The 44944-nt window shown below is 44.0% G+C and carries 35 protein-coding genes, 5 tRNA genes and 1 pseudogene; 26 read left to right on the forward strand and 15 right to left on the reverse strand.

The window, feature by feature from the left end:
• Positions 1–223: 223 nt before the first annotated feature.
• The 4 genes from AACW06_RS13830 to hemN all read left to right on the forward strand — a co-directional run bounded on the left by AACW06_RS13830 (position 224) and on the right by hemN (position 3438).
• Positions 224–862 (forward strand): class I SAM-dependent methyltransferase, encoded by a 639-nt coding sequence (locus tag AACW06_RS13830; protein WP_192075510.1) that lies wholly within the window; start codon positions 224–226, stop codon positions 860–862.
• On the forward strand, positions 862–1413 hold the full coding sequence (gene yihI, locus AACW06_RS13835) for a Der GTPase-activating protein YihI (RefSeq protein WP_192075511.1): 552 nt from the start codon (positions 862–864) through the stop codon (positions 1411–1413). The genes AACW06_RS13830 and yihI overlap by 1 nt, the downstream gene beginning before the upstream one ends.
• Positions 1414–1421: 8 nt before the next feature.
• On the forward strand, positions 1422–1910 hold the full coding sequence (locus tag AACW06_RS13840; protein ID WP_192075512.1) for a DUF2489 domain-containing protein: 489 nt from the start codon (positions 1422–1424) through the stop codon (positions 1908–1910).
• Between the two features lie 139 nt (positions 1911–2049).
• Complete coding sequence (gene hemN, locus AACW06_RS13845; RefSeq protein WP_192075513.1) at positions 2050–3438, forward strand: oxygen-independent coproporphyrinogen III oxidase; 1389 nt, start codon at positions 2050–2052, stop codon at positions 3436–3438.
• 34 nt (positions 3439–3472) lie between these two features.
• Here the strand turns inward: hemN and ilvY are convergent, their stop codons facing one another.
• Positions 3473–4363: an HTH-type transcriptional activator IlvY gene (ilvY, locus tag AACW06_RS13850; RefSeq protein ID WP_192075514.1), complete on the reverse strand. Its 891-nt coding sequence runs from the start codon at positions 4361–4363 to the stop codon at positions 3473–3475.
• A gap of 144 nt (positions 4364–4507) precedes the next feature.
• Between ilvY and ilvC the strand changes: the two genes are divergently transcribed.
• Positions 4508–5992, forward strand: a complete 1485-nt coding sequence (gene ilvC, locus AACW06_RS13855) for a ketol-acid reductoisomerase (protein ID WP_192075515.1) — start codon at positions 4508–4510, stop codon at positions 5990–5992.
• Between the two features lie 344 nt (positions 5993–6336).
• Here ilvC and ubiK read toward each other — a convergent pair whose 3' ends face one another.
• From ubiK to AACW06_RS13875, 4 genes are all read right to left on the reverse strand, one after another.
• Complete coding sequence (gene ubiK / locus AACW06_RS13860) at positions 6337–6588, reverse strand: ubiquinone biosynthesis accessory factor UbiK (protein WP_192075516.1); 252 nt, start codon at positions 6586–6588, stop codon at positions 6337–6339.
• Between the two features lie 121 nt (positions 6589–6709).
• On the reverse strand, positions 6710–9832 hold the full coding sequence (locus AACW06_RS13865; protein ID WP_192075517.1) for a multidrug efflux RND transporter permease subunit: 3123 nt from the start codon (positions 9830–9832) through the stop codon (positions 6710–6712).
• 11 nt (positions 9833–9843) lie between these two features.
• Positions 9844–10950 carry an efflux RND transporter periplasmic adaptor subunit gene (locus AACW06_RS13870; RefSeq protein ID WP_192075518.1) on the reverse strand — a complete coding sequence of 369 codons (1107 nt, stop codon included), beginning with the start codon at positions 10948–10950 and terminating at the stop codon, positions 9844–9846.
• Between the two features lie 18 nt (positions 10951–10968).
• Positions 10969–11550, reverse strand: coding sequence for a TetR/AcrR family transcriptional regulator (locus AACW06_RS13875; RefSeq protein ID WP_192075519.1), 582 nt, complete (start codon positions 11548–11550; stop codon positions 10969–10971).
• Between the two features lie 169 nt (positions 11551–11719).
• Here AACW06_RS13875 and rep point away from each other — a divergent pair, with 169 nt between their 5' ends.
• Complete coding sequence (gene rep, locus AACW06_RS13880) at positions 11720–13735, forward strand: DNA helicase Rep (protein ID WP_192075520.1); 2016 nt, start codon at positions 11720–11722, stop codon at positions 13733–13735.
• Between the two features lie 75 nt (positions 13736–13810).
• Here the strand turns inward: rep and AACW06_RS13885 are convergent, their stop codons facing one another.
• Positions 13811–14218: a c-type cytochrome gene (locus tag AACW06_RS13885; RefSeq protein ID WP_192075540.1), complete on the reverse strand. Its 408-nt coding sequence runs from the start codon at positions 14216–14218 to the stop codon at positions 13811–13813.
• A gap of 295 nt (positions 14219–14513) precedes the next feature.
• Here AACW06_RS13885 and AACW06_RS13890 point away from each other — a divergent pair.
• The 10 genes from AACW06_RS13890 (at position 14514) to AACW06_RS13935 (ending at position 22461) form a co-directional block, all read left to right on the forward strand.
• Positions 14514–14590, forward strand: a tRNA-Arg gene (locus AACW06_RS13890).
• Positions 14591–14633: 43 nt separating this feature from the next.
• Positions 14634–14709 (forward strand) — tRNA-His (locus AACW06_RS13895).
• 85 nt (positions 14710–14794) lie between these two features.
• A tRNA-Pro gene (locus AACW06_RS13900) sits at positions 14795–14871 on the forward strand.
• 42 nt (positions 14872–14913) lie between these two features.
• Positions 14914–14989: transfer RNA gene (locus tag AACW06_RS13905), tRNA-His, on the forward strand.
• Between the two features lie 8 nt (positions 14990–14997).
• A tRNA-Pro gene (locus AACW06_RS13910) sits at positions 14998–15074 on the forward strand.
• A 759-nt stretch (positions 15075–15833) separates the two neighbouring features.
• A complete protein-coding gene (locus tag AACW06_RS13915) occupies positions 15834–17549 on the forward strand; it encodes a dipeptide ABC transporter ATP-binding protein (protein WP_192075521.1) in 1716 nt (571 codons plus the stop codon).
• Between the two features lie 108 nt (positions 17550–17657).
• Positions 17658–19214 (forward strand): ABC transporter substrate-binding protein, encoded by a 1557-nt coding sequence (locus AACW06_RS13920; protein ID WP_192075522.1) that lies wholly within the window; start codon positions 17658–17660, stop codon positions 19212–19214.
• Between the two features lie 197 nt (positions 19215–19411).
• Positions 19412–20389, forward strand: coding sequence for an ABC transporter permease (locus AACW06_RS13925; protein WP_192075523.1), 978 nt, complete (start codon positions 19412–19414; stop codon positions 20387–20389).
• 2 nt (positions 20390–20391) lie between these two features.
• Positions 20392–21330 (forward strand): ABC transporter permease, encoded by a 939-nt coding sequence (locus AACW06_RS13930; protein ID WP_192075524.1) that lies wholly within the window; start codon positions 20392–20394, stop codon positions 21328–21330.
• Between the two features lie 237 nt (positions 21331–21567).
• On the forward strand, positions 21568–22461 hold the full coding sequence (locus AACW06_RS13935; RefSeq protein ID WP_238336715.1) for an SPOR domain-containing protein: 894 nt from the start codon (positions 21568–21570) through the stop codon (positions 22459–22461).
• Positions 22462–22513: 52 nt separating this feature from the next.
• On the opposite strand, the gene gorA is transcribed toward AACW06_RS13935, so the two are convergent.
• Together gorA and AACW06_RS13945 are read right to left on the reverse strand one after the other, a co-directional pair.
• Positions 22514–23869, reverse strand: a complete 1356-nt coding sequence (gene gorA, locus AACW06_RS13940; RefSeq protein ID WP_192075526.1) for a glutathione-disulfide reductase — start codon at positions 23867–23869, stop codon at positions 22514–22516.
• 50 nt (positions 23870–23919) lie between these two features.
• Entirely contained in the window at positions 23920–24759 is an 840-nt protein-coding gene (locus AACW06_RS13945; RefSeq protein ID WP_192075527.1) for a 23S rRNA (adenine(2030)-N(6))-methyltransferase RlmJ, read from the reverse strand.
• Positions 24760–24941: 182 nt separating this feature from the next.
• Here AACW06_RS13945 and prlC point away from each other — a divergent pair, with 182 nt between their 5' ends.
• Complete coding sequence (gene prlC / locus AACW06_RS13950) at positions 24942–26984, forward strand: oligopeptidase A (protein WP_192075528.1); 2043 nt, start codon at positions 24942–24944, stop codon at positions 26982–26984.
• A 64-nt stretch (positions 26985–27048) separates the two neighbouring features.
• Here prlC and AACW06_RS13955 read toward each other — a convergent pair whose 3' ends face one another.
• From AACW06_RS13955 to AACW06_RS13970, 4 genes are all read right to left on the reverse strand, one after another.
• The gene (locus tag AACW06_RS13955; RefSeq protein WP_420911160.1) at positions 27049–27498 is read right to left on the reverse strand and encodes a DoxX family protein; all 450 of its coding nucleotides are present in this window, start codon (positions 27496–27498) and stop codon (positions 27049–27051) included.
• Positions 27499–27500: 2 nt separating this feature from the next.
• A complete protein-coding gene (locus AACW06_RS13960; RefSeq protein ID WP_192075530.1) occupies positions 27501–28274 on the reverse strand; it encodes an HvfC/BufC N-terminal domain-containing protein in 774 nt (257 codons plus the stop codon).
• Complete coding sequence (gene bufB / locus AACW06_RS13965; RefSeq protein WP_192075531.1) at positions 28271–29173, reverse strand: MNIO family bufferin maturase; 903 nt, start codon at positions 29171–29173, stop codon at positions 28271–28273. Before bufB ends, AACW06_RS13960 begins: the two co-directional genes overlap by 4 nt.
• 103 nt (positions 29174–29276) lie before the next feature.
• The gene (locus AACW06_RS13970; protein WP_192075532.1) at positions 29277–29534 is read right to left on the reverse strand and encodes a BufA1 family periplasmic bufferin-type metallophore; all 258 of its coding nucleotides are present in this window, start codon (positions 29532–29534) and stop codon (positions 29277–29279) included.
• Between the two features lie 311 nt (positions 29535–29845).
• Between AACW06_RS13970 and uvrD the strand changes: the two genes are divergently transcribed.
• Positions 29846–32020, forward strand: coding sequence for a DNA helicase II (gene uvrD / locus AACW06_RS13975; protein WP_192075533.1), 2175 nt, complete (start codon positions 29846–29848; stop codon positions 32018–32020).
• A gap of 773 nt (positions 32021–32793) precedes the next feature.
• Here the strand turns inward: uvrD and AACW06_RS13980 are convergent.
• Positions 32794–33453, reverse strand: a complete 660-nt coding sequence (locus AACW06_RS13980) for a LysE family translocator (RefSeq protein WP_053309735.1) — start codon at positions 33451–33453, stop codon at positions 32794–32796.
• A 21-nt stretch (positions 33454–33474) separates the two neighbouring features.
• Complete coding sequence (rarD, locus tag AACW06_RS13985) at positions 33475–34395, reverse strand: EamA family transporter RarD (RefSeq protein ID WP_192075534.1); 921 nt, start codon at positions 34393–34395, stop codon at positions 33475–33477.
• A 268-nt stretch (positions 34396–34663) separates the two neighbouring features.
• Here rarD and recQ point away from each other — a divergent pair, with 268 nt between their 5' ends.
• Both recQ and AACW06_RS13995 read left to right on the forward strand, forming a co-directional pair.
• Complete coding sequence (gene recQ, locus AACW06_RS13990; protein WP_192075535.1) at positions 34664–36502, forward strand: ATP-dependent DNA helicase RecQ; 1839 nt, start codon at positions 34664–34666, stop codon at positions 36500–36502.
• Positions 36495–36797: a DUF3630 family protein gene (locus tag AACW06_RS13995; protein ID WP_053309732.1), complete on the forward strand. Its 303-nt coding sequence runs from the start codon at positions 36495–36497 to the stop codon at positions 36795–36797. The genes recQ and AACW06_RS13995 overlap by 8 nt, the downstream gene beginning before the upstream one ends.
• Positions 36798–36873: 76 nt before the next feature.
• Here AACW06_RS13995 and AACW06_RS14000 read toward each other — a convergent pair whose 3' ends face one another.
• Positions 36874–37722, reverse strand: a complete 849-nt coding sequence (locus tag AACW06_RS14000) for an SIS domain-containing protein (protein ID WP_192075541.1) — start codon at positions 37720–37722, stop codon at positions 36874–36876.
• 229 nt (positions 37723–37951) lie between these two features.
• On the opposite strand from AACW06_RS14000, the gene murQ reads away from it, so the two are divergent.
• The 6 genes and pseudogenes from murQ (at position 37952) to istB (ending at position 44726) form a co-directional block, all read left to right on the forward strand.
• On the forward strand, positions 37952–38854 hold the full coding sequence (gene murQ, locus AACW06_RS14005; RefSeq protein WP_192075536.1) for an N-acetylmuramic acid 6-phosphate etherase: 903 nt from the start codon (positions 37952–37954) through the stop codon (positions 38852–38854).
• Between the two features lie 34 nt (positions 38855–38888).
• Positions 38889–40340: a PTS N-acetylmuramic acid transporter subunit IIBC gene (gene murP / locus AACW06_RS14010; protein WP_192075537.1), complete on the forward strand. Its 1452-nt coding sequence runs from the start codon at positions 38889–38891 to the stop codon at positions 40338–40340.
• A 314-nt stretch (positions 40341–40654) separates the two neighbouring features.
• Positions 40655–40946: pseudogene (locus AACW06_RS14015) on the forward strand (IS1 family transposase); the annotation flags it as partial.
• 134 nt (positions 40947–41080) lie between these two features.
• Positions 41081–42085 carry an SEC-C metal-binding domain-containing protein gene (locus AACW06_RS14020; protein WP_192075542.1) on the forward strand — a complete coding sequence of 335 codons (1005 nt, stop codon included), beginning with the start codon at positions 41081–41083 and terminating at the stop codon, positions 42083–42085.
• Between the two features lie 381 nt (positions 42086–42466).
• Positions 42467–43981 carry an IS21 family transposase gene (istA, locus tag AACW06_RS14025; protein WP_337923474.1) on the forward strand — a complete coding sequence of 505 codons (1515 nt, stop codon included), beginning with the start codon at positions 42467–42469 and terminating at the stop codon, positions 43979–43981.
• Positions 43971–44726 (forward strand): IS21-like element helper ATPase IstB, encoded by a 756-nt coding sequence (istB, locus tag AACW06_RS14030; RefSeq protein WP_192075539.1) that lies wholly within the window; start codon positions 43971–43973, stop codon positions 44724–44726. Before istA ends, istB begins: the two co-directional genes overlap by 11 nt.
• Positions 44727–44944: the final 218 nt, after the last annotated feature.

Below are 44944 nucleotides of genomic sequence, written 5' to 3' on the forward strand. Positions count from 1 at the left end.
TTACGGGCCGCAGGAAATAGTCATATGCAAATGTCAGATCACTACGCGCCTGCTAGGGCGCTGCCAGTAGGAAAGCCTTATAGGCGCATATGAAAAACCACCGGCTATGCCGGTGGATACTTTTTTTATCTTTTTTCACTTAGCTGATGAAAAAATGCTCGGTGACTCTCCACTCTAATGCCAGTTTCTGGTATGTTGCGCATCCCTGTTTGAGGATGTCAGTATGCACACTTGCCCATTATGTTTTAGTGAACAAATTGTTACATACTTTGAAGATAAGGCTCGCGCTTATCTCCAGTGCCAACAATGTGCGCTAGTGTTCGTCAATCCTGATCATCGCCTTGACGCGAAAGCTGAAAAAGCATTTTATGATCTGCATAACAATAACCCACAAGATATGGGTTACCGCCGCTTTTTATCACGCGTGTGTGAACCAATGTTAGAAAGGATTAAACCTGCATCAAATGGGTTAGATTTTGGTTGTGGTCCCGGTCCAACATTATCGATTATGTTGCAAGAAGCGGGGCACAATATGGCGTTATACGATATCTTCTTTCATCCAGATGAAAAGGTATTGCAAACGACCTATGATTTTATGACTGCCACTGAAGTGATCGAGCATTTACATGAGCCGCACCAAGTTTGGCAGCAATGGTTAAATTTAGTTAAGCCGGGTGGCTGGATTGGGTTAATGACCAAGCTAGTCAAAGACGTAGACGCGTTTGCTGGATGGCACTACAAAAATGATCTCACACATGTGATATTTTTTAGCCGTGAAACCTTCCAGTACTTGGCCAAGCGGGATGAGCTTGAACTTGAATTTATTGGTAATGATGTAATTTTACTGAGGAAACCCCAGTAATGAGCCGTAATAAGAAATCCAGAAAGCCTGGTTCAGCCATTGATGCTGACGTGATTGTAACGCGTAACCGCAGTGAAGCTGATGTTGAAGGACGCCTACGTAAAAGACTGAAAAAAAAGAAAGGTCTTAAAGCGGGCAGCCGACATTCAGATGGTTCTGAACAGAAACAGCGCGCAGCAGCGCAAGCACGCGACCCTCGTTTAGGTAGCAAAAAGAAAGTCCCGCTGATTGTTGAGCCAGTTAAAAAGCAGACCAAACAAGAGCGTCGATTGTCAGCGACACAAGAGCTGGAAATGCTAGAAAACGATGCGCAGTTGAATATCTTGCTTGATCGTATCGATAGTGGTGAGAATCTAGGCGCTGGTCTACAAAAATACGTAGACGAGAAGCTTGATCGCATTGAAGCGTTAATGAAGCAGCTTGGCATTTACGAAGAAGAGCAAGAAGAAGACGAAGCATTAGAGCCTGTTACAAAGGCAAAAGCTTCACGCTCTGATGATGACCTATTGTCAGATTTTGAAGACTTCGATCTCAACGACTTGAAAGGATAAAGATTGCGATGAATGTAACCTTGTTAGCCATTGCTGGTGGAATCATTATTCTCAGCTTAGCGTCTTACGCTGGTTACCTTCTGCTGCAATTGAAAAAGCAAAAGGATTTGCAGCTTCAACACCAAACATTGGCCATTGAAAAACGTAATGCGAATATTTTTGATAGCGTCAATACGCTATGCATGGCGGGTATTCAAGGCCAATGCGATCTCTCTGAGATCAGCATTCGCGTATACTGCATCATGGATTATGTCCAAGGTGAGCCACGCATCGATTTTGATAGCGTGTATCCTGCTATTTCAGAGCTTTACCATATCGTAAAAGATATGCAGCGTGGGGAAGAGCGCCAGCAGCTTCCTAAACAAGAGCGGATGAGGCAGAATTTGGCTCGCCAGAAAGCAGAAGGCCGCTTAACCGATGCGATTGTTGAAGAACTGAAAGCGTTGCAAATGCGTATTGCACCTCTGAATAATCAAATCACTATTCAAATGGTGTAAGTTTGGCTCTACCTTTTTGGGGTGAGTGATCACGCTAGCAGTTTCGAACATTTCTACACAAATTTCGTTTTGCTACCCGACGTACATCATGGTCGTGTGGCAAAATAACCAGTCAAAGTTTCAAACGGAAAGCAAAAGCATGTCTTCGCAAGTCGTACCCAGTCAGCAGATCGTATGGGATCAAGCTGTTTTAGATAAGTACAACTACTCAGGTCCTCGCTATACCTCATACCCAACGGCGCTTGAATTCCATGAGGCGTTCACGGTCGCAGATTATGATATGGCGTGTACTCAGTATCCTGATCGGTCGCTTTCGCTTTATGTTCATATCCCGTTTTGTCATAAGCTTTGTTACTACTGTGGATGTAACAAGGTTATCACTCGTCATTCACACAAAGCCGATGAATATTTAGATGTTCTCGAACATGAAATTCGTCAGCGAGCGTCACTGTTACAGTCGCGACGAGTGACTCAACTGCATTTTGGCGGCGGTACACCAACGTTCCTAACCGAGCTGCAAATTAGCCGACTGATGGCTATTTTGCACGGTGAATTTCGGTTTGAAAATGATGCCGAAATCAGTATCGAAGTTGACCCGCGTGAAATTGAACTGAGCATGCTTGATCACCTGCGTAGTGAAGGCTTTAATCGTCTGAGTATCGGGGTTCAGGATTTCAATAAAGAAGTTCAGAAACTGGTTAACCGCGAGCAAGATGAAGAGTTCATTATTGCTATGGTTGGACGTGCTAAACAACTGGGTTTTCGTTCAACCAACCTTGATTTGATTTACGGTTTACCAAAACAGACCAAAGAAACCTTTTCTCAGACCCTTGCTCAAATACTTGAGATGAAACCGGGTCGATTGTCGGTCTTTAATTATGCGCATATGCCACAACTGTTTGCAGCGCAGCGAAAAATCAAAGATGAAGATTTGCCTGCGTCACAAGAGAAATTGGCGATTTTACAAGATACTATTGCGACTCTGACTGGGGCTGGTTACCAATTTATTGGTATGGATCACTTTGCTCTGCCAGATGACGAATTGGCAATGGCGCAACGCAACGGTATTTTACATCGTAATTTCCAAGGTTATACCACCCAAGGTGACTGTGACTTAGTTGGTTTTGGTGTTTCGGCAATTTCGATGATTGGTGACGCGTACGCACAGAACCAAAAAGAACTGAAGAAATACTATGCGCAAGTGAATGAACTGCGTCACGCATTGTGGAAAGGGGTTACGCTTGATAGTGATGACTTACTGCGTCGTGAAGTTATTAAGCAGCTAATCTGTAATTTCAAGCTGGATAAAACAGCAATCGAAGCGCAATTTCACATCTCGTTTGATCGCTACTTCAAGCAAGATCTCGAATTACTGCAAACCTTCGTTGATGATCAGTTAGTTGAGGTCGATGAGAGCCAAATTTGTGTTACTTTGCGTGGTCGACTGCTGATCCGTAATATCTGTATGTGTTTTGACAAATACCTACGAAACCGAGCACGTCAGCAGCAATTCTCTCGCGTTATTTAGCCAACAATATAGCCATTGAGAAATCAGTGGCTTTTTATGGGGCGATGTACTTGTTGGCTGCGACATCCCACAGAGCTTTGACCAATGGGTTCTCTAATTGAGAGCGTTTACAACAAACGCCCAGCTGAAAAGGTTTTATTGGTGCTAATTTGAGGCGTTGAATCTTATCCCGCACAGGGCTGTTGTTGATCACCACATCTGGTGCAATACCCACACCACATCCTAATGCCACCATACTGACAATAGCCTCATGCCCAGAGATTTGCGCATAAATATTAGGTTTTATTTTCATCTTCTTAAACCACGTATTGGCTCGGTCTCTTGCTGTTCCTGCTTCTGGAACAATGAAAGGGATTAGCGACCAATCGGGCTTGTCACTTTGCAGTTGTTCGATAAAACTGCTAATGCCAACCGGAGCGATGACTGATAAAGGAATCTCACTGATGGTTTCAAACTCGATGCGAGCTGGCAATTGATTGGGGAGTGCAGAAATGGCGATATCGGCTTCATTATTCAAAATTTTATCAATCGCTTGAGCTGGGTCACCAGTCGAGAGCTTAAATTCAATATATGGATGACGGACCCGAAAATCAGACAGCAATTCGGGTAAGTGGCTATAGCTTGCGGTTACCGAGCAAAATAGGCGAATTTCACCTTGCAATTCATGGTCTTGATTCTTGATTTTTGCGTTGTATTGCTGCCACTCAGCAATAATTTTTAGCGCAACCGGGGCCAGCTTATTACCCGCAGGTGTCAGCTCAACACTGCGATTGTCACGCACAAACAGTATTTGTCCAGTTTCGTCTTCCAATTTTTGGATCTGACGACTAAGCGCTGATGGGCTCATGTGCATCGCTGCCGCAGTCTTGCTGAAATTTTTACTATCACGCAGATGAATAAACATCTGTAGGTTTTTAATGTTCATAAATAGGCCACATGATGTTGCATTAATTGCAATAACTAATTGTGAATATATCACTTTAAGCAACTTAATGTCTGCTTTAGTATGGGGTTATTCGGCTCACAGAGGCCGACCTGATGGAACCAATTCTTTAAAGGAGAGCCCAGTATGGCTAACTATTTCAATACCTTAAACCTACGCCAACAACTAGACCAACTTGGTCGCTGCCGTTTTATGGATCGCTCTGAGTTTGAAAGTGAAGCCGATTACCTGAAAGGCAAGAAAGTCGTTATTGTTGGCTGTGGTGCGCAAGGCCTTAACCAAGGTTTGAACATGCGTGATTCTGGTTTGGATGTGGCGTACGCCCTTCGTCAAGCGGCGATCGATGAACAGCGTCAATCTTACAAGAATGCAAAAGAAAATGGTTTTGAAGTAGGTAGCTACGAAACGCTTATCCCTCAAGCTGATCTCGTTATTAACCTAACGCCAGACAAGCAACACAGCAATGTGGTTGAAACAGTGATGCCGTTGATGAAAAAAGGCGCGGCACTTGGTTACTCTCACGGTTTTAACGTCGTTGAAGAAGGCATGCAGATCCGCCAAGACATCACGGTGGTAATGGTTGCCCCTAAATGTCCAGGTACTGAAGTTCGTGAAGAATATAAGCGTGGTTTTGGTGTACCAACATTGATTGCCGTTCACCCAGAAAACGACCCTCAAGGTGAGGGTTGGGATATCGCGAAAGCATGGGCAGCAGGTACTGGTGGCCATCGCGCTGGCTGTCTAGAGTCTTCTTTCGTTGCGGAAGTTAAATCAGACCTAATGGGTGAGCAAACAATTCTATGTGGCATGCTTCAAGCGGGTTCAATCGTATGTTACGAAAAGATGGTTGCCGAAGGTATTGACCCAGGTTATGCCGGTAAATTGCTACAATTTGGTTGGGAAACCATTACTGAAGCGCTTAAGTTTGGTGGCATCACTCACATGATGGATCGCCTTTCAAACCCTGCGAAAGTTAAAGCGTTTGAATTGTCTGAAGAGCTAAAAGAATTAATGCGCCCACTGTACAACAAACACATGGATGACATTATCTCTGGCCACTTCTCAAGCACAATGATGGCTGACTGGGCGAATGACGATGCAAACCTACTAGGTTGGCGTGCAGAAACAGGCGAAACCGCTTTTGAAAACTACCCAGATTCAGACGTTCAAATCTCTGAGCAGGAATATTTCGACAACGGTATCCTAATGGTTGCTATGGTTCGCGCTGGTGTTGAGCTTGCATTTGAAGCAATGACAGCATCAGGTATTGTTGATGAGTCAGCGTACTATGAATCACTACATGAACTACCATTGATTGCTAACACAGTTGCACGTAAGCGCCTATACGAAATGAACGTGGTTATCTCGGATACTGCAGAGTACGGCAACTACCTATTTGCGAATGTAGCAACGCCGCTTCTACGTGAGAAGTTCATGCCTAAAGTAGGCACGGATGTGATTGGTAAAGGCCTAAGTGAAACTTCTAACCAAGTTGACAACGCAACTTTAATTGAAGTGAATGACGTTATTCGTAACCACCCTGTAGAGTACATTGGTGAAGAGCTACGTGGATACATGACTGATATGCAGCGTATCGCGGTTGGCGGTTAATTGCTAAGTTTGTAGCTTAATAATCTACAGCTGACAGAACCCCATACAGATAGGGGTCGATAAATACAAAAGCAAATACAACACAAACAAAAGGCTTGGTCGCTGTTGACCAAGCCTTTTTTTATCTCTGCGATGTGTAATACCAATCGTAGTAAATAACTGTTCATCCTAGCTGGTTAAAATGCTCGATAACTGCGTTAGAATTTTTGATTGTAGAATAACTACTTATCGAAAAATTCTGCCTTGTTCTCAAGCCTTTTCCCTGCGCTATTTTTGATCACTTATTTACTGTGATTGGTATAAAGCGTGTTGACCTTTTGCTGCCGGACACGCTCAAAACGGTATTATTTAGCCGTCAGTTTCGCTTCAAGTTCAGTGAGCTTTTGTTCCATTTCAGTCAGCTTCTGACGAGTACGCATCAGTACTTGAGTCTGTACATCGAACTCTTCACGGCTAACCACATCTAGCTTATTTAGCTGACCTTGGATAACTTGGCGAACTTTTTGATCAACGTCTGCGCCGAGGTCTTTGACTGGCTGAGGCATTGAATCGTGAATTTGTTTGGCAATTTGCTCTAGTTTTTTTGGATCAAACATCGTGGCTTACACTCCTGTCAATTTGTACTCATTCTAAGCAATTGTGTTAAGAATGTCGTTATTTGCAATAAGAAAAAGGCCACCGAAGTGACCTTTTTAATGTGATTATAACGTTATCGTGTTACTTATTTTCAGCCAGTTGACGGTGTGCAGCTTTCGCCTCATCAACTCTTGCTAGCTTTTCGAGGTCTTTATCCTCAACAAACACTGGTAATGGTTTGTGTTTTTCTGCTAAATAGCTGTAAATAACAGGTAATACGAACAGGGTAAAGATCGTACCAATTGCAAGACCTGCCACGATAACGATACCGATACTAAAGCGCTGAGCTGCACCTGCACCAGTTGCGTACATCAATGGGACTAGACCCGCAATCATTGCAGCGGTTGTCATAAGAATTGGACGAAGACGAACTTTCGCCGCTTCCGTTACCGCTTCCATACGAGACTTTTTGTGATGTAACTGCTCTTCCTTCGCTACTTCACAAATCAGAATACCGTGCTTGGTAATCAGACCCACTAGCGTGATCAAGCCGACCTGAGAATAGATGTTCATCGTCGCAGCTCCCCATGCTAGAGCAATCAATGCCCCACAAATAGCAAGCGGTACTGATACCATGATCACCAATGGGTCTTTGAGTGATTCAAACTGAATCGCCAATACCAAGAAGATGATCGCCAGTGCCAAACCAAAGGTGGCATACAGTGCACTTCCTTCCGTCACAAATTGACGAGCTTCACCCATATAGTCATGGTTGTAGCCTGAAGGCAGTTTGGTTTGTGCTGTGTTTTCAAACCAATTAATTGCATCGCCCATAGCAGTACCTGGTGATGGTACTGCACCCACGGTTGCTGAGTTCAACTGGTTGAAGTGAGGCAGTGATAAAGGCTCTGCTACTACATCAATTGAGATTAAACTGCCCAATGGCACTGCTTCGCCGTTTGCTGAACGAACATAGTAGTTGTTCATTGACTCTGGGTTCAGACGCCATTTACGTTCAACCTGAGGGATTACCTCATAAGAACGACCGTTTAAGTCGATACGGTTAACGTAGCCATCAGACATCATGGTACTTAAAGTAATACCGATATCTTGCATCGTTACGCCATAAGCTCCCGCTTTATCTTTATCGATATTAATCTTCATCGTTGCCGAATCGTAGTTTAAATCGAGGTTTGAATAAACGAAGAGCGGGCTTGCTGTTGTTTCTGCAAGTACATCAGAGGCAACAGTAAATAAGCTTTCAAACGCATTTGGTGTGGTAATAACAAACTGAATCGGTAATCCAGAACCTGCACCTGGTAATTCTGGCATTTGGAAGGTAGTTACCGCCATACCTGGGATGTTAGTCACTAACCTGCCAATGCGATTGGTCACTTCTGCCTGGCTTGCTTCACGCTCACTCCATGGAACCATCGAAGCGATACCAAACGCTTGGTTGGAATTAGGAACACCAGTAAATACCTGCGCAAATGCCACTTCCGGTTGTTCTGTCAGAATCTTGTTGACGTCATTCATGGTGTTTTGCATGTAATCAAGGTTCGAGTTTGAAGAACCCGTACCGATCATCATCACCACGCCTTTATCTTCTGAAGGTGCCAGTTCGCTTGGAATGAATTTGAACAATAAAGGCAAACTCATAAACACGATAACAGCAAACGCTAAGACAACCGGTCTGTGAGCAAGAACCGCACGCAACATTTTCTCGTAGCGATTGGTCATGCGTTCCAATGCAGCATGAACGGTGCTTTCAAACTTGCTTGGCTTTTCGTTTGCCTTAAGCATTTTTGAACACATCATTGGTGATAATGTTAATGCAATAATGCCTGATACAAATACCGAACCTGCAAGGGTTAAGGCAAATTCTTTAAACAGTGAACCAGTAATACCACCCATTAATGCAATCGGTGCATATACCGCACCTAGGGTTAGTGTCATAGCAATAACAGGAACCGCAATTTCGCGTGTACCGATGATGGCAGCACGAAACGGTGATTCACCTTCTTTAATGTGTCGATCGACGTTCTCAAGAACAACGATGGCATCATCAACAACCAAGCCGATAGCCAGAACCATGGCAAGCAGAGTCATCAGGTTCCACGAAAATCCCATTGTTTGCATAACCATCGCTACACCAATAAGTGATAGTGGGATAGTAACAATAGGGATGATAACGGCACGAAGTGACCCTAAGAACAGTGTGATCACCACCAAAACGATCAAAGCGGCTTCCGCAATCGTCTTAATAACTTCATTGATAGACTCATTAATTGCAATGGTTGAGTCATACATGATGTTCATGGTGATGTTGCTAGGAAGGTTGCGTTGTAGGTGCGGTAGCATATCCCGCACGCTGGCGGCGATATTAATTGGGTTGGCGCTAGGTGCCGCATTAATCGCTGCTACTACTGCTTCATTACCATTTGCTGTTGCGCGATAAACATCGTGACTTTTTTCCAATGTGACTTTGGCAATATCACCTAAACGTGTGATTTGGCCATCATTGGATTTAACCACTAGGTTTTCAAGCTCAGTTACATTGGATACTTGAGTATTGGCGCTACCATTGTAGAGAACGAATTCTCCGGTTGCTTGCCCCGTTGCGGATTGATAGTTGTTGGCATTGAGTACACTCATTACATCTGTTGCAGTGAGTTTCAATGCGCCCATTTTTTCCGGATCAAGCCATACACGTAACGCATATTTCAGACCGCCATAAAGGTCGATGCTGGCAATACCATTTACCGCATATAGTTGAGGGTTAACAACGCGTTCTAAGTAGTCCGTAATTTGGCTCGATTTTAAATCATCACTGGTAAAGCCGATGTACATTACGGCAGTTGTTGAGCCGGTCGACATGGTTACCGTTGGGTCTTCAGCTTCTTTTGGTAACTGAGAACGAACCGAGTTCGATTTGGCTAATACGTCAGACAAGGCCGCATTTGGGTCAGTATTGAGCTTCATGTTGACCGTAATGGTTGATTTACCTAACACGGAAGATGAAGTCATATAGTCAATATTATCGGCTTGTGCGACAGCTTGTTCCAATGGCTGAGTAATAAAGCCTTGAACCAAGTCAGCACTTGCGCCGTAGTAACTGGTGGTGACCGTTACTACCGTATTCGTCATTTCAGGGTATTCACTGACCTGCATTTTGAACATTGCTTGCAAACCGAGCAAGGCAATCAAAAAGCTGATAGATACCGCCAAAACTGGACGTTTTATAAAAACATCAGTAAAGCGCATGATTCCTCCGGTTAAAGCATTGGTGTTTCAGCTGGTGGAGTGGTTGCGTCACTTTCTACGACGCGTACTTTAACTCCATTACTTAAACGAACTTGACCTGATGTGACAACTTTATCACCCGCTTTTACACCTTCGAGAATGTGCGCGATGTCTGCTGTCCGTTCACCAACTTTCACAATGCTTTGCTTAACGCGTGTTTCACCATTTTCTTCGCCTAGAATATAAACGTTGTCACCGTATAGCGTGAAGGTGATAGCAGTTTGTGGCAGTGTTATTTGGTTCTCCAATTTAGGCAAAATAATGTTCGCACGGGCAAACATGCCACTGCGAAGCTTGCCATCACTATTTGGAATATCAGCTTGAACCTGAATTAAACCACTTTGCACACTGACAGCTGGTTCGATAGCGGTGATTGAGCCTTTAAATGGTGAGTCTGGGTAAGAATCAACAAAGATATCCACTTCTTGATCCATCGAAATGCGAGAAATATCGGTTTGTGGAACCGTAAAACGTAGGCGCATTACGCTGGTGTCTTCAAGACGAACAATGTCAGTACCAGGTTGTAAATATTGACCTAAATACACATTACGGATACCAACCACACCAGCAAATGGCGCTTTGATTTCGCGGCGGTCAATAGAAGCTTTTAGGCTTTCAATATCAGCAGATAAAGAGAAGTAATTCGCTTCAGCTTCATCGTACGCTTCTTTTGAAATAGAGCCCTTGGTGTATAGACCTTTATAACGTTTGTATTTTGCTTCTGCTGCTGGAAGACGAGCTTGCGAACTTTTTAGGTTAGCTTTCTCAACGGCGGAATCTAAAAGTACGAGAGGTTGGTCTTCTTTTACTTGTGTACCTGACTCAAATAAAATTTTATCGATCACGCCGCTTGTTTCGGTAGTGAGTGTCACGCCTTGATTTGGTTCAATAAAACCAATGGCTGCAATGACCGGGATCCAATCAACTGATTCCACTTCCGTTATGGTAACTGGAAATTCAGGTTCAGGACGATTAGCCATGTATTCGGCAATTTTTTGTTGTTTAAATAAATTGAAACCTATCACGCTACCAAATAGTAGGATGGCGATAAGTAACATAAAGAATGTCCACTTTTTCATTCTAATCAGAACTCCAAGTTAGTGTTGAGTAATTGCATCCCAACTGGCGTCTATCACGGCATGCAGTGATTGCTCATCCAGTTGATAACATTCCATTGCTTGTTTACGGGCAAGGGCTACCGTTGTTTCAAAACTTAAAGCAGATAAAACCTGGTTATCCAACGGTTTGAATAACCCTTGCTCTTTGCCTTGATCGAATAACAAGTCAAATTGGGCAAACATTTTCCGCTCAAGTTCCCTAATATTACAACTAGTTGTTATTGGTAATGATTCATATTGAACTCGATTACTGAGTATTGCACGTCTTGATTGTGCTAATTCCCAAATGTTTAACCACATTGCAGTAAAGCGTTCTTTCAAAGGCATTTCATCATCGACATTGGCTTGTACTGCGTCTGCGATTTGTTGGCAAACATGAAGACGAACCGCGATGAGAAGATGATCTTTATCGTCGAAATAACGATAGATGGTTCCTGCCGCAACACCTGCTTTTTTGGCTAATTTGTGCATCGATAAACCCTGAAATCCGGATTCTGCGATTAGTGCTTCTGCCGCAGTTAAGATTTGTTGGTATTTATCGATGTGAATACAATTAGACATGCTGATATTTCACGGTGAATGAACGTTTGTTCATTATAGACCAAACTACAACCCATTATGCAATACACTAGTGCAGTAAAAAGAAAAAAATCTTATCCTTGATGACGTAGTAATCCAAAAGACACGGCATTATCATAGGCAGCCAAATTAAAAGTGATATGAGTACCGAATGAAGCTCAACCCAAGACAAGACGAAGCTGTTAAATACGTATCTGGGCCATGCTTAGTATTGGCGGGGGCTGGTTCAGGTAAAACTCGTGTAATTACCAATAAAATTGCCTATTTGGTGCAACAATGTGGCTATAAAGCGCGCAATATCGCTGCGGTGACCTTCACCAATAAAGCCGCACGAGAAATGAAAGAACGTGTCGGTCAGACTCTCGGTAAATCTGAATCTAAAGGCCTAATGGTGTCAACATTCCATACATTAGGTCTCAACATCATTCGTCGTGAATATAAGTTCTTGGGGCTAAAAGCGGGGTTCTCACTGTTTGATGACCAAGATCAGCTCGCTTTGTTGAAAGAATTGACCGAGAAGCAGTTAGACGGCGATAAAGACCTACTTCGACAATTACTTAGTACTATCTCGAATTGGAAAAATGACATGTTCACTCCAGAGCAAGCTAAAGGCTTCGCTCAAGGAGAGCAGCAACAGCTTTTTGCCCACTGTTTCGAGCTCTATCAAAAACAGATGCGAGCCTATAACGCATTGGATTTTGATGACTTGATTTTGATGCCAGTTGTACTGCTGCAAAACAATGCAGAGGTCCGTCAACGTTGGCAAAATAAACTTCGTTACCTATTGGTTGATGAATATCAAGATACCAATACCAGCCAATATGAAATGGTTAAATTGTTAGTCGGAGAGCCTGGTCGTCTTACGGTGGTAGGGGATGATGATCAATCGATCTATTCATGGCGTGGAGCTAAGCCCCAAAATTTGGTGTTGCTCGGACAGGATTACCCTAATCTCAAACTGATTAAGTTAGAGCAAAATTATCGATCAACCTGCCGCATATTAAAGGCGGCCAATATATTGATTGCGAATAATCCGCACGTTTATGAGAAAACACTTTTCTCTGAAATTCCCGAAGGTGAAAAGCTCAAAGTTCTGATAGCGAAAAATGAAGAGCATGAAGCTGAACGAATTACTGGGGAACTGATTGCCCATAAATTCCTTAACCGTACTGAATATCGTGACTACGCGGTTTTGTATCGTGGCAATCATCAATCTCGTTTGATTGAAAAGTATCTGATGCAAAACCGAGTACCTTATAAATTATCCGGTGGAACCTCTTTTTTCGCGAGAGCCGAAATTAAAGATATCATGGCGTATTTACGAGTGCTCGTTAACCCCGATGATGACAACGCCTTTTTGCGAATTGTGAATACGCCGAAGCGAGAAATTGGTCCGGTTACGTTAGAAAAACTGGGTAGTTATGCAAATATGCGTGGCAAAAGCTTATATGAAGCCAGTTTCGAGATTGGGTTAGAGCATCATCTTTCTGGTCGAGGCTTAGAAAACTTACGCCGCTTTACGCAATGGGTCGTGACTATTTCAGACCAAGCTGAGCGTGGTAATACTGTCGAAGCGGTGCGCTCATTAGTACGTGACATCCATTATGAAGATTGGCTATACGAAACTTCTTCTAGCCCCAAAGCGGCAGAGATGCGCATGAAAAATGTTTCTGACCTTTACTCTTGGATTGTGGCTGATCTAGAAGGTGATAATTATGATCAGCAAGAAAAGTCACTAAAAGAGGTGGTTCAGCGTCTAACGTTGAGAGATATGATGGAACGTAGCGAAGGGGAAGATGATAGTGATGCGGTGCAGTTGATGACTTTGCACGCTTCCAAAGGGCTCGAATTTCCTTATGTTTATTTAATGGGAACGGAGGAAGGCATACTGCCTCACCAAACTAGTATTGATGAGGATAACGTCGAAGAAGAGCGACGATTAATGTATGTCGGCATCACGCGTGCGCAGAAAGAGTTAACTTTTACTATGTGTAAAGAGCGCCGCCAATACGGTGAGTTGATTAAGCCAACACAGAGTCGTTTTTTAGATGAATTGCCGTTCGATGATGTTGAATGGGAACAATCTAAAAAACCGGTTAGCCAAGAAGAGCGAATGGCTAAAGGACAAAGTCATATAGCTAACTTACGGGCGATGTTTAAGAAGTAGCTCGATACAGATTATACGATACAAATAAAGAAGGCTTGGTCAGATACCAAGCCTTCTTTATCTAAAGATAATACACTACAAGTCTTTTATCATGTGCTCGATGGCTGCGACGATCTCATCATCAGAACAATCCATACAGGTTCCTTTCGCTGGCATGGCATTAAAACCGTTGATTGCGTGGTTTTTCAGAACGTCCATACCTTGAGCGATACGAGGGGCCCATTCATCGGCATTACCAGCTTTTGGTGCGCCAGTAACACCAGAAGCGTGGCAAGCAATACAAAAAGTGCCGTAAACTTTTGCACCATCGCGAGGGCCAGTTGGCTCTTCAACGATAGGGTCACTGCCAGCTAGATAGACATCACCTACAGGTTTAATGCGTTCAGCAATAGCATCGTAGTCAGCTTGGCTTGTTGCCATCGTGGTCGTAGAAAAAGTTAAAGCAGCGAACAAAACGCTTATGATTCGTCGAGACATATCCATTAAACTCACTTTACATTCCAGAGGTAAATTCACGTTTACCTGTTTTTATACTTAGAGTGTGGTTGATTTAAAAAGTGATAAAACCTGTTAAATCAATGTAAATATTGAGTGATTATATCCTGAGAAGTTGTTGCAATAAACAACAAGTTGCGATCTTCAAGGGGTGAGTCACATCTGTAATGTACAGATAATGGTTATTATCTGCTGAAAAAGCAGCCAAACGATAAAAAAAGTTGAAAAAATACTAGACGCCCCAGTGTGAACTACGTATTATTCCACTCCGCCGATAGGGCATGCGCCCGTAGCTCAGCTGGATAGAGCGTTGGCCTCCGGAGCCAAAGGTCGAAGGTTCGAATCCTTTCGGGCGCGCCATCCGGACGCTTACTAAGTAAGTGGCAAATTGGTAAAAATAGTGGTGGCTATAGCTCAGTTGGTAGAGCCCTGGATTGTGATTCCGGTGGTCGCGAGTTCGAATCTCGTTAGCCACCCCATTATTTAGGTAACTCCATTTACTTAGTGAATGAAAGTTTCCAGTTTTGATTCAAGCAACATCCCAAGAATCGAAATAAAATTCGTCGGTGAATAGCGCAGCTTGGTAGCGCATCTGGTTTGGGACCAGAGGGTCGGGGGTTCGAATCCCTCTTCACCGACCATTATTTCAATAATCGCAATAGCGGTTATATAAAAAATTAGTGGTGGCTATAGCTCAGTTGGTAGAGCCCTGGATTGTGATTCCGGTGGTCGCGAGTTCGAATCTCGTTAGCCACCCCATTGATTTTCGGTGAATAGCGCAGCTTGGTAGCGCATCTGGTTTGGGACCAGAGGGTCGGGGGTTCGAATCCCTCTTCACCGACCACTATAAGAAGCCTCAGTCGAAAGACTGGGGCTTTTTTACATCTATGCCTTTTGCATCAGTGTATTGTATTAGTAACGATAGAATGGGGTCGGGGGTTCGCCTGATGTTCCAGATCTGGCTCTTCATCGACCACTATAAAGAAGCCTCAGTCGAAAGACTGGGGCTTTTTTACATCTATGCTTTTTGCATCTGTGTTTGATTTCTCACCTCAATTTTAACTTACTAATACCACTATTGATTTCTTACTCATTATGGCAGTGGATTATTATTTTCTTATCCATAAATCTCAAATTTTAACTTAGACTAATCAACTACAATTTATGCTGTATGGTGGTTTTTAGTTTGGCATTCGGTTTGAAAATCTAGTTTTTGTTTCTGTTATGTTGCGTTTTTTGCCGTAAAATAGTTTGAGTTTTTATTCTGGTGTTTTTTTTAGAATATATCGATGGTGGGCAATTTTGTAGCGATTAAGGCTATATTTAAAGGTGATTAATGACGTGCCAGAACATTGGTAAGACCAATGCTTCATGCATATTTCATGCATAAAAATACGATTTTACTGCTTTGTTTTCAGGTGATATCGATTTTTTATCCTATAGATGTTGCTTTTCTGTGAAATGTTTGCCAAATTGGTTAGCTTATAAATTACCAGAATATTGTACTGGTAGGAATGGATTCAATTTGACTGACTTTGAACCTAGTTCGATTGGAGTTAGTTACAGACAGGGCAGAATATTGCCAAAGCCGTAGAGGTCTGGGATGTCACTTTTAGAAGTTAAAAACCTGCGTATAGAATACCCGTCACGTCATGGTGTGCATGCTGCAGTAAAATCACTGTCGTTCAATATTGAACGAGGTGAAATTGTTGGTGTGGTCGGTGAATCTGGCGCTGGGAAATCAACCGTAGGTAACGCGGTTATCGATTTATTGAGCCCTCCTGGCCTGATCGCCAGTGGTGAGGTATTCCTCGATGGCGAAAAAATATCGGGCTTATCTCCTGAGCAGATGCGCAGTGTACGCGGTTCTAAAATCGGTTTCATCTTCCAAGATCCGATGACATCATTAAACCCTCTTTTCACAGTTGAACACCAACTCACTGAAACGATTCACGCTAACATGAAGGTTAGCGAAGAGGATGCTTACCAACGAGCGCTTTCATTAATGAATCAGGTTGGTATTCCTCAACCTGAAAACCGTTTGAAGCAGTATCCGCACCAATTTTCTGGTGGTATGCGTCAGCGTGTGGTTATTGCTATTGCGCTTGCTGGCGAACCTGATCTCATCATTGCCGATGAGCCAACCACAGCGCTGGATGTTTCGATTCAAGACCAAATTCTAAGCCTGATCCGCGATCTTTGCATAAAGAATAACGTGGGTTGTATGTTGGTTACCCACGACATGGGCGTTGTGTCTAATGTTACAGACCGAGTTGCGGTAATGTATCGTGGTGACTTAGTTGAATTTGGCCCAACCGCTAAAGTCTTGGGCGCACCTGATCACTCATACACTCGAAGCTTGATTTCTGCGGTTCCACGTTCAGATAAGAAACTCGACCGTTTCCCACTAGTAAGTTATATCGAAGAAGCTAGTGAGCTAAAGCCGTTAGATGTGAAAAACCACTGGCTAGGCCAAAGTCAGGACAATCGTCAATACACAGGTCCACTGCTGACTGTCGAAAACGTCAATCTTCGTTTTACGACCAAAGATTCGCTATTTGAAAGTCGTCGTGAATACGTGCAAGCCTCGAATAATGTCAGTTTTGATGTATTTGAAGGTGAAACATTTGGTTTGGTCGGGGAGTCTGGCTCTGGTAAATCGACGATCGCGCGAGTCATTGCCGGACTGTACGCGCCGAATTCTGGCAAAGTGTGTTTTGAAGGTATTGATTTGACGGGTCTTAAATCGGAAAAAGAACGTCGCCCAATGCGCCGACAAATGCAGATGGTTTTCCAAAACCCATATACGTCGATGAACCCGCGCATGAAAATCTTCGATATCATCGCAGAACCAATCCGTTTTCATAAATTAACCAACAGTGAATCAGAAACACAGCAAATTGTTAATGATCTTCTAGAGCACGTTGGTCTTGGTAAAATGGCAGGGGTGAAATACCCACATGAGTTTTCTGGTGGCCAGCGTCAGCGTATTTCAATTGCTCGTGCCTTGGCTACTCGTCCTCGTCTATTGATTTGTGATGAACCAACCTCAGCATTGGATGTTTCGGTACAAGCACAAATTCTCAACCTACTGAAAGATCTTCAAGATGAGTTGAATTTAACCATGTTGTTTATCAGCCATGATTTACCGGTTATTCGCCAGATGTGCGACCGCGTAGGGGTGATGCAAATGGGAACCTTGCTGGAAGTTGCTCCTACCGAGCAATTGTTTACTTCACCACAGCATGAATATAGCCAGCATTTGATTTCTTTAATGCCTGAATTTACAGGTTTAAGAGAAGATGTAGTAACGGCATAAGCCGCAATAATGACTAACTGATATATAACCACCAAGCTTGCTTGGGATTAATAAACAGAAGCAAATATAACAACTAGGGATTTGGATTCCCGCATAAGGAGCTATGCAATGAAAACCATGAAAAGCAAATTAGCAGTGGCTTTAATGGCTGCAGGTTTGAGCTTTGCAGCAAGCGCGGCAGATATTACTGTCGCTTACGATGCTGACCCAGTGTCACTTGATCCGCATGAGCAGCTATCTGGCGGCACACTGCAAATGTCTCACATGGTGTTTGATCCTCTAGTTCGTTACACCCAGACATTTGATTTTGAACCTCGCCTTGCTGAAAAATGGGAGCGTGTTGATGAAACAACCTTCCGCTTTAACCTACGTAAAGGTGTTAAGTTCCACTCTGGTAACGAACTAACGGCAGACGACGTGGTATGGACGTTTGAGCGACTACAAAATTCTCCTGACTTCAAAGCTATCTTTGAACCTTATGAGAAAATGGTAAAAGTAGACGATTACACCGTCGAAATCGTATCGAAAGGTGCTTACCCACTGGTTCTGCAAACGGCGACTTACATTTTCCCAATGGATAGCAAGTTCTATTCAGGCAAAACAGACGATGGTAAAGATAAGTCTGAAGTAGTGAAGCATGGTAATTCTTTCGCTTCAACTCATGTTTCAGGTACAGGTCCATTTGTCGTAACGTCACGTGAGCAAGGCGTAAAAGTTGAATTTGCACGCTTCAATGATTACTGGGATAAAGCATCTAAAGGTAACGTTGATAAGCTAACATTGGTGCCAATTAAAGAAGATGCAACACGTGTTGCAGCGCTGCTTTCTGGCGATGTAGATATGATTGCACCAGTTGCACCGAATGACCACAAACGTGTTGAGCAAGCAAAAGGCATTGATCTAGTGACCTTGCCAGGTACACGTATCATTACTTTCCAAATGAACCAAAATAGTAACGAAGCACTGAAAGATGTACGAGTACGTCAAGCGATCGTTCATGCGATTAACAATGAAGGTATTGTTGATAAGATCATGAAAGGTTTTGCAACAGCGGCTGGTCAACAAGGCCCTTCAGGTTATGCAGGTTATGATGCCAACCTTGTTCCACGTTACGATCTGAAAAAAGCGAAAGCGTTGATGAAAGAAGCGGGTTACGAAAAAGGCTTCACATTAACCATGATCGCTCCTAACAACCGTTACGTGAACGATGCGAAAGTAGCACAAGCGGCAGCTGCCATGCTGTCTAAGATCGGCATTAAAGTTGATCTAAAAACCATGCCAAAAGCGCAATACTGGCCAGAGTTTGATAAATGTGCAGCAGATATGTTGATGATCGGTTGGCACTCAGATACTGAAGATTCAGCGAACTTCTCTGAATTCCTAACCATGACTCGTAACGAAGAAACAGGTAAAGGTCAGTACAACTGTGGTCACTACTCAAATCCTGAAGTTGACAAGTTAGTTGAAGCATCAAACGTAGAAACGGATCCTGCAAAACGTGCCGCGATGCTACAAAAAGTAGAAACAACGCTATACAACGACGCAGCATTTGTTCCTCTACATTGGCAGAATCTAGCGTGGGGTGCAAAATCTACATTGGATATCAAACCAATTGTTAACGCGATGGAATTCCCTTACTTCGGTGATCTCATCGTAAGCGAATAATTACTTAAGCAATGCCGTTACTTCGGTAGCGGCACTTAAGCCATTCAAGGCATCCGCAGTTGGATGCCTTATTAAGATTTAGGTTCTTAGCTTTGTTTCAGTCGGGTTAGGTGCCATTTTTAAGACTGAATTTCTCCGTTCCTATTAAAGTTATTAAATTTTAAAAAGAACCATCATGGATAGTTAAGGGGCAAGGAATGTTTTCGTTTCTGGTCAAGCGCCTGTTTCAGGCACTGATAGTGATGTTTGTGATCAGTTTAGTGGCGTTTGCCATTCAGGATAACCTGGGCGATCCGTTGCGTGAGCTTGTTGGGCAATCTGTTTCAGAAGCCGAGCGTCAAGCACTGCGTGATGAACTGGGCCTCAATGATCCTTTCGTTACCAAATACACTCGTTTTATTACCGCTGCCGTTCAAGGTGACTTAGGCACATCTTATTTTTTCAAACGTCCAGCCGTTGACGTGATTTTAGACAAATTAGTTGCCACGCTAGAGCTCGTGCTAGGTGCAACCATCATCATCATTGTTTGCTCGATTCCTTTGGGTGTGTATACCGCCATTCATCCTAAGAGCTTATTTACTAAGGTCGTGATGGCCGGCAGTAGTATCGGTATTTCCATTCCCGTGTTTTTGACCGCGATTATGTTGATGTATGTATTTTCTATCGCCTTGGGCTGGCTGCCTTCTTACGGGCGTGGCGAAACCGCTAACTGGTTAGGTTGGGAGTCAGGCTTTTTCACTCTTGATGGGTTAGCGCACCTTGTTTTGCCGTGTGTATCACTAGCATCGATCATGCTACCGCTGTTTATCCGTTTGGTGCGTTCTGAAATGCTAGAGGTATTGAGTTCTGAATACATTAAATTTGCCAAAGCAAAAGGCTTGGCATTGAATAAAATTCATTATCAACATGCGTTGAAGAACACCATGCTACCAGTATTAACAGTCGGTGGTGTCCAAATCGGTACTATGGTGGCGTACACCATTTTAACCGAAACTGTTTTCCAGTGGCCGGGTACAGGCTTTCTTTTCCTTGAAGCCATCAACCGTGTCGATACTCCGTTGATCACCGCCTACGTTATTTTTGTGGGTTTGATTTTCGTGGTGACCAATACCATTGTTGACCTGTTATATGGGCTTATTAACCCAACCGTTAACCTAACTGGAAAAGGAGCTTAACCATGAGCCAATTTGCTGCTGCTCCATCTCGTTGGGAGCGTTTCAAACAGTCTGATTTTCTTTATCATTTCTTGCGCGATAAAGTTGCGATGACCAGTTTTGCCATCTTCCTGATGTTCTTAACGCTGTCTATCGCGGCACCATTAATTGCGCCAAGCAACCCGTACGATCTGTCATCGATTGATATTATGGATGCTGAATTACCGCCATCATGGATGGATGGTGGAGAAGAACGCTTTATTTTGGGTACTGATGAGCAAGGTCGCGACATATTCTCAACCATGCTTTATGGCTCTCGTTTATCATTGACGATTGGCTTTCTTGCGGTTGGTTTACAGTTAATTCTGGGGATTGTGATTGGTCTTTCTGCCGGTTATTTTGGTGGCCGTATTGATAGCTTTTTGATGCGTTTTGCTGATGTTCAGTTGTCATTTTCGACCATGATGGTGGCGATCATTGTTTCGGCTATTTTTAAAGCCAGTTTTGGCAGCGAGTTCTACAGCCAATATGCTGTGATAATGTTAGTAGTGATTATTGGCGTTGCAGAATGGCCGCAATATGCACGTACCATTCGAGCCTCTGTATTAGCCGAGAAGAAGAAAGAGTATGTAGAAGCAGCTCGTGTGATGGGCTTTAAAGCGCCACGCATTATGTTCCGTCATATTCTGCCGAACTGTTTGTCGCCAATTTTGGTTATCTCTACGGTACAAATTGCCAACGCCATCATGTCTGAAGCGGCACTTTCTTTCCTTGGTTTAGGTTTGCCGGTTGACCAACCGTCACTTGGTGCGCTGATCAGTATTGGCTTCAACTATATATTCTCTGGTGCGTGGTGGATTACCGCATTCCCAGGTTTCGTGTTAGTCACGTTGGTTTTGGTTATCAATTTACTGGGTGACTGGTTACGCGATGTGTTCAACCCTAAGATCTATAAAGGGTGATGTGAATTCATTGATTTTTTGATCAAAAGATACCTACACTAAGAGCTGCAGAATAATGCGGCTCTTTTTTTGCATGATTTTTGTACTCGCGCTATTTGCTAGTATTATTTTGACGAGTTAATTTTCATTCGTTTGCTATCTCACAGAAGTTTCAAATAGTTAGGGTATGGTATGAAGATGTTGAACATTGAACGAGCAATGTTGTTACTATAATTAACAAATAATATGGATATGAGTATGGGTCTGATGCTGAAAAATATGCTTCGCACCGTTTCGAGCTTGACACTATTGGCTCTTCCTGCCTTTTTCCAACCCGTATGGGCGGAAGATTTTCTCTGTGATGCAACACAAGCATCGACCAATCAATTGCCGGTTTTGGATAAGGCATGTCCTATTGGTCAAGGGCTATGGGGTAAACAAAAGCCCAAAAGTCAGTCTTCAAATTTTTGGATTCAATGCGGAGTATTGAGTCAGCCCTTACCGCTACAAAAAGCTAAATTATTTTATGCACATATCTCTACCGACGTTTGGCTTAAACCAGAAGCCAACACCTACCGCTGTTTGATTGGCCCTTATACTGACTATGCGCAAGCACAGAAAGAGCTACCGTTAATACAAAAAGTACCTGGATACAAAGAAGCGTTTATTCGTGAAGTGCAAAGAAGCAATGGTCAGGCTGCGGCTTCAGTACAAAAACCGAAAGCGGCAGCACCCGTTGCCACTAAAAAGCCTCAGGCTAAACTCAAAGCGCAGCCGAAAACATTAGCGGAAGTTCCTAAAGCTCAAGCGACAATGGCTAGCAATATGAATATTCGCTTGAGCACTACAACCAATGGCATTGAATACCAAGTGCCGTATATCACCTTTGGTGATGACCTGTTTTATATGGAACATGGGTTAGCTTGGAATCGTTTAAGTTATGATTCGGCAGAAAAAACCTGTGCCACACTCAACATGCGTTTGGCTACTGAAGAAGAGTGGCAGCACCTGCTTGATTCAAAACTGATGAAAAGTGATCAATGGCCGATGCATCTTCCATATTGGGGATGGGGTAAAAAAGGGTTGTTTACCAGTGGTAAGGTTAGCCAGCTTAAAGGCTCATCGCTACTCAATGTTATTTGTGTGAAGTAGCATTTAACTAAAAACCCCGCATTTCGCGGGATTTTTAAATTAATACAAAGGGTTACCTCATAGTAACGAATTCTTCACTGCCGGTCGGGTGTATGGCAACCACTGAATCGAAATCCGCTTTAGTTGCGCCCATTTTCATGGCTACACCAAAACCTTGAATCATTTCATCAACGGCAAAGCCAATGCCGTGTAGTCCAACAACAGTCTCTTCTTCACCAGCACATACCAGCTTCATTTTACATGGCTGACGGTGCGAGGTCACAGCGGTGTACATAGCGGTAAAGCCAGAAGTATATACTTTCACATTGTCTTTGCCGTATTGTGCTTGTGCTTCTTCAGTCGTTAGACCAATTGTGCCGATAGGTGGGTGGCTGAAGACAACGGTAGGAACTAACTTGTAGTCCATCTTGGCGTTGGTTTTGCCGTTGAATAGACGCTCAGAAAGCTGACGACCTGCTTTAACTGCGACAGGTGTTAGCTCGATACCGCCTTCCATGATGTCACCCACACAGTAAATGCCAGGTATGTTGGTTGCTTGGAACTCATCCACTTTAATGTAGCCTTGCGCATTGGTTTCAACACCAGTTGCTGCAAGGTTGATAGCATCCGTTGCTGGATGGCGACCAATTGCCCAAATCAGTGTATCGACATTTTGGCTTTGACCATTTTCAAGGTGTAGAGTCAGGCTACCATCGGCTTCTTTTACCACTTCTTTGGGTACTGAATGAGTGTGTAGTGCTGGGCCTTCTGCCGCCATTACTTCGGTGAGTGTTTCGATGATCATCGGATCAAAGCTGCGCAGTGGGGACTCTTTACGTACATAAAGGTGCGTTTCTGTACCAAGCGCATTCAATACGCCAGCAATTTCTACTGCTATGTAACCTGCACCAACCACAGCAACGCGTTTTGGTTGTTCTGCTAGGTCAAAGAAACCATTTGAATCAATGCCATGCTCCGCACCTGGAATGTTTGGAATCGATGGGCGGCCACCGACAGCAATCAAGATATGATCTGCAGTGTAATGTTGACCATTAACTTCAACGGTTTTCGCATCAACAAATTTAGCAAATCCACGAATGACTTCGACTTTATTGTTGCCTAACACGCGGTCATAAGATTGGTGAATGCGGTCAATATAAGCTTGGCGGCTTTCAACTAATTTGCTCCAGTTGAAGCCTTTTACATCGACATCAAAGCCGTAATCTGCGGCGTATAAATTCATCGCTTCCGCAACTTGAGCACCATGCCACATCACTTTCTTTGGTACACAACCTACGTTGACACAAGTACCGCCAAGGTCTTTGGCTTCAATTAGTGCGACTTTGGCGCCATACATTGCAGCACGGTTGGCCGATGCGATACCGCCAGAACCACCACCGATACAGATATAATCAAAATGCGTTGCCATTACTTTCTCCGTTATTCTTTTAGAATTATTGTTTGATACATTGGGTCAGTTTATTCAGGTACAACCCATTCGACTTTAAAATGACCGGTTGCTGGCGCAATTGCTTGCTTAAGGAAAGGTAAAATTTCCTGCATCTGGCTTTCTAATTTCCATGGTGGGTTGATGACTATCATGCCAGAGGCCGTCATGCCACGCTCGTTGGTGTCGGGTGAAACGCCTAATTCAATTTGTAAGATTTTACGAATGCCGAGGCTTTCTAACCCTTCTAGCATGTCGTCGATGGTGTCGCGGTTAACAACTGGGTACCAAATCGCGTACACACCCGTCGCCCAGCGCTTATAACTTTTTGCAATCGCTTTAACCACATCACGGTACTCTGATGCTAATTCGTAAGGTGGGTCTATCAACACTAAGCCACGGCGCTCTTTCGGTGGCAAACTGCCGACGAGGCGTTGAAAGCCATCTTCTTTATAGATTGAAACCTGCCGATCACGATGAAACTCTTGTTCAAGCAAAGGGTAGTCGCTTGGGTGTAATTCAGTCAGTACCATGCGATCGTTTACGCGTAAATGCGCTCGCGCTACACGCGGAGAACCTGGGTAATAACGTAGCTCATCACCCTCATTCAGTGCTTTAACAGCATCAAGATAGCTTTGAATATCTTGTGGAATGTCGTTTTGCGCCCATACTCGAGCGATACCTTGTTTGTATTCGCCGGTTTTTTCTGACCATTCGTGGGTTAAATCGTAGCGACCTACACCAGAGTGAGTATCATGGTAGACAAACGGTTTGTCTTTTTGCTGCAAAGCATGGAGGATAAGGCTTTGCACGATATGCTTTAACACATCAGCGTGGTTGCCAGCGTGAAAGCTGTGACGATAACTTAGCAAAATAGGCTCTCAAAACACTCAGCGTCGAGTGTGTTTAGTGGATCAGATTTATTGACTGATTATACGTCACTATTGAAAATTGCTGAACCTACCTATATTTACTATTTTAGACCAATGAAAAACAAAGAAGATGATAACCCCAATTCAGGTGGTTATCGTTTTTAAGCCAAAAGGAATGTTCTATGTCTAATCCACTTCTTACCTTTACGGATCTGCCTCCGTTTTCTGCCATTAAGCCGGAGCACGTAAAGCCAGCGGTTGAGAAAGCGATCAACGATTGTCGAGCAAAAATAGATCAACTGCTTGACGGCAATACTCACCCAACATGGGATAACCTCGTTGCACCAATTGAAGAAGTGGATGATTACTTAAGTCGTATTTGGTCGCCCGTGAGCCATCTTAATTCAGTGATGAATAGCGACGAGCTGCGTGATGCTTACGAAAGTTGTTTGCCACTTTTATCTGAATACGGCACATGGGTAGGGCAACACAAAGGGTTGTTTGAAGCGTATAAAAGCATTAAAGCCAGTGAGGAATTTGCCTCGCTTTCTCAAGCACAGAAAAAGACCATTAGCGATGCGCTGCGTGACTTTGAACTGTCAGGCATTGGTTTGCCACTTGTCGAGCAAAAGCGCTATGGCGAAATCAGCAAACGTCAGTCTGAACTGGGGTCTAAGTTTTCCAACAACGTACTTGATGCCACCATGGGTTGGACTAAACACGTGACTGACGTCAACGAGTTAGCAGGCATGCCAGAATCTGCATTAGCAGCGGCGCAGGCGGCGGCTGAAGCGAAAGATCTAGAAGGCTATTTATTAACACTCGATATCCCATCTTATCTACCTGTAATGACCTACTGTGATAACCAGGCGCTACGTAAAGAACTTTACGAAGCCTATGTGACACGAGCTTCAGACCGCGGTCCAAATGCTGGTAAATGGGACAACAGTGAACTGATTGCCGAGAAGCTAAAGCTGCGCCACGAAATTGCCCGTATGCTCGGTTTTAGTACCTATAGCGAAAAATCGTTAGCCACTAAAATGGCGGAAACACCAGCACAAGTGCTGGGCTTTTTGAATGACCTTGCCAGCAAAGTAAAACCACAAGGTGAGCGTGAAGTCGAAGATCTGCGTCAGTTTGCGCACAGTGAATTTGGCGTGAGTGAGCTTGAGCTATGGGATATCGCTTACTACAGCGAAAAACAGAAACAGCATTTGTTCCAAATTTCAGACGAAGAACTGCGCCCTTATTTCCCTGAATCGAAAGTGGTGAGTGGTCTATTTGAAGTGCTGAACCGTGTATTTGGTATGACGGTCAAAGAGCGTGAAGGTGTTGATACTTGGCACGAATCGGTGCGTTTTTTCGATATTTTTGATGCTGAAGGTGCGTTGCGTGGCAGTTTCTATCTCGACCTGTATGCGCGTGAACACAAACGTGGCGGTGCATGGATGGACGACTGTCGTGGCCGCCGTATTACCTTAAATGGTGAGCTTCAAACGCCAGTCGCTTACCTAACGTGTAACTTTAATCGCCCAGTTGGTGATAAACCGGCACTCTTTACTCATGATGAAGTGGTGACGTTATTCCACGAGTTTGGCCACGGCATCCACCACATGTTAACGCAAGTGACGGTTGGCGCTGTATCGGGAATTAATGGTGTGCCTTGGGATGCGGTCGAGCTACCGAGTCAGTTCCTAGAAAACTGGTGCTGGGAAGAAGAGGCGCTGGCGTTTATTTCCGGTCACTACGAAACGGGTGAACCGTTACCCAAAGAGATGCTCGATAAAATGCTAGCGGCAAAAAACTTCCAGTCGGCGATGTTTATTTTGCGTCAGCTTGAATTTGGATTGTTCGACTTCACGTTGCACACCGAGTACGACCCGGAAGTAGGACCACGTATTTTGGAAACGTTAGCGCAAGTGAAAGCAAAAGTGGCGGTGTTACCAAGCCTAGAATGGAACCGTTTCTCGCACAGCTTTAGCCATATTTTTGCTGGTGGTTATAGTGCTGGTTACTACAGCTATTTGTGGGCAGAAGTGTTGTCGGCTGACGCATTCTCTCGCTTTGAAGAGGAAGGTATCTTCAATAAAGAGACGGGTAATAGCTTTCTAAAGAATATCTTGGAGATGGGCGGTAGTGAAGAACCAATGGAGCTATTCAAACGCTTCCGTGGTCGTGAACCTCAAATCGATGCTTTACTGCGTCATGCTGGTATTGCCGCTTAATTAAGCCTAAGTCCGTTGATGGTATGGATGCAGAGTACTGCTATCCATACCATTTATTTTTTGTCTACTTTGAGATCTGCTGTCTTAACACTCTATCCAAAGAAATTGGCCCTGCGCCCCATACCACCACAAGTAATAACATCAGTCCCCATAATTGGTGGTCATAAAAACCTTGTTCCCATAAAACAGGGTACGAAATCACTGCCACAATGTTGAAAATGAACAACGCCAACGCCATCGGTCTGCTCAACAAACCTAATGCCACGAATATGGGTAATGTCAGCTCTGCGGCCGTTCCCAAATAGGCGGCCAGTTCCCAAGGTAGAATCGGCACTTGGTACTCTAATTCAAACAAATACAAGGTGCTGTCCCACGAGGCAATTTTCACCAAGCCTGAATTGAAAAAAGCCCATGCGACCCACAGCCGACAAAACAACAACAACAAGGGAACGATAGTATGTTGAATATTTTCAACGCTGTAGTCATAGCGCGTTAGCCAAGTTTTTAATGTCATGTTCATGAGTTTTCCTTTGTGCCAGACAGTGTGAAACCAGCGATAAGATTCAAAGCCAACAGCGTATTGAGATGAGCAAGCAAAGGTGCTTCAATCAAGCCGAGTGGCTGATTTTGTTGCACAAGCAACAGCAATTGATAAGCGCCTAGATCCAGGGTTTGGCACCAAGGTGAACCATCCTCATTACAAGCGATAACACCGCGTTGTTGACGATAAATATCCAGCCTTGAAAATTGTTCAGTTTGAATGGCCTTTTGCAGCGAAAAAAGTGCGTAAGGGGAATCAAAGGCAATAACGTCTGCCTTGATATGTAAGATGATCTGGCCGTGTTTTTCTTCCTCTATAGCGGCCAGTTGCGTTAAAGGTTGGTAAGTATGGGAAGGGGCATTTGCGTAATATTGTTGTACGAGATCATTCGCCCATTCAAAACGCGCGACTTCGCTGGCGTAAGGCGCAGCCTCAATGACGGCAGGAAACTGATTAACGGTTTGATCAAACCCTTGACCATAGTGAGTGACACTTCCTTCCTGCAGAGGGTGAGTCAGTACATGCTGGCGAGCCAAACCGGCAAAGCACTCTTCTCCCACTAAGGCTTCCAGCATTGGATAGGTAGCCTGAAGCACCTCACTTAAACTGATGACGAAATTATTGCGATACACCTGCATCCGTTGTTCGGCAGAAAAATGGTCGCTAACAATATGGCAGTCATCTGCGCTGGCTTGGTAGTGCAATGCTTGCGCAAATTGTGTTTGTATATCGGCAAGAGAAGGGTTCATGAGGCTCTCCTTGTCGCGCTGAGTTCGGTGGCGAGTATTCTCTCGCTTGCTTTACTCGCTTCAGCTAACAGCACTTGCGGTTGTGGAATATCAAGATCCCATTCAATAAGGGTATGACAAGTACCGTGTTGTGCTATCCACATCTCAAACAGTTGCCATACTTCAGCGCTCACTGGTTGGCTATGGGTATCTATCCACAGCTCGCCCTGTTCGAGGTGTTTGATGGTAAAACCCGCCAAATGAATTTCATCGACAGCTTGCGCTGGAATATTAGCCAGATATGTTTCGCTGCTAAAACCGTGATTGAAGGCGGAGACATGTACATTATTGAGGTCGAGCAATAAGCGGCAATCGGTGCGTTGATGCACTTCACTTAAAAAATCCCACTCGCTGATGGTTGAGTGTTGGAATTTCAAATAGCTCGACGGGTTTTCAATCAACAATGGACGACCAAGATACTCTTGAACCTCTAGCACATTGCGGCAAAACACTTGTAGGGCTTCTTCTGTGTAGGGAAGTGGTAGCAAATCATTGAAGTAATGGCCGCCAGTTTGGCTCCAACTTAAATGATCTGAAATAAAAATAGGCTCGATTTCACGCACCAATGCATTTAACTGCTGCAAATGTTTGCGGCTTATTCGTTCTACCGAACCGAGAGATAAACCAATACCGTGGCAGCTAATAGGGTAGCGCTGAGCTAAGTTTTGCAGTTGTTGGCGAGCATTCGAATATGGTTGGAAATAATTTTCACTGTGGATCTCAAGCCAGCCAGTTAGATTGGGCTGTTCAGTGAAAAAATCGAGATGTGGATGGCGCAAACCAACGCCGACTTTACAGTGTTGTTCTGTGTGAGGTTGTGCTGGTGGGCATTGCGCAGTGTGCTGTTGTGTGTTGGTCACAATTCACTCTCCAAAACTGATGTGCTGTAAATCTGAAAGGTTGCTAACCCTAAAAAGAGGGTGCGCTGGTTGAGCCGCCGCGCACCTCTTCTAAAGCTAAGTTTTAACCTTCAGTCATGCCGCCAGCCAGTTTGCCGCACAGGCCTTTTGGTAGCACAACAAACGCGTCTTTTTGGTGATCTTCTTTTGCTGTACCAGCGCAAGAACTTGTTTTAGTTGCGCAATCATTTTTGCCTGCTTTAGCCACACCATAGCATTTTTCTTTCTCAGCAGCGAAAGCAGGAGCCGATGTTAACATTGTGCCACCTAGAGCAAGTAGACTAGTAACCGCAGCAGTAACAGCAAGATTAGATTTTTTCATAATAATTTCCTCGAGACTTTGTCCATGTAGTTGAGTTCGCAAGTTAATGATTTGTTAACATTCAACTTGCTTACTAAAGAAGATGGAAAAAGCACGTAAAAACTTTCACACGCTGAATGAAAAAACTGAAATTTATTCTCGATTTTTATTAAAGTGTTTGATTTTAAAGTGATTAAATTTTGATAAATATAGAAATAAAATCATGAAGTGGCGGTTTATCCATAACAATAAATTGCGATAGAAACGAGCATCTTTGCACCATTTGGGGTTATAATCATCGCAATTATGTATAAATAACCAGTAGCTTACTCATGATGGATCCCTCTCTTTTACTCGATGGTTTGAACGATAAACAGCGTGAAGCTGTTGCTGCACCTTTAGAAAACCTATTAGTACTTGCCGGTGCGGGGAGTGGTAAAACACGCGTATTGGTGCACCGCATTGCATGGTTGATGTCGGTTGAACAAGCTTCACCGTTTTCTATCATGTCGGTGACCTTTACCAATAAAGCTGCTGCAGAAATGCGCGGTCGAATTGAAGAGTTAATGATGGGCAGCGCATCTGGCATGTGGAACGGGACATTCCACGGAATTTGTCACCGCATTCTGCGCGCACATTACCTTGATGCTAAGTTGCCAGAAGATTTCCAAATTCTAGATTCAGAAGATCAACAGCGTTTGCTACGACGTTTGATCAAAGCGCAAAACCTCGATGAGAAGCAGTGGCCAGCACGACAAGTTTGCTGGTGGATTAACGGCAAGAAAGATGAAGGGTTACGTCCGCAGCATATCGACGCGTATCGCGATCCAGTTACGCAAACCTACTTGCAACTATATACTGCGTATCAAGACGCGTGTGACCGCGCAGGGTTAGTCGATTTTGCCGAAATATTACTACGCACGCATGAACTGCTACGCGATAAAAAGTATATTCGCGAGCATTATCAGGCTCGCTTTAAACATATTTTGGTGGATGAGTTTCAAGACACCAATAATATCCAATACGCTTGGTTGCGCATGATGGCTGGTCGTGATTGCCACGTGATGATTGTTGGGGATGACGACCAATCTATCTATGGTTGGCGTGGTGCTAAAATTGAGAATATCGAGAAGTTCACGCTAGAATTCCCAAGTGTGAATACGATTCGTCTGGAACAAAACTACCGTTCGACCAAAACCATTTTGGATGCATCTAATGCGCTGATCGCCAACAACACCGATCGTATGGGTAAAGAATTGTGGACTGACGGCATTGAAGGCGAACCTATTTCCGTTTATTCAGCATATAACGACCTTGATGAAGCGCGTTTTACGGTCAATAAAATCAAAGAGTGGCAAGATAAAGGCGGCTCACTTAACGACTGTGCAATGTTGTATCGCAATAACGCCCAATCACGAGTACTTGAAGAAGCATTAATTCAAGCGGGTTTACCGTACCGAATTTATGGCGGCATGCGCTTCTTCGAACGCCAGGAAATCAAAGACGCGCTAAGCTACCTACGTTTGATGGCAAACCGCAATGATGACTCCGCTTTTGAACGTGTGGTGAATACACCGACGCGTGGTCTAGGTGATAAAACGCTAGAAACTATTCGTTTTGCAGCGCGCGATCGCGGCTGCACCATGTGGGATGCAAGCTTAGTTCTACTTGATGAGAAAGTTCTGACTGGCCGCGCAGGCGGTGCGTTGAGCCGCTTTATTGAGCTAGTGAATGCGCTAGAAGATGATAGCGCAGAGATGCCATTGCATACACAGACCGACCATGTGATCAAAACATCGGGCTTATACACCATGTATGAGCAAGAGAAAGGCGAAAAATCAAAGGCGCGCATTGAGAACTTAGAAGAACTTGTGACTGCTACACGTCAGTTTGAAAAGCCAGAAGAAGCGGATGAAATGAGCATGCTGACGGCATTTTTGACGCATGCGGCACTTGAAGCTGGTGATGGCCAAGCCGACGAGTTTGATGATGCGGTACAATTAATGACTCTACACAGTGCTAAAGGGTTGGAATTCCCATTGGTATTTATGGTTGGGGTTGAAGAGGGTATGTTCCCCAGCCAAATGTCGGCCGAAGAAGCCGGGCGTTTGGAAGAAGAGCGCCGCCTTTGCTACGTTGGTATGACGCGAGCCATGCAAAAGTTGTACATCACTTATGCTGAAATTCGCCGTTTGTATGGTCAAGATAAATACCATAAACCCTCGCGTTTTATTCGTGAACTGCCAGAAGCTTGCTTAGATGAAGTTCGCATGAAAGCGCAAGTCAGTCGACCAGCCAGCGCCGGACGCTTTAGTCAAAGCGTGGTTAAAGAGACCTTTAATGAAACGGGTTTTAGCTTGGGTGCACGCGTCAAACACCCTATTTTTGGTGAAGGCACCATTATCAACTTTGAAGGAAGTGGTCCACAAAGCCGTGTTCAAGTGGCTTTTAACGGGGAAGGCATTAAATGGTTAGTAACTGCTTACGCTAAGCTAGAAAGGCTATGATCACAAAGTAATTGATGGTCACTAGTCAATAGCAGAAACGCTTACCATTAGGGCATTGGATCCCTTGAGCATCGGTTATCCATGCTTAAGGGAATGTGTTACATGAAGTAAGGGCCGCAGGTTTGTAAGGCGAGATATTTGCATTTTAGCCCAATAAAGAAAAACCCCGAGGGCAAAAGCCCTGCGGGGTTATAGTCTTACTCGCAGCAATCCAGCTACAAAAGTGCTCCATGCATCAAATCCATGATAGTGTGCTGTATTCCGTCAGCTTATTCCTTACGTCGCCTTCCTAGCGGTGTCCTTTTTTGACCTTCCTGGCCTGCCAACAATCCACGTTAGCGTTCATCACTTGTTCCCTGAGCGGTGTCCTTTACATCATCCTGATGTTCAGTCCTTGCCTCATCCAGAGGTGTCCATTGTCTTTCCTTAGTAGCAACCATCCTAGTTACTATTGTGTCCATTCAATGTCCAATTCGCTTTCCATGCCGACCATTCATCCTGAGTAGTCGTCTCTTCATCCTGAAGATGACCAAATCCTTGGTGCTTTCCTGTTCCGTGTCAGAATCCTTCCGACGAGGTACATATTACCCATCTCTAATTTATCGGCAATGCTAGGAAAACGATTTCGTAATATTTTTTTTTGGCTTACAGCATTAGATCTATTGTAAATCAAATGGTTATAGTATCTTGTGGGGGTTTCTTCTATGGAAAAAGCGATATTTGCTCACTTGTTTGTAAGAGATCTCGCACAAGAAGGAGTGTTGATCACTGCATTAGGCTGCAAAGACCGTGAATGCTTGCAGTACAATAAGCCCGCCAATAGCAGTGAAAATAACCCCACACAGGCCATCAATGTAGGAGCTAAGTGATTGTAAACGCTTTTGTAATCGCTTAGTTGACAGCATCCAAGCAAGGCTGGCAAACCACAGCAATGAAAGCCCCCATAGAACGAGCAGTGCGCTTGCCTTGCCGGATAGCGACATGCCAGCAGGGACTAAACTCGACATCAGGCTGATAAAAAACACCAAAGCTTTGGGATTAAGGATATTAGTCATGAAGCCACGAGAGAAAGCTTGGCGTTTATTGCTCAACAATAATGCAGGGTTTTCGATAATCTCGTTACTTGAAGGACTTTTCCACTGAGAGTATGTGGCTTTTAATGCTCCTATTCCAAGGTAAAGCAGGTAGCTTCCGCCGGCCAACTGTAGAATGGCAAATAGGGTTGGGTGCTGGTGCACTAGGTAACTCACCCCCGTCAAGCTGAGTAGGGAGTGAAATAAAATGCCGCATGACAACCCAAGTGCAATGAATACACCGGTTTGACGGCCATAGCGCGTGGCGTTTTGTACTACTAACGCGACATCAGGCCCTGGGCTCATGAGTGCCACAAAGTGGACACTGGCAAGGGTAATTAAAATACTGGTTTCGTTCATGCAATGTTATTATTTAGTGTTTTATGGGGTCGTGGTTATTTTAGGTGCGAGCTTGCGCTTATAGGTCAAACCATCAAAGCTGAATAATACTAATGCACCCCAAATAAAGCCAAAAGTGATCGCTTTGTCACTAGTAAAGGCTTCTCCATAAACCAAAACGGCGAGTAAAAGCATCAAACTTGGGCCAATATATTGGAAAAACCCCAGTGTAGATAGTTTTAAGCGAGTTGCTGCACCTGTAAAACACAATAGTGGCAGAGTAGTGATAACCCCAGCCGCAACCAGCAAAATGTTAAGACTTATGGGGTTAGTAGCCATGTTTGAGGTGGCTGAATCGGCAATAAATAGCAAATAAATAGCTGCCGCAGGCAGCATCACTAAGGTTTCAATGAACAAACCAGTTTGTGCATCCAGTGCTACCTTTTTACGCAACAATCCATAAAAACCAAAGGTGGTGGCTAATGCGATGGCCACAATGGGCACTGAACCAAAAACCACCAGTTGAATGGTTACTCCAATCGCAGCCAGTGCAACGGCGACCCATTGTAGTTTACGCAGTCGCTCGCCAAGAAATAGCATCCCAAGCACCACATTGAGTAGTGGATTGATATAGTAGCCTAAGCTAGCATCCAGCATATGGTTGGCATTAACCGCCCAAATAAAAATAAGCCAGTTGCTGCCGACCAAAAGTGAGGTCGAGACTAAGTAGATCATTTTGCTTTTGTTGGTCATTACATCACGCACGCTGCGCCAGTTGCGGCCCAAATGCAATAATGCTGCGAGCAGGAAAAATGACCAGACGACACGGTGACTGAGGATCTCTAACGCGGAAACAGCACCGATCGCTTTAAAATAAATGGGAGCAATGCCCCACATGGTATAAGCACCGATGGCTAATAGAACACCCTGTCGTGAGCGTTGCTGTTCTTCTTCTGGAGTCATTTACTATCTTTCTCTGAGGGGTTGACCGCTGTGCAGCGAAACGATTCGACAGTATATACCTATCCGAGTTTTAGTGGCATCTTTGTTAATAAGCTAAAGAGGTTAGCCAGCACAGTTGGTGAGAAAGCATGACAACACCGATCAATTATATAGCACACACATTTTGCGGTTTTATTCACCATCGAACACCACTACAATAAGACGCTTTGCGGCTTGAGCTTAAACAAGCTTGGCTGCCGTTGCTTATCATTACCACCTTGGAAACTTCATGACCGCCACTTTAATTGCTCAACAAGCCGATCCCGCGCCTGATAGCTCAAGCAGTATTTTACAGACTGTCTTTGGTTATCAGACTTTTCGCGTTGGCCAGCAAGAGGTCATTGAGGCGGCATTAGCCGGGCAAGATAGTTTAGTAATTATGCCGACTGGTGGTGGTAAATCACTCTGCTATCAGATCCCCGCTTTAGTGAAAGATGGCATTACGTTGGTCATTTCGCCACTAATTTCTCTGATGAAAGACCAAGTGGATCAACTAAAAGCCAACGGTGTAGCAGCTGAATGTGTCAATTCAACCATGTCGCGAGAGGCGTTGATCTCGGTTTATAACCGGATGAATTCAGGGCAGCTAAAGCTGATTTATGTCTCGCCAGAACGTGTGTTGATGCGTGATTTTATCGAACGTTTACACAGCTTACCGTTAGCCATGATTGCGGTTGATGAAGCGCACTGTATTTCACAGTGGGGGCATGATTTTCGTCCTGAATATGCCGCCCTTGGCCAATTAAAACAGCAATTTTCTCATGTGCCATTTATGGCTTTAACCGCCACCGCTGATGACGCCACTCGTAGCGACATTTTACATCGTCTACAACTGCAAGAGCCTCATATTTATTTGGGCAGTTTTGATCGCCCGAATATTCGCTATACCTTGGTTGAAAAACATAAGCCGGTTTCGCAAATCATCCGTTATCTCGATACTCAAAAAGGTCATTGCGGCATCATTTATTGTGGTAGCCGTAAAAAAGTTGAAATGTTGACTGAAAAACTGTGTAACAACCATATTCGCGCGGCCAGTTACCATGCAGGGATGGATGCGGATGAGCGCGCTTATGTACAAGAAGCTTTTCAACGTGATGATATTCAAATCGTGGTGGCAACGGTGGCGTTTGGTATGGGGATCAATAAACCCAATGTACGCTTTGTTGCCCATTTTGATATCCCACGCAACATTGAATCGTATTACCAAGAAACAGGGCGAGCAGGGCGTGATGGTTTACCGGCTGAAGCGATGATGCTTTACGACCCAGCCGACATTAGCTGGCTTCGTCGTATGTTAGATGAAAAACCAGAAGGGCCGCAAAAACAGGTCGAAAGCCATAAACTGGGGGCAATGAATGCGTTTGCTGAAGCACAAACCTGTCGCCGCCAAGTTCTGCTGAATTATTTTGGTGAGTACCGTGAGAAGCCTTGTGGTAACTGCGATATTTGCTTAGATCCACCCAAACATTTCGATGCCACGCAAGAGGCACAAAAAGCGTTATCGTGTGTTTATCGTGTCAATCAAGGGTTTGGTATTGGCTATGTGGTGGAAGTGATGCGCGGTATGCAAAATATCCGCATTCGTGAAAATGGCCACGATAAGCTCACCACTTATGGCATCGGTCGAGATCACAGCCACGACTACTGGGTCAGTATTTTTCGTCAGTTGATCCACAAAGGATTGTTGCAACAAAACATTACCCGCAACTCGACCTTGCAGCTTACTGAAGAAGCGCGGCCATTATTGCGCGGTGAAATGTCGTTAGAGCTTGCTATTCCAAGGCTTGATACCGCTGCTCGTGCTGCGAAATCAGATAAATTGTCCAATAAGAATTACGATAAAGCCTTATTTGCTAAGTTGCGAAAGTTGCGTAAGTCGATCGCCGATGACGATGGTCTGCCTCCTTACGTGGTGTTTAGTGATGCCACCTTGATCGATATGGCAGAAATCTTACCAACTTCTTACGGTGAAATGTTGGCGGTTAATGGGGTGGGGCAACGCAAACTTGAAAAATATGCCGACCCATTTTTAGACTTAATTCAGGAGCATTTAACCCACCATGGCTGAGTTTGGTTTAGCGCATTATCTGCAAGAGGAAGGGCGACTAATCCTGAGTGCCCCACGTTTTGATTTTGATACTTTTCCTCAATTTGGGGAGCGTTTGGTTGATTTGCTTTCGGCAAGCGTCATTGAAAAACAGTGGGACGCTGACATTCATTCATGGTTGATTGACTTTGAAGGTTGTCAGCTATTTCTGAAAGCAGAACATTACAGCGAATGTATGTGGTTAGAAGCACTGTCGATAAAAGAGAGCCAACAAGAGATGGATTTCTTGGCGCAGCTTTTTGCTCGTGGTTGTTAGTCGCTTAAGCCAACTTTTATTCTGTTCTATTTTGTCATCACCTAATACGCTATTGAAGAAAGCAAACCCCGCCCCGTTAGAAAATCTGCCGAATATCCGATGAAATATCATCAATCAACTGCCGAGCAGATTCATCTCTTTGTTGAACTAGAGTGATAAATATCAGGTCAGTGAGGACGTTCTGAGCGGTACGCGAAGCGATAGAAGAGCTGCGATGTTGGCTTTCGTCTGCGATGGTATCAAAGGAGAGATCCGCCAGCTCGCGTAATCGATTTTTTGTCGGTGAAGTGAGAGCAATGACCTTTGCACCCTGCTCTTTAGCCGATTCTGCTGCCACCAAAATCTCTTTCCTATCCCCAGAAAATGAAATCACAATTTGGATATCTTGCGCCGAAAGAGTACGTGCAGTAGCGATTTGAACGTGGCTGTCTTGTTCGGTTAATGCGGTGATGCCTAACTTTAATAGCTTGAAAGCTAAATCTTTTGCGGTAAGGGCTGATCCACCAATTCCCACTATTTGTACTCGGTTTGCAAGGTTTATCCATTGAATGGCTTGGTTAAAGTGGCTAAATGAAAGTGCATTGGTGGTGTGGAACATTGCGTCAGTTTTGGCCTGCACTAGTTTTTGTGCGATAACGGCGATGGGGTCATCGACCAAAATATTACTGTGCAAAGGGGTGCTATGCATCGCTTGTTTGCGGCCGAGTTCTTCGGCCAGTGCCAACTTGAATTCGCTATATCCCTTAAAACCAATTTTTTGAGTGAATTTTACAATACTAGATTGGCTCACTTGGGCGTGGTCAGCCAGGGTTTGGCTAGTCGCCGTGGCGGCTTTTTCTGGATAGGCGATGATCCAATCCGCAATTTTTAACCCACTACTAGAGAGTTGCGTACGGCGACTCATTAGCTTGTTCATCACAGACATCATTCTAGCCTCATTTTTTTGAATAAATTATTCCTATATAGAAATAATTTTCATGTATCTATCTTTATGTATTTGAAGTTGATTTGTTATTTTTATCATATAAGGGTGGTTCATTATTCCATTCACGCACTGCTTAAAGAATAACCTTTATTGTGATTTTTGTCACTTAATTGGAATATTTTATTCCATAGAATCACCTCAGTTCCGAATCCCTACAGAGAAAGATTTGATGAAAATTGATTTAACCCAGTTGATCACGGAAGGCCGCAATTCAGCCAGTGCTGATATCGACATCCTTCCAACACTCGAAATGCTACAAGTTATCAATCGTGAAGATCAAAAAGTCGCGTTCGCTGTAGAGAAAACGTTACCTCAAGTTGCGCAAGCTGTGGATGCAATTGTATTAGCATTCCAAACGGGAGGACGCTTGATTTATATGGGCGCTGGTACTTCTGGTCGTCTTGGTATTTTAGATGCCAGCGAATGTCCGCCGACGTATGGTTTTCACCCAGATTTGGTAGTGGGTTTAATTGCAGGTGGCCATCAGGCGATTCTCAAGGCAGTTGAAAACGCAGAAGACAATACAGAATTGGGGCAGGATGACCTGAAACATCTCCAGTTAACGGATAAAGACGTAGTGGTCGGTATTGCGGCAAGTGGGCGTACACCTTACGTGTTAGGTGGTATGGCTTACGCTAGGTCAATAGGGGCTACGGTGGTGGCTATTGCGTGTAACCCACAATGTGCGATGCAACAACAAGCTGACATTGCGATTATTCCCGTGGTGGGGGCTGAAGTTATTACTGGTTCTTCGCGTATGAAAGCGGGCACTGCGCAAAAACTGATCCTCAACATGCTGACTAGTGGTGCGATGATCCGCTCTGGCAAAGTATTTGGTAATTTGATGGTTGACGTTGAAGCCACCAATGCCAAGTTAATTCAGCGTCAAAACAACATTGTTGTTGAAGCAACTGGCTGTAGTAGCAATCAAGCAGAACAGGCGCTCAATGCTTGCCAGCGTCATTGCAAAACCGCCATTTTAATGATTCTTGCCGATATGAATGCCGAGCAAGCGACACAAAAACTTGCTAAGCATAATGGATTTATTCGCGCGGCGCTTAACGACCAATAAAATAATAGACTGGATTTATTCAAAGGATGTCCCAATGGCAAAAATAACTTCAAGCATGATCGTGAAACTACTGAGTGCAGTGGGTGGTAGCGATAACATTAGCAAGTGTGGCAATTGTATGACGCGCTTACGTTTAACATTGAACAATAATGCCTTGGCTGATCAAGCGACCATAAAAGCGATTCCCGGTGTAATGGGAGTGGTGGAAAGTGATCAACAGCTACAAGTTATTTTAGGCCCTGGCAAAGCGCAAACTGCAGCGGAAATGATGAATGAGATGCTCGCTAATGGTGAAACAGTAGCGGCAGAGGTTGATATTGAAAACCAAGATTTATCGACCATCGCTTCTGAACAAAAAAAGCAGATGAAGAGTAAACAGACCAGTGGGGTTCAACGTTTTCTGAGTAAATTTGCAACCATTTTTACCCCTCTGATCCCCGGTTTTATTGCTGCCGGTTTATTGCTTGGTTTTGCCACTTTGCTTGAGCAGATGTTTGTGATTGACCAATCGCCAAGTCAATTTATGCTTGATTTGATCGCTTATATGAAGGTGTTTGGTAAAGGGTTATTTGCTTTCTTGAGCATCTTGATTGGTTATAACGCGCAGCAAGCGTTTGGTGGTTCGGGGGTTAATGGTGCGATTTTAGCTTCTCTATTTGTGCTTGGTTATAATCCTGAAGCCACAACCGGTATCTATTCCGGTATGAATGAGTTCTTTGGTGTCACCATCGACCCGCGTGGTAACATCATCGGTGTTTTATTGGCATCGATTCTGGGCGCTCAGGTAGAGCGAAAAATACGCCAATACATGCCAGACGACCTAGATATGATTTTAACTTCAGTGGTGACTTTGCTCATCATGGGTATGGTAACTTTCTTGGTGATAATGCCACTTGGTGGCGAACTCTTTAAAGGTATGTCCTGGCTGTTTCTGAACCTGAATGATAACCCGTTTGGTGCAGCATTGTTATCGGGTCTATTCTTGATTTCGGTAGTGTTTGGTATCCACCAAGGCTTTGTACCGGTTTATTTTGCGTTGATGGATGTGCAAGGTTTTAACTCACTTTTTCCTATTCTGGCGATGGCTGGTGGTGGTCAAGTGGGTGCCTCATTAGCGCTTTACTTTAAAGCGAAAAAAGATGCGCTGCTGCGCACTCAGGTAAAAGGAGCCATCATCCCTGGTATTTTGGGTATCGGTGAGCCGCTAATTTATGGTGTGACTTTGCCGCGAGTGAAACCCTTTGTGACAGCCTGTATTGGCGGTGCTGCAGGTGGTTTTTTCATCGGTTTAGTCTCTTACCTTGGTTTACCAGTTGGGTTGAATACGGTGTTTGGCCCATCGGGTATTGTCGCTATTCCATTGATGACATCTGGGCAAGGCATTTTTGCAGGGATGTTGGTGTTTGTAGGAGGGCTTTTGATTTCATACGTTGTTGGCTTTCTCACTACTTACTTCTTTGGTTGTAAAGATGTTGATTTAAGCTGATTCACCCAACCCCTATAGGTGTGAAGTGGCCGCACCTTTAGTTAATACGAATCGTAGTAAATAACTGTTCATCCTAGCTGGTTAAAATGATAGATAACTGCGTTAGAATTTTTGATTGTAGAATAACTACTTATCGAAAAATCCTGCCTTGTTCTCAAGCCTTTTTCCCGCGCTACTCCGGATCACGTATTTACTGTGATTGGTATAACCTTGATGATTCATCGATAAAGGTTAGCTAAAGGTGCTTTTTTATGGTCGTGACTCCAACATGGAGTACTTGCCTTAAAAGTTGGTTACAACACCGTGCTACGCACTTAAAAAAACTCTCGCCAAGGCAAGTGACCTCTATCCCCTTTGATAAAGCAAACATCTCTCTAATCTATGAAGTTGATGAGCAATGGTCATTCGTAGGTAAAAAGAAAAATCGCTGCTAGCTTTGGTATGCTTGGGAGCCTCGCTATAAGCGCATCATTGCTCACTTTGCTCAAGCCGTTTGATATCAGCTTCTTTTTTACCGATGACTTCAGCGTTCACACAAAAGAATTACCAAGGGAGATGCACGATAAGGTGATCGGAACATTCATTGAACGAGAATTCTATCTTTGAATCAACCGATTGGAGTCACGACCATAGATTCATTATGCAGGGCAGTGCTTTTCAAGCATGTTGATCTTAGTTTTATTTGTGTGGGTGGGTATAATCATGTAACAGCAAACATAACTAGCTTAGAACCACTAATGATGAAACCAGGTCGAAACGACGCTTGTCCTTGTGGCAGCGGTAAAAAATACAAACGTTGTTGCATGAACCGAGTGTCAAAGCTGCATGCTGAACTCTTTGATGATGTTGAGCAAATGGTTGCGATGAATCCTAATTTATCGCTCGATGAACTCAATGTAGTGATGCAACACAAAGTTCAGGAGCGTAATAACTGCTCACACTCTGATTTTTGTGGTTTATCATCTACGCAAATGGCCAATTGGCTCTATGCGCCTTTTGATCAATTACAATGGGTGACAATATCCACGCCAGATGATCTCTCATCTAGCCCTGTGATGCGATATTTGGCGCTGATTTTAGACGAAGCTATGCAAAACGAGGGATCGTTTAAGGCCACGAATAAAGGTAACTTACCAGCCAAGTTAGTCAAACTGGCCAGTGACTTATTGCCGCAATTCGCTGTTTCTCAATTTGAGCGTGATATTAGCATCAGTGATTTTGCTGGTAGCAATGAAGATAAATTTAATGCCCTACACTATGCTCGTATTTTAGCTGAAATTGCAGGCATCATTTATCGTCGCAGTGGCCGTTATCATGTGAAAAAAGCCGCCCAGAAGCAGTATCAGGTCCATGGTCTTCAAGTCTTTTTTAAACCCATGCTAGAAGCCACGATAACTCAATACAATTGGGGCTATTTTGACGGTTTTGATCATGAAGTGAATTTACAAACTTTCTGGCTGTTTATGTTGTGGCGTTTACAAGGCCATGGAAATGTTGGTCAGTTGATTGATGAGATGGAAACCGCATTTCCTGATTTGTTGCGTGAATTTCCATCGGATGGCTATTTTTCACCAAAACAGAATTTAAGTCTCTTGATTGAGTCGCGCTTTATTGATCGTTTTTTACAGTTTTGGGGATTTGTCACTATTGATCCAAGACGCTACGTTAATGGTGAACCGGTCGCTAGAAAAGTACAGATCCAACCTTTGTTGACCCAAACGTTCCAATTCACCATTGCACCATAAAAAACTCACCATGAGCGAATCTCAATACTATCGATTTGAGCATCTGGATGAGTATTGCATATACACTAAACACAGCAACGCCCTTAATTATAAGGGCGTTAAAGATTAATGATGAATGCCTAGAAAACTATTCAATATTCGGGATTTGTTCGTCGAGTAACGATACTTATCATTTAAAAATCAGATACTTAATGGTTTTGTATTGTCTGATTTAGGATTTTACTACCCAATATACTACCCAGTTGGTTTAAGTCGCTATGTTTCTTACGTTGACTGTTAAATTGCATCCAGAACTGATCCACTTCACCCCCTGATTTGCACCGAAAACTGATCCACATCATCTAACCTAAATCCTGCTGAGTCTTAGCAGGAGAATGTGGAGTGATTGACGTGTCATTATTAAGTGTTATTCGTCGCTGGCATTTCCGCGAAGGAATGTCGCAAAGAGAAATAGCCAGACGTACTGGACTATCCCGAAATACAGTTAAACGTTATTTGAAAGATCAAACTATCAAACCTGTTTATCCAAAGCGGCATTCATTGAGTAAACTAGACGAGTTTGAAGAATTACTGACTTCTTGGCTAAAACGAGAAATGAAGCGACCGAGGAAGCAGCGCAAAACGGTCAAAAACCTTTTTCAAGACCTCGTTCCACTAGGCTATAGCGGCTCGTATGACAGGGTCGCATCATTCGCACGCAAATGGCGCGAAGAACAAAAACTCGATGCCTCTAAACGAACGTATATGCCCCTAGAGTTTGCTCCAGGTGAAGCCTTTCAGTTTGATTGGGGCGAAAATTGGGCCTATATCAATGGCCATAAAACCAAGCTTCAAGTCGCTCACTTCAAACTCAGTCACAGCCGTGCATTTTTCCTTCGTGCCTATTATTCTCAAAGTCATGAAATGTTGTTTGATGCCCATAACCACGCCTTCCGCGTGTTCCAAGGCGTTCCCGAGCGGGGTATCTACGATAATATGAAAACCGCGGTTGATGTGGTGAGAAAAGGTAAAGATCGAGTGGTGAATCATCGTTTTCTAACAATGGTCAGTCACTACCTGTTTGAAGCCGACTTCTGCAACCCTGCAGCAGGTTGGGAAAAAGGCCAAATCGAGAAAAACGTACGTGATGCGCGCTCCATCATCTGGCAACGTGCTCCTCGAGTGAAAACCTTAGATGAGCTTAATGAATGGCTAGAGGTTCAGTGTTTGCTCGACTGGCAGTCGCGCAAACACCCTCAATATCGTGATATGAGCATAGAACAAGTGTGGCTGAGTGAGCGCTCTCACTTAATGAAAGTCACGGCACCATTTGATGGCTTTACCGAGCAAAGCAAGCGAGTCTCTTCTATCTGTTTGGTGAACTTCGACCGAAATAAATACTCCGTGCCTGCAAGTTACGCAAACCGACGAGTGAGTCTGCGCGCCTACCCCGATAGTATTGTCTTGGTGGCAGAAGGTCAGCCAATCGCAGAGCACCAACGAGTCTTTAACCCCAAACATGAGCCGCCACACATTGTTTATAACTGGCGACATTACTTGTTGGTTGCACAACGTAAACCAGGCTCTCTACGTAATGGCGCACCGTTTTACTTGCTCCCTGAGAGCTTTAAACACCTGCAATCGATATTATTACAGCGTCTTGGCGGCGATAAGGAGATGGTCGAAGTCTTGTCACTGGTTCTTCACCACGATGAAAAACTGGTAGAGCAAGCCATCAACATGGCTCTGAAAGCAGGCACACCATCGAAACAACACGTCATAAACTGTTTAAGCCGCTTACTCAATCCTACCCCAACCGTATCAGTCCCCGTCTCTCAAGGGCTGCGATTAGTTACCGAGCCAACCAGTGATACGTCACGATATGACGAATTAAGAGGGAAACGTCATGCACAATGAAGCACTATTAAGCACATTAAAGGCACTCAAGCTTCACGGTATGGTCAGCAGTATCGTTGAGCTTGCCTCTCAAAATTCTCCTGCTTATCAACAAGCCCAGCCCATCCTTGAAACCTTGCTAAAAGCAGAAGTGGCAGACCGAGAAGTGCGCAGTATCGCTTATCAGATGAAAGCGGCAAAGTTCCCTGTTTATCGCGATTTATATGGCTTTGACTTTAGTGAGAGTACGATCGATGAGTATCTGATACGAGGTCTGCATCGCTGTGAGTTTATCAAAGATAGCCAAAATATTGTGCTCGTGGGTGGGCCTGGCACAGGGAAAACACACTTAGCGACTGCGTTGGGCGTGCAAGCTATACAGCACCACCAACTGCGGGTCAGGTTCCTATCGACCATAGAACTCGTCAACACACTTGAACTGGAGAAGCAAGCGGGCCACGTGGGTCGTCTTGCGAATAGATTAGTGAGCTGCGACTTAGTCATACTGGACGAGCTAGGGTATGTCCCTTTTAGCCAAGCGGGTGGCGCATTGCTGTTCCATTTACTCAGTAAACTCTACGAGCGCACCAGCATCGTCATTACTACTAATCTCAACTTCACGGAATGGTCGAAAGTGTTTGGTGACGCAAAGATGACAACGGCATTGCTGGATAGGCTGACTCATCACTGTCACATCATTGAAACAGGTAACGACAGCTATCGTTTTAAGGAATCAAAAAAGAAGTCTAAGGAGAAAACCAAGTAGAAACTAACGTGAAAATGTAGTCTAGAATAGACTTACTTAGGTGGATCACTTTTCAATGCAAATGGTTGATCAGATTTAAGTGCAAATTAACATGTAAAAATCCGATAGACATTGTTTATCGGATTTTTTTATGCACGTTTCTCAAGCCCTCGATATCATCAACAGTTATAAACCAAATCACGTTGAGACACTCTCAGACCTCCTGCCCATTGAACTCA

Origin of the sequence: Vibrio sp. S12_S33, assembly GCF_963889785.1 — a bacterium.
In the GTDB taxonomy this organism is placed as follows: Bacteria; Pseudomonadota; Gammaproteobacteria; order Enterobacterales; family Vibrionaceae; genus Vibrio; species Vibrio aestuarianus.

Coding starts and splice junctions, on each gene's coding strand:
- AACW06_RS13830 (WP_192075510.1), top strand. CDS start 224: ATGCACACTTGCCCATTATGTTTTAGTGAACAAATTGTTACATACTTT.
- yihI (WP_192075511.1), top strand. CDS start 862: ATGAGCCGTAATAAGAAATCCAGAAAGCCTGGTTCAGCCATTGATGCT.
- AACW06_RS13840 (WP_192075512.1), top strand. CDS start 1,422: ATGAATGTAACCTTGTTAGCCATTGCTGGTGGAATCATTATTCTCAGC.
- hemN (WP_192075513.1), top strand. CDS start 2,050: ATGTCTTCGCAAGTCGTACCCAGTCAGCAGATCGTATGGGATCAAGCT.
- ilvY (WP_192075514.1), bottom strand. CDS start 4,363: ATGAACATTAAAAACCTACAGATGTTTATTCATCTGCGTGATAGTAAA.
- ilvC (WP_192075515.1), top strand. CDS start 4,508: ATGGCTAACTATTTCAATACCTTAAACCTACGCCAACAACTAGACCAA.
- ubiK (WP_192075516.1), bottom strand. CDS start 6,588: ATGTTTGATCCAAAAAAACTAGAGCAAATTGCCAAACAAATTCACGAT.
- AACW06_RS13865 (WP_192075517.1), bottom strand. CDS start 9,832: ATGCGCTTTACTGATGTTTTTATAAAACGTCCAGTTTTGGCGGTATCT.
- AACW06_RS13870 (WP_192075518.1), bottom strand. CDS start 10,950: ATGAAAAAGTGGACATTCTTTATGTTACTTATCGCCATCCTACTATTT.
- AACW06_RS13875 (WP_192075519.1), bottom strand. CDS start 11,550: ATGTCTAATTGTATTCACATCGATAAATACCAACAAATCTTAACTGCG.
- rep (WP_192075520.1), top strand. CDS start 11,720: ATGAAGCTCAACCCAAGACAAGACGAAGCTGTTAAATACGTATCTGGG.
- AACW06_RS13885 (WP_192075540.1), bottom strand. CDS start 14,218: ATGGATATGTCTCGACGAATCATAAGCGTTTTGTTCGCTGCTTTAACT.
- AACW06_RS13915 (WP_192075521.1), top strand. CDS start 15,834: ATGTCACTTTTAGAAGTTAAAAACCTGCGTATAGAATACCCGTCACGT.
- AACW06_RS13920 (WP_192075522.1), top strand. CDS start 17,658: ATGAAAACCATGAAAAGCAAATTAGCAGTGGCTTTAATGGCTGCAGGT.
- AACW06_RS13925 (WP_192075523.1), top strand. CDS start 19,412: ATGTTTTCGTTTCTGGTCAAGCGCCTGTTTCAGGCACTGATAGTGATG.
- AACW06_RS13930 (WP_192075524.1), top strand. CDS start 20,392: ATGAGCCAATTTGCTGCTGCTCCATCTCGTTGGGAGCGTTTCAAACAG.
- AACW06_RS13935 (WP_238336715.1), top strand. CDS start 21,568: ATGGGTCTGATGCTGAAAAATATGCTTCGCACCGTTTCGAGCTTGACA.
- gorA (WP_192075526.1), bottom strand. CDS start 23,869: ATGGCAACGCATTTTGATTATATCTGTATCGGTGGTGGTTCTGGCGGT.
- prlC (WP_192075528.1), top strand. CDS start 24,942: ATGTCTAATCCACTTCTTACCTTTACGGATCTGCCTCCGTTTTCTGCC.
- AACW06_RS13955 (WP_420911160.1), bottom strand. CDS start 27,498: ATGACATTAAAAACTTGGCTAACGCGCTATGACTACAGCGTTGAAAAT.
- AACW06_RS13960 (WP_192075530.1), bottom strand. CDS start 28,274: ATGAACCCTTCTCTTGCCGATATACAAACACAATTTGCGCAAGCATTG.
- AACW06_RS13970 (WP_192075532.1), bottom strand. CDS start 29,534: ATGAAAAAATCTAATCTTGCTGTTACTGCTGCGGTTACTAGTCTACTT.
- uvrD (WP_192075533.1), top strand. CDS start 29,846: ATGATGGATCCCTCTCTTTTACTCGATGGTTTGAACGATAAACAGCGT.
- AACW06_RS13980 (WP_053309735.1), bottom strand. CDS start 33,453: ATGAACGAAACCAGTATTTTAATTACCCTTGCCAGTGTCCACTTTGTG.
- rarD (WP_192075534.1), bottom strand. CDS start 34,395: ATGACTCCAGAAGAAGAACAGCAACGCTCACGACAGGGTGTTCTATTA.
- recQ (WP_192075535.1), top strand. CDS start 34,664: ATGACCGCCACTTTAATTGCTCAACAAGCCGATCCCGCGCCTGATAGC.
- AACW06_RS13995 (WP_053309732.1), top strand. CDS start 36,495: ATGGCTGAGTTTGGTTTAGCGCATTATCTGCAAGAGGAAGGGCGACTA.
- AACW06_RS14000 (WP_192075541.1), bottom strand. CDS start 37,722: ATGTCTGTGATGAACAAGCTAATGAGTCGCCGTACGCAACTCTCTAGT.
- murQ (WP_192075536.1), top strand. CDS start 37,952: ATGAAAATTGATTTAACCCAGTTGATCACGGAAGGCCGCAATTCAGCC.
- murP (WP_192075537.1), top strand. CDS start 38,889: ATGGCAAAAATAACTTCAAGCATGATCGTGAAACTACTGAGTGCAGTG.
- AACW06_RS14020 (WP_192075542.1), top strand. CDS start 41,081: ATGAAACCAGGTCGAAACGACGCTTGTCCTTGTGGCAGCGGTAAAAAA.
- istB (WP_192075539.1), top strand. CDS start 43,971: ATGCACAATGAAGCACTATTAAGCACATTAAAGGCACTCAAGCTTCAC.